Origin of the sequence: Streptomyces sp. NPDC002133, assembly GCF_040296405.1 — a bacterium.
Classification (GTDB): domain Bacteria; phylum Actinomycetota; class Actinomycetes; order Streptomycetales; family Streptomycetaceae; genus Streptomyces.
Genome location: NZ_JBEOXF010000001.1, coordinates 229,011 through 284,842 on the forward strand (window position 1 = coordinate 229,011; position 55,832 = coordinate 284,842).

Here is a 55,832-nt window from a genome sequence, read left to right on the forward strand (position 1 = left end):
GGGACCCGGGCGGCGAGGGACGCCGCGCGACCGGCCTCTGTCTGGTCGCCCGTGCTCACCACGACCGCCCGCGCACGGCCGGCCACCACCGTGGTGCCCTCGAACACCATGCAGGTGCGGTCGGCCACGGACGCCTGCGGTACCGGGGCCACTTGCTTACGGGTGGGCAGTGACTCGCCGGTCAGCGAGGACTCGTCCACCTCGAAGCCGCTGACCTCCAGCAGCCGTGCGTCGGCCGGGACCACGTCGTTGGTGCGCAGCTCGATCACCTCGCCGGGCGCCAGCCGTTCGGCCGCGACGAGGGACGGCTCGTCGGAGCCGGAGCCGGAGCCGGAGCCGGAGCCGGAGCCGGCGAGGCGCCGGGCCGTCCGCCGCTGCCCGGTGACCAGCGCGGACAGCGCCCGCTCGGCGCGTAGCCGCTGCACGCCGCCGACCAGGGCGTTCACCGCCACGGCACCGATGACGAGGAACGCGTCCACGGCCGATCCCAGTAGCGTCGACGCGGTGGCACCGACCACCAGGACGGGGGTGAACGGGTCGTCGAGTTCGGCCCACACGGCGCCGGCCAGACGTGCGCCCATCCGCGCGGGCGTGAGGGCCGGGTGCGTCACCGCCGCGCCCGCGGCGTGTCCGGCCCGGGTCCGTACCACCGCCCAGGCGGTGGGCGCGGCCCGCGACGCTCGCGCCAGCCGGGCCATGACCTCGTCCGGATGCAGGGCGTGCCAGGGCACCCGAGGCCGGGGGCGCGGGGTCGTACCGGCGGTGACGACCAGCGCGGCGAACCAGCTCGACACCAGGGCCACCGCGGTCGCGATGTTGACGGGGCTGAGCCGCAGTTCGAGAGGGAAGGGGACGCGTTGCGACCGCGACCCACGGGTGAGCACCAGGAGCTCGGAGAGCGTGGTGCCCGCTTCGGCGAGGAACTTGGCCCGTCGGCTGACCGCCCGCGCCGCGGGCACGGCGGACAGCAGCCGCCAGGCACCCTCCAGCCCGCGAAGGGCCAGGAGGTCCGCCCCCCAGACGACTGCGCCGCGCTCGTCCGTGACGGCGAAGGCCAGGTCACTGCGGAGCAGCCCGTCGAGCACGTCCCGGCTCGATTCCGTCAGCTCCCGCTCGGTCGCGGCCCGTTCGTGAGGGACGCGCGCCACCGTGAGGACGGTCCGCCCGTCGGCCTGCAGGCCGGCCACCACCTCGCCCAAAGGGCTGTCGGATGAGGCGAGTTGATCGGCCAGGGTCCCGAACTCACCCAGCGAGTGGTCGTCCACCACCACGACGTGCAGCCCTGCCCGGCGCGCCGCGTCCAGCGCTGCCTCGGCCATCGGGTCGACCTCCCAGCCGACCAGCACGGTGCCGACGTCCGCGTCGCCGACCGACGCGATCATCAGTCCCGTGGGCGGCGGTTCCGACGCCGGCGGACCCGACCTCGACCGTCGCGTGGCCGACGCCGTCTCATCGGGCACCGGCCGCAGGCCGAGCCGTGGCTTCCGGGACGGAGTTGCCCCGTCCTCGGGTGCTGTTCCGTCGCCGGTCGTCGCCCTGTCCTCGGGTGCTGTTCCGTCGCCGGTCGTCGCCCTGTCCTCGGGTGCTGTTCCGTCGGCGGTCGTCGCCCTGTCCTCGGGTGCTGTTCCGTCGGCGGTCGTCGCCCCGTCCTCGGCCGTGTCCTCGGGTGCGCTCAGTACAGCGGTGGCTTCCAGCCACAACCGGTGGTGGTCCCAGCCGGGCATGCTGGGATGCACCTCGAGCACGGTACGCCGCGTGCTGCGCAGCGCCTCGGGATGGAGGACGACCGTGTCCACGAGCTCCAGCCGGCGCAGCCGCTCGGGGGCGCGGACCAGGACGTCCTCGCGCGCCAGGGCACTGCCGAGCGCTGCCGTGAACGCCGCAGGGCCGTAGCGCGCGGCCTTGGGCGAACCGCCGAGTGCGGTCTCGGCCGCCTCGTCGAGGTTGCGGGTGAACAGCAGCGTGGTGACGGCGCCGCCCAGCATGCCGTTGACCGCGGCGTCGGCGTACTCCTCGCCCGGGCACGGACGCAGCGACGGACGCTCGACGTCGCCTCCGGCGACCGTCAGCCGATGCGGGGCGCACAGGCGGTCGTGCACGGCGTCGAAGGTGGCGAGCTGGGCCAGGGACTCCACCAACTGGACGGTCCGCAGGGCCGCGTCGAGCAGCAGCGGACTCGGCGACTGCCCGATTCCGCAGACGGCCGCATGGGCCGCGGCCAGCACCAGATCGGCCGCGTCCGCGCCCAGCGCGCGGCTCAGCGCCGTGCGTACGCGCGAGTCCTCGCGCAGCACCACGACTGCGGCCACCACGACCTCCGGCGCACGGCGCAGAAACGCCGTCCGTGCCGCAAAGGCGGTGGCGATGCCCGCTGCGTCGCACGCGAGGGCGAGAGCGCTCGTGCGCACACCACCGGCGGCACCGGGGTGCGTGTGCTCCAGCGTGTGCTCGCCGACGTGCACCAGCCCGTGGGCGGCGGCGAGTTCGGACACTCTGACCGCCAACTCGTCGCCTACCGCGTCCTCCGTGGTCTGCACGACCAGCCGTCCCAGCCCACCGTCCCAGTAGGCGAGCAGTACGTCGGGGTGCTCGGCCAGCTCGACGGCCACCTTCCGTGCGGTGGCCTCGAGCCGCTCGACGGTGGGCGCCTGCGCGTCCGGGTGGTGCCGCAGGGCGAGGTGCATCCGGGAACCGGCGCGCCAGTAGCCGACCTGAGGGGTCATCGCGTTACGAGCGGCCCTTCCCACGCGCAGCGCGGTCGCGGACGCCGCCGCCGCCCCCTTCGCCGCGCCTCCGGCACCGGCGTGCACGAGTTCAGCGGCCATGCGCGCCGTGTCCGTGGCCGGCGAGGCGATCCGGCGCGTGGCCTCGACGGGGGCCGCAAGGAGGTTCTGGAGGGCCACGACGGGCAGCCCGGTCAGCAAGCGGAGCAGCATCTGTCACCTTCGCGGGCTTGCCGAACGGGCCGGGGCGGAACGGTGGTCACACGGGCAAGGCCGGCGTCAGGACTTCTTCCGCCCACCTGCCTTGGCACCTGCCTTGGCACCTGCCTTGGCACCTGCCTTGGCCTGCGTGGCGCTCGTGGCGGCGCGCTTCGACGAGCGGGCCTTCGCCGTGGCCGAGGTGCTCGTGGACTTGGTCGGGCGCGTCTTCGCCGACCCCGACGTGGCCTTGGGCGGGCGGCTCTTCGCCCCCGACCCCGTGGTGGTCGACGCCTTGGCCGACCTCGCGGCCTGCTTGGCCTTCAGCCCTTCGGTGCGGGCCCCGCCCGCGGCCTCGGCCGCCGCGGCGTCCTTGGGGCGCGGCTGCGTGAGCCACACCACCGCTGCGCCCGCCACGGCCACCGGCCACTCGACCACACCCGCGACACCGAGCAGCCCGGCACCGGTGTACGCGGCGACACGGCGTGCGTGCGGCGAGACGATCCCGACGGAGTCCAGGACGCCGTCGACGACCCCCTTGACCCGCTCCATGCCGGGCCTGACACGGTCGGCGCCCGGGACCTTCTCCACGGCCGTAGCCATCGTCTGCACCGGGTGTGCCAGTGACTCCTGAACGGGATGCTGCCCCTTCTTGCCCCCTGAGCCGGACGCGCGGGAACGGTCAGTCATGGTCGCTCTCCCTCCGTAGGGCAGGTGAGGCAGGCGGCCTCGGCCGTGACAGCTCTCACCCTTCACCAACCTTGACAAGATCACGCAACTCCGGCAAGCCTGGGCATATCCACCTACCGCCGAGTGAGGTAACCGGCGGTGGACGCTGCCGGAGCCGATGGTCCGAACCCTCGCCCGCCACCGTCGGCATCGCCGTCACCGTCCGCCCGCGGCTCCTGCGCTTCGCCGACCGGCCCACCGGCACGCCGCCGGGCGGGCGGCAGGCATCGGGTCCCCACCTCCCACGAAGGCCGCTTCATGCGCATCGAACTCACCTGGCCGCGCCCCGGCGCCGCCGACCGGACCCTCACCCTCGCGCTCCCCGACATCCCCGCGCTGCGGCAGGCGGGCCGCCTGCCGACCCCTGCCGCCCTCCGGCGCGCCGTCGCCTCGGCGGGACCCCTCGTCACGGCCGCCGCTCACGCCGCCGGCGCCTGCCCCGTCACCCGCGCCGCCCTCCCGTACGCCCTGCGCTTCGCCCGGCAGGCACTCGACAGCTGACCGGCAGCACTTCGACGGACGTCCGCGGCCACCGTCAGAGGCGTCCGCTTCCGCGGCCACGACGCCGTGCTCGCCGTCGCCGACAGCTGACGTCCGTGGACGGGGCCGCCCGCGTACCGCCGATCAGCGGGCGTCGTGCGGGTGGTGGCGGTGCGGGCGCCGATCCAGGCTCTCCGCTTCCGCCGTCTTCCCGGCCCCCGCCGTCACCGGTCCGGCAGGCGAGGACGAGCGCATCGCGCGGTCGGCCTGCGTCGCGAGGGAACTGAGCGGCTGGTACGTCATCGTGCCGCTGTGCGCGGCTTCACCGGCGACCGGCATGGTCTCCGCCCTTGGCAGCACCTGGGGCCTGGCACGCCACTACTGGGTCACCGTGAAGCTCGTCATCACCCTCCTGGCCACGATCGCCCTGCCGGCCCCCACGGACCGGGTCGGCCATCACCGACGCCGCGGCGGGAACGACCCGGCCCGGCGGTGAACTGCACGGCCTGCGCACCCGGTTCGTGCCCCGGTCCGCCGCCGCCCTGCCGGCGCTCCTCGTGGCCACGGCGCTCTCGGTGCACATGCCGCCGGGCCGGACGCCCTACGGACAGCGCAGGCAGCAGGAACAGCGCACCGCCCCGCAGACCGTCGCCACCGCGGGCGGCCGGCGTTCAGGATGAGGGCTGCGGGGCGGAGGACGCCGGCCCGCTCAGCCGCAGGTTCCACCGCCCCGACCGCCCGGTGAGCGTGACGAGGGACAACGGGGGCACGTCGACGCGCCAGAAGGCGCCGGCCGGGGCCCCGAGGGCGTGCACGACGGCGGCGCGCACGACGGCGGGCTCGGTCACGGCGAGCACCCGGCCCGCGTGCTCGGGAAGGGCGTCCAGCCAGTCGCCGACGCGTCCGCACAGAGCGGCCACGGACTCTCCGCCGTGCGGTGCCGCGTCGGGATCGGTCATCCAGACGGTGATTCCTGCGGGATCGGTCGCGGCCGCGTCGTCCAGCGAGCGGCCGTCCCACCGGCCGAAGTCGCAGTCGCGCAGGGCGGTTTCGACCACGGCGGTGAACCCCATGGCCTCGGTGGTCTGTTCGCACCGGAGCGAGGGTGCCCGGTAGTGATGCGACGCCGTGGGCAGCGCGCCCGCTGCCGTACGTGCCTCTCGTCTGCCTCGCTCGTCAAGCGGACCGTCGCCGAACCGGACGTGCCGCGCGGCGGGGCCGGCGGCGGCGCACAGCAGGGTGAGCCGGATGGTCATGGCCGGGAACCTCTCGGTGTCGTCCCGCGTGTACCGCCCTCCGCGGGGCGTGCGGGTGGTGTGCGTGTGATGGTGCCCATGGTGCGACGAGTCACAGGACGGCTGGTCAGGGACGGTATCGACGGTCCGTGCCACCGGCTGTACCCTCTGCTCCGAAAGGACGACGGCGTACACGGAAGCCCGGTGGAAACCCGGCACGGTCGCGCCACTGTGTGCCGAGCGGCAACTCCTGTCCCAGGAGGGGCGGTTCGGTGAGTCAGACCCGTTTGCCGTCGTCGCGTGCTCCACACAATGCGGGACGCGTGTTCCCGAGGAGGTATCGCCGTGGCCCAGACCGCCATCACCCCTGTCCCCCTTGCCCCACCCTCGGCGGCCAAGCTGCCGCTCCGGGCGATCCTGCCCTGGGCCGTCTTCTTCGGCCTGCTGATGCTCGTGCTGCTGTACTTCGTCGGCGCCGAGCAGGGCGCCTTCTCCGTGTTCTCAGGCGAGTCCGTCCACGAGTGGGTGCACGACGGCCGCCACCTGCTCGGCTTCCCCTGCCACTGACACGGGACGGACGCACACACATGAACTCCGTAACCGTACGCGCCCTCCTGGTGCGCGGCATGATCGCGGGTGTCCTGGCGGGGCTGCTCGCCTTCGGATTCGCGTATCTGGCCGGCGAACCGAGCGTGGACGCCGCCATCGCCTTCGAGACGGCACACTCCCACGACCACGGCGGAGGCGAGGAGGAACTGGTCAGCCGCGCCGTGCAGTCCACCGCGGGACTGGCCACCGCCGCCCTCGTCTACGGCATCGCCCTCGGCGGCATCACCGCCCTGGCCTTCTGCTTCGCGCTGGGTCGTATCGGCCGCTTCGGCGCCAGGGCCACGGCGGCCCTGGTCGCCCTGGGCGGCTTCGTCACCGTGGCGCTGGTGCCCTTCCTGAAGTACCCGGCCAACCCGCCGGCCGTCGGTGATCCGGACACCCTCAACCAGCGCACCGCACTGTTCTTCCTGATGATCGCCCTCGCCGTGCTGCTGGCGATCGGCGCGGTCATGCTCGGCCGGAGCCTCGCGGCGCGCTGGGGCAACTGGAACGCCACGGTCGCCGCCGGCGCGGCCTTCACGGTCGCGATCGCGGCCTTCACGGCCTTTCTGCCGTCGGCGGACGCGCTTCCCGACCACTTCCCGGCCGGAGTGCTCTGGGAGTTCCGGTTGGCTTCGCTCGGCGTCCAGGCACTGCTCTGGGCCGCCCTGGGGCTGATCCTCGGCCCTCTCGCCGAGCGCGTCCTGGAGCCCCGGACCGAGAAGCACCCCGCACCGGCGGATCCGACGACGGCGCCCACGTCGGCTCCGGCGCACTGACGCGCGCACCTCACCCGTGGGACCCGTCGGGGGCGCGCCCGACGGGTCCCACGCTTATGCCCCTGACGTCAAGAACGGGGTACACCCGTGGCGTCGGAGCGCCGGGTGCACTGACGCCTTCGTGCCGTGCGCGCGTTGCCGCCTGAGCGCCGCGTCCCCGCGTTGCCCTCCGCAGCGGGGCCCGGCTCTGCCGCACGCCGACGCCGTGGCCGAAGTCGTACCGGTCCCACGGGTCGACGGCGCTGACGAGCACCCTCCGGCCGACGCGCTCCGGGAACAGGTCGGTAGGGGCGGTGTGCCGAGGCAACTGCCGTACGAGACACCGGGAAGGAGATGCGGGCGGTGCCTGACGGGCGTCGGCGACGAATCGAGGACGGCGGATTCAGCTGCGGCCGGTGGTGAACACCTCGGCGCACAGGCCCGTATAGACGAGGGGGCCCGGCTTCCCGGGCCTTTCGTCCAACGGGTGATGTCAGTAGTCGGTACGACCTTGGGGCCGCGGATGAGGCACGCACGACGCAACCTTCAGCGGATCGCCCGGCTGGCGGCCGTCGGCGGGCTGGTGTCCGGCGCGCTGATGGTCTCCGACGCCATGGCGGGCGAACCGTCCGCGCCGCAGACAGGCGCCGGCGCCGTGCAGTCGGCCGGCGACCCGGTCGCGTCGCTGGTCTCGCGGCTCGGCACGTCCCGTACCGCGGGCAGCTGGACGGGGGCCGACGGCCGTCCGGTGGTCGCCGTGACCGACCAGGAAGCGGCCGCGGAGGTGCAACGGGCCGGGGCGACCGCCAAGATCGTGCCCAACAGCATGAAGCGGCTCCGCTCGGCCACCGCGACCCTGCGCTCGGCACCGACGGTCAGCGGAACGGCGTGGGCGGTGGACTACGCGTCCAACAGGGTCGTGGTGCACGCCGACAGCACCGTCTCCGCCGCCGACTGGTCGCGCATGGCCGATCTCGCCGAGAGCATCGGCGGCTTCGTCCACATGGAACGGACCCCGGGTACGTTCACCACCAGGCTGAACGGCGGGGCCTCCATGCTCGCGGACAACATCCGCTGCTCCGCGGGCTTCAACGTGACCGACGGCCAAGGCTCGTTCGTCCTGACGGCCGGGCACTGCGGACCCGTCGGCACCACCTGGTTCGGCGGCCGGGAGGGTGATGCGCTCGGCTCCACGGTCGCCTCCAGCTTCCCGGGCAACGACTTCTCCCTGGTGGAGTACGAGAGCGGCGCGGCCCCCGAACGCCCCGACATCGTGGAGATCGGCGGTGGCCGAGGGGTACGGATCATCGGCGCCGCCGATCCTGTCGTCGGGCAGCAGGTCTTCCGCAGCGGCAGCACGACCGGGTTCCGTACCGGGCGGGTGACCGCGCTGAACGCGACGGTCAACTATCCGGAGGGCACGGTCACCGGCCTGATCGAGACGACGGTCTGCGCGGAATCCGGAGACAGCGGCGGCCCTCTGTTCTCACAGGGGCTGGCGCTCGGAGTGACCTCGGGAGGCAACGGGGACTGCACGACCGGGGGCATCACCTACTTCCAGCCGGCGATCAAGGCGATGGCGGCGCTCGGGGTGCGCCCGGCCGGCGGGCCCCCGGCCGACGGACAGGACGATGCCGCGAGTCAGGGGACGGACTCCCCGACCGATGGGCCTTCGGACGCCTCCGACGCGTCCGCCGGCTCCGACGCCGTGACGCCGGGCACCCCCGCACCGCCGGGAACCCCTGTCCCGCCGGCTGCCGCCGCCGGACCGGGGAGCGTCACCGACATCGCCGCCGGTCTCGGGCCCCTCGGCGCCCTCGGTCCGGGGCTCGGGGTCGTCGGCCTGAGCCTCGTCCTGCTGATCGCCAGTCGCTGGATCCAGGCGGCCCAGGGGCGCAGGGACTACCGCAACATCTACTCCCAGACCTGGGCCTGAACCTCGGGCCCGGGTCGCCGCCGCGGCGGCGGTTCAGAAGTCGACCCGGATACGGATCCTGCGACCCGGACCCGGGCCGGTGCTCGGTTCAGGAATTGAGCTCCTCCAGCGTCTTCCCCTTCGTCTCGACCGCGAAGAACGCGATCGCCATGCCCACCGCCGCCACGCAGGCGAGCTGAGCGAAGACGAGCGTCAGGCTGCCGCCCGCCCCGAGGATCGCGCCGACGGTGATCGGGCCGAGGATGACGCCGAGCCGGTTCCACAGGCCGCCGAAGGCCGCTCCCTTGGCGCGGTTGCGGGTCGGGTAGAGCTCGGGGGAGTAGAGGTAGAGCCCGGCGTTGATCGCGTACACGAAGAAGGTCATGCAGGACGCGAACACCGCGACCTGGCCGCCGGAGACCGCCCCCGTCAGGGCGAGCGTCCCGAGGGCCAGCGTGGTGCCGCCGAGCGCGGCGACCAGAGCCGGCCTGCGGCCGACCCGGTCGATCAGCAGCGCGACGATCAGGGTTCCGAGCAGCCCGGTGACGTTGCTGAGCAGCGTGTAGACGAGGGCGGTGGTCAGGTCCAGGCCGAAGTTCCTGGTGTAGAGGGAGGGCAGCCAGGTGGAGATGCCGTGGTTGACGTAGTACGCGACGAACCACAGGCCCGACACGACTGCCGTGCGGCGCAGATACCGCCCCTGGAACAGCTCGCGCAGCCGGCCCCGGCGGACGCCGACCAGCGGGAGAACCTGTACCAGCACGATCTGGGCGTGGTGCGGCTGCGCCGCCTGTACCGGGCACAGGCGGAGGCACAGGCCGCGGCGGGGTGAACCGGACGGCTCAGCCCGCCGGCTCCTCGTCCGAGGCGAGGATCGAGTGCTCCAGCTTGCGCAGCAGCCGCGCGAGCTGGCGACACTCGGCGGGGGTCAGTTCGCCGAGCATGCGGCGCTCGTTGTCGAGATGCTCGGCGAACACCTCGTCCACCTTGGCGAGCCCTGCGTCGGTGAGCCGTGAGTGGACGATCCGCCGGTCGCCGGCGTCGCGCTCCCGGACGATCAGCCCGTCCTTCTCGAGCCGGTCGATACGCAGCGTGACGCCCGCCGACGACACGAGCCCGGAGTCGGCGAGCTGGCCCGCCGTCAGCCGGTACGGCTTCCCGGACCTCCGCAGGGCCGTCAGCACGTCGAAGCCGGCCACGGACAGCCCGTGCCGCTCGATGGACGCCGTGAGCCGGGTGCTGTACCGCACGAACGAGCGGTGCAGCCGCGCCAGGACCTCCAGCGGACTGGTGTCCAGCTCGGGCCGCTCCCGTGCCCAGGCCTCGATGGCCATCGCCACGGCGTCCCGACCGGCCGTCGCCCTGCGCTCCGCCATCCCGTCCCCTCATGACCGCTGGTCCAGCGCCTCGGCTGAGTCTCCTCCGGCGCGGGCGGACATCCCACGCCCCTGAGAATTCTACCGCTCAAGGATCGATGCCGAGGGCGTCCGGCCCCCGGCGGTCACGACGCGTGGCCGCCGGATCCGCCGAACGCCCTCAGAATGCGCTCGGCGGCGAGCGTGGCCGTCAATCCGCCGTCCCTGACCTGCTGTTCCAGGCCGGGTGCCAGGGCTCGGACGTCGGGGTCGGCGTGGAGGCGGCCGAGCAGCTCGTCGCGGACCATCGTCCAGGTCCAGTCGACCTGCTGGTCACGGCGTTTGGCGGCGAGGCGGCCGGTCGAGTCGAGGAGGGTCCGGTGTTGCTCGATGCGCTCCCAGACGGTGTCCAGACCGCTCGACTCGCGGGCGCTGCAACTCAGTACGGGCGGCGTCCAGACCGCGTCCCTGCCGTGCATGAGCCGCAGGGCGCCGGCCAGCTCCCGTGCGGCGGCGCGGGCGTCGCGCTCGTGGGGGCCGTCCGCCTTGTTGACGGCGATCACGTCGGCCAGCTCCAGGACGCCCTTCTTGATGCCCTGCAGCTGGTCTCCGGTGCGGGCCAGCGTCAGCAGCAGGAAGGAGTCGACCATGTTCGCGACCGCGGTCTCCGACTGGCCGACGCCGACCGTCTCCACGAGCACCACATCGTGGCCCGCGGCCTCCATCACCACGATCGACTCGCGCGTCGCCCTGGCGACCCCGCCCAGGGTGCCGGCGGTGGGGGAGGGGCGCACGAAGGCCGAGGGGTCCACGGCCAGTCGCTCCATACGGGTCTTGTCGCCCAGGATCGAACCGCCGGTCCGGCTGGAGGACGGGTCCACCGCGAGCACCGCGACCCGGTGCCCGAGCGACGTCAGCATGGTGCCGAACGCGTCGATGAAGGTGGACTTGCCCACGCCGGGAACACCGCTGACACCGATCCGCCGCGCCCTGCCGCTGTGCGGAAGCAGCTCCGTCAGCAACTCCTGCGCGAGCGCCCGGTGATCGGGCCGGGTGGACTCGACGAGCGTGATGGCACGGGCCACGATCGCCCGCTTCCCGTCGAGTACACCCTTCACATACGTGCCGAGGTCGATCGCCATGGGGCTCAGAGGTCGTGTCCGAGGTCGGCCGACAGCCGCTTCACCAGGTCGTACGCCGCGTCCGGGATCACCGTCCCGGGTGGGAACACGGCCGCCGCACCCATCTCCAGCAGGGTCGGGACGTCCTGCGGCGGAATCACCCCACCCACGACGATCATGATGTCCTCACGGCCCTCCTCGGCGAGCTGCTCCCGCAGGGCCGGTACGAGCGTGAGGTGCCCGGCGGCCAGCGAGGACACCCCGACGATGTGCACGTCCGCCTCGACGGCCTGGCGGGCCACCTCGGCCGGCGTCTGGAACAGCGGGCCGACGTCGACGTCGAAGCCGAGGTCGGCGAAGGCGGTGGCGATCACCTTCTGGCCGCGGTCGTGACCGTCCTGGCCCATCTTGGCGACCAGGATGCGCGGACGGCGGCCCTCGGCGTCCTCGAACGAGCCGACCAGCGTACGGGTGCGCTCCACGGACGGGGACTCGCCGGCTTCGTTGCGGTACACGCCGGAGATCGTACGGATCTGGCCCGCGTGCCGCCCGTACACCTTCTCCAGGGCGTCGGAGATCTCCCCGACGGTGGCCATCGCACGGGCCGCGCGGACGGCCAGCTCCAGCAGATTGCCGGTGCCCTCGGCGGCCCGGGTCAGCGCCTGCAGCGCGTCCTGGCAGGCGAGCTCGTCGCGCTCCTCCCGCAGCCGCCGCAGCTTCGCGATCTGCTGGGCGCGTACGGAGGAGTTGTCGACCTTGAGCACGTCGATCCGCTCGTCGTTCTCGACGCGGTACTTGTTCACGCCGATGACCGGCTGGCGTCCGGAGTCGATCCGGGCCTGGGTGCGGGCCGCGGCCTCCTCGACCCGCAGCTTGGGGATGCCCGCGTCGATGGCCTGTGCCATGCCGCCCGCCGCCTCGACCTCCTCGATGTGCTGCCAGGCCCGGCGGGCGAGGTCGTAGGTGAGCTTCTCGACGTACGCGCTGCCTCCCCACGGGTCGATGACCCGGGTCGTGCCCGACTCCTGCTGGATGAGCAGCTGCGTGTTGCGGGCGATGCGCGCCGAGAAGTCGGTGGGCAGGGCGAGCGCCTCGTCGAGGGCGTTGGTGTGCAGGGACTGGGTGTGGCCCTGTGTCGCGGCCATCGCCTCGACACACGTGCGCGTGACGTTGTTGAACACGTCCTGTGCGGTGAGCGACCAGCCCGAGGTCTGCGAATGGGTACGCAGGGAGAGGGATTTGGTGTTCTTCGGGTCGAACTGCTTGACCAGCCTGGCCCACAGCAGGCGCGCCGCCCGCAGCTTGGCGATCTCCATGAAGAAGTTCATGCCGATCGCCCAGAAGAAGGAGAGCCGGGGCGCGAACGCGTCCACGTCCAGCCCGGCGTCCCGGCCCGCCCGGATGTACTCCACGCCGTCCGCGAGCGTGTAGGCGAGCTCCAGGTCGGCCGTCGCTCCCGCCTCCTGGATGTGGTAGCCGGAGATGGAGATGGAGTTGTAGCGCGGCATCCGCTGCGAGGTGAAGGCGAAGATGTCGGAGATGATCCGCATCGAGGGCTTCGGCGGATAGATGTACGTGTTGCGGACCATGAACTCCTTGAGGATGTCGTTCTGAATGGTCCCGGCCAGCTTCTCGGGCGGTACGCCCTGCTCCTCGGCCGCCACGATGTACAGCGCGAGTACGGGCAGCACGGCGCCGTTCATCGTCATCGACACGGTCATCCTGTCGAGCGGGATGCCGTCGAAGAGCCGGCGCATGTCGTAGAGGGAGTCGATGGCGACGCCCGCCATGCCGACGTCACCCGTCACCCGCGGGTGGTCGCTGTCGTAGCCGCGGTGGGTGGGCAGGTCGAAGGCGACCGACAGGCCCTTCTGGCCGGCGGCGAGGTTGCGCCGGTAGAAGGCGTTGGACTCCTCGGCCGTGGAGAAGCCGGCGTACTGGCGGATGGTCCACGGCTGGTTGACGTACATCGTCGGGTAGGGGCCACGCAGATACGGGGCGATGCCCGGGTACGTGCCCAGGAAGTCCAGGCCCTCCAGGTCCCGGCCGGTGTAGAGCGGCTTGACCTCGATGCCCTCGGGGGTCTCCCAGAGCAGGTCGTCCCCGCCGGCCGCCTTCGTGACGGCCGTACGCCACTCGTCGGCGCTGCCGCCGGCGGTCGGGGTCCCCAGCTCGATCCCGGAGAAGTCGGGGATTCCCATCAGGACACTCCCATGCGGTCGAGGGTGGCGGAGAGCACCGCGACGGCGTCGCAGCCCGCGAAGACATAGGAGTCGACGTCGGTGTACGGCCCGGGGCGGCCGGCGAGGAAAACGTGCCGCGCGCCCGCCGCCTTGAGCACGCCGGCCGTGGCCGCGGCCTGCTCCTCGTACAGCGCGTCGCTGGAGCACAGACAGGCCTCGGTGGCGCCGCTGTCCTCGAAGGTGCCCTCCGTGACGGCCTCGATGCCGCCGGCCTGGAAGAGGTTGGCGGCGAAGGCCGTCCGCGCGGTGTGCGCGGCGGCGGGACCGATGGCGGCCAGGAAGATGCGCGGCCGGGACCCGGTGGCGGCGAGATGGGCGTCGGAGCGGGTGCGCAGATCCTCGTACGCCCCGTCGCGCCGTACCCTCGGGAGCCCACCGGACGCAGGTGCGGGCTTCGGTTCCCGCTCCACCGGACGCTCGGTGAGGTGCGGGAACTCGCTGACGCCGGTGATGGGTTCACGGCGCTTGGCGAGCTTCGAGCTGCGCGCCTCCCACGTGTTGGCCAGATCCTGGCCGAGACGGCCCGAGCGCAGACCGGCGGCCAGGCCGCCGGTCCGCTCGATCCACTGGAAGAACTCCCAGCCCGCGTGGGCGAGTTCGTCGGTGAGCCGCTCCACGTACCAGGAGCCGCCGGCCGGGTCGATCACCCGGGACAGATGCGACTCCTCCACCAGGATCGACGAGGTGTTGCGGGCGATGCGCCGCGCGAACGCGTCCGGCAGGCCGAGGGCGTGGTCGAAGGGGAGCACCGTGACGGCGTCGGCGCCGCCCACCCCGGCGGCCAGCGTGGCGACCGTCGTGCGCAGCATGTTCACCCAGGGGTCACGGCGCGACATCATCACCGGCGACGTCACGGCGTGCTGCAGCTGTGCCCCCGCGCCCGGCGCTCCGCACACCTCGGCCACCCGCGCCCACAGCCTGCGGGCCGCTCGCAGCTTGGCGATGGTCAGGAACTGGTCGGCCGTCGCCGCGTACCGGAACTCCAGCTGTGTACAGGCCTGTTCGAAGGACAGTCCCGCCTCGGTCAGTTCACGGAGGTAGGCGACACCGGTGGCCAGGGAGCAGCCCAGCTCCTGCGCGGCCGAGCCGCCGGCCTCGTGGTACGGCAGCGTGTCCACGGTCAGTGCCCGCAGCCCCGCGTACTCCTGCGAGCACCGCAGTGCGAGACCGGCGGCGGGGGCGAAGTCCAGGGCCTCGCCCGTACGGGCCTCGTGGCCCAGCGGGTCCGCGCCGAGGTTGCCGCGTGCCGCATCCCCGGCGACGCCCCGCTCCTCGAACAGCCGCAGCAGCTCCCGTGCCGCGGGCTCGACGTCACGTCCCGCGTCGAGGACGACGGGCGCCAGGTCGAGAAGGACACCGTCGAGGACCCGGCCGAGCGAGGACACCGGGATCCCGCTCTCGCCCAGGACCAGCCACAGCGAGGTGACGCCGTTCTCCAGGTCCGTGAGCACCGCGCCGCCGTCGACCGCCGAGTGCTGCTGCCGTACGTCCCAGCCGCCGCCGATGCTGCCCTCGGCCCGGCCGCCGCGTACGAACGGTGCGAAACCGGGGAAGCCGGGGCCGGGCGCAGCGTCGTGCGCGGTGTAGAGAGGCCGGGTGCGCAGCCCGTCCTCCAGCGCGGTGGACAGGGCATCCTCCGCTGCCGCGCCCGAGACTTCCTTGCCCGACTTGCGCAGGACACCCGCCACCAGGCGTTGCCACTGCTCATGAGTCGCGTCAGGGAACTCGGCGGCCAGCGAGAGCCCGTCGTCAGGCAGGACCGTCATGCTCGGATGTTAGGACAGGTCGACAAAGGAGCAGCAGAGGGCACGGCTGTGACCTTGCCCTCTCCAGGACGGCCTTGATCGTCGGGCGGGGTTCGTACTACGGCCCGTCTGGCGGATCGGGCCGGATCAGGGTGACATCGACCCGAGTACGGCCGTCCTCCTCGGTGACGGCCTCGGCGGCGACCGGGTCCTTGCCGGTGGCGGTCACCTCCTCCGCGTGGCACGGAGCAGTTCCGCCCGAGCGGTTCGCTCGCCCTGCGGTTCCCGAGGGCCGCCACGGAGGTCGCCCGCCGAGTCCGTCCCAGGCGTCGGCCGACCAGGTCCTCGGGCAGATGGAGGCGGCGGTCAGGCGAGCACGTTGACGGCTCGGGCGATCACGAGTCCGAGGATGACCAGGGAGACGAGCGACTGGATGGCCATGGCGACCTTGGCCCAGGGGGCCAGTGGCATGACATCGGTCGGGCTGAAGGCCGTGGAGTTGGTGAGTCCGAGGTAGAGGTAGTCGACGAAGCGGGGGCGCCAGTGCGTGGCGTTCAGGTCGGCGTTGAGCTGCTGGGGGAAGGCGAGTTCGGGGGTGTCCGGCATGTGGTGGGCTCGGGCGGCCGCTCCACCGCTGTCGAGTTCGAAGTACAGCAGGGCGAAGGCGAGGACGGTGGAGCCCCAGACCACACCACCGGCCAGCAGCAGGCCGGTGGCGGAATTGGTCTCGGCTCCTCCGTGGATGAGGTCGTCGACCAACCGGACGGTCGACCAGATGGCGCTGAGCGCCAGCACGCCGACCAGCGTGATCGACACTCCGCGCAGGGTGGCGGAGCGGCGGCTGATCCGGCCCGGGTCGCCCGCGATCAGCGTCACCAGGAGCAGCCCTTCGCCGAGGGGGAGCAGCCACCGGGGTCCCAGGCGCAGGTCGTCGGGCATCAGCAGCGTCAGCACCATGGCGGCGACGACGGCTCCGGCCATCGGCCAGCGGGCCTCGCCGTAGGCCGCCTGGTGCGCCTCCCGATCGCTCGGATCGCTCGGGTCGCCGGCACCGGTCGGGTGGTGTCCGGTCATGTTCGGCTGCTGCCCGGGTTCGCTTCGCGGCTAGGCGGCGTCGGTCCGGCCATACCCATCACGCCAGTCTCCTCGGGGGCTGGGCGGTGCGGCCGCCCGCTTTGTCACCGAACGTACCTCGAAGCCGGGCGGCGTATCCGTTGCCGGTTCGCGTGTCCCGTATCCGGCTGAGGAGGATTCAGAGCCGGTCGCGGCGTTCGAAGATGAAGCACGGGCTCTGTTGTCGGGGAAACCCGTACCACCCGTTGCGCAACCGATGCCCTAGCTTTGCGGATCAGGGACCTTGAGCTCATCTCCCGTGTTGGAGATGAAGATGACCAGCAGCTTCGCCGGCTCCGTCTTGCTGGCGTTCTCCGTGAGCACGTGGTGGGCGCCCGGCTCCTCGACCCAGTTCTCACCTTGCTGGTACGTACGTGTCGGCTCGCCATCGAGCTTGCTGCGCATGGTGCCGTCGAGCACGTAGGCGTAGACGAAAGCCTCGCCGTGCCGATGCGGAACCGCGCGTGCGGCGGGCGGGAAGTCCACTATCGCCGAGGTGAACGTCTTGTCCTTGAGGTTCGGAAGCGCCTGTTCATACAGAGGCGTCAGCGTTTCCTCCGGTGGCTCGGAAGCCACGGCGGCAACTGGCACCCTGCCGGTCGGACGCTCGGCCGCGGGGGCGCATGCGACGGCCGCGGCCACCATGCCGGCAGCCAGAACGCCACAGGAAAGCCGTATCCCGCTCATGATTGCTCTCCCACTCGGTCTTCGGTGATCCGGATGATCGTCTTGCCGGGGGTGCGCCGGTCGGGGGCGAGCGCGGCGGGCGCTTCGGCGAGCGGCCGCACGTCCCCGACGATCGGCTTGAGCCGTCCGTCCCGGAGCCGCAGGGCGAGGTCCATGAGCCGGGCGCGGTCGGGTTCGACGACGAAGAAGACAGCCCGCCCGTCCTTGGGGCGGACGGTGGGCGGCATGGCGATGGCGACGAGCGTGCCACCGGCGCGCACCAGCGCGGCCGAACGGTCGAGGACCTCACCGCCGATCGCGTCGAACACCACGTCGACCTCGCCGGCATCTTCCAGTCGATCGGCCTGGAGGTCCAGGAAGACATCCACGCCGAGACCGAGTGCCACGTGTCTGCCGGCGGCCCGGCCGGTGCCGATCACCCGGGCTCCCACCTCGTGCGCGAGCTGTACCGCGATCGACCCGACGGCGCCCGCGGCGCCGTGGATCAGGACGGTCTGGCCGGTCGTGAGGCGGCCGTGGTCGAACAGGCCCTGCCATGCGGTCAGTCCGGAGATCGGCAGTGCGGCGGCCGCGGTGTGGTCGACGTCCGCCGGGAGGGGAGCCAGGTTGCGGGCCTCCACCGCGGCGTACTCGGCCAGTGAGCCGTTGCGGGTCCAGTCGGTCAGTCCGAATACCCGCTGGCCGACGGTAAGACCGGTGGTTCCGTAACCGAGTTCGGCGACGACACCCGACAGCTCGTGCCCGGGCACGCTCGGGGTCCGGTCGCGGCCGGCGCGGTCGGACCACGTTCCCGGCCAGTCAAGCTCTCCGGGGGTGAAGCCGGCGGCATGCACCCGCACGATGACATCGTTCTCGGCGGCGTGGGGGTAGGGCATTTCCATCAGTGAGAGTCCACCGATACCGGCGGCGCGGTCTCGAACGGTGATGGCTTGCATGACAGGTACTCTCTGTGGCGGGGATTTCCAGTTCGAGCGCACAGAACATCCGGACCTGGTTCACGGCGGGGCCGGAAACAGGTTTGGCGGGGCGCCTTTCGTGTGGTCGATCTCGCTCTGTCGCTGACGGGTTCTTGTGTGAGCAGGATCAACAAGTGGCGCGGGGCCTGCCACGGTCGTGGGACAGGGAAAACCTTCACCGAAACCGAAAGGCACATTCTGTGGTTCTGCCGTGACGAATCGCCCGTCATGAGCGAGGATCAAAATCGGTGGCGGTCCCACGTGCGTGTCCACACAAAAGACACAACCATTGAGCTGCGACACAGGCAACTTGACCAGCTCACGCACCGTCGGGGCAATGGCCCCTTGCGGATTGCGGCGTCGGCCGTGAGGAGGACCTGCTACGGCTCCGGGGCTGTCTCCGGGCTGTTTCGGCAAGGCTCATGCCGGCCTTGGAGACGCTGCCCCGGCGTCGGTGACTGCAAGCTCGCCCGCCGATCCGGTGGGCCCGGCTCGCTCCGCCCGGTGGCACTCGTTGTCCAGGCCCGCCCTCAGCCCGCGGACCGCGTACTGTCCCAGGTCACCGCGCGCGGCGTCGGGTGGCGGAGTACGCTCAAGGGGGTCCGACGACTGCCAAGAACGGCGCGGGCTCAACGGAGCATGCCGGGTACCCGCGGCAGCCAAGACGATGCCAGTGCCCATCGGGCGGCGGAGCCGCCCAGGAAACGGCGGTCGAGTTTCGCGGTCCCGGATCCGCCCGGCACCTGAACACTCCCGGCGTCCCTGGGCGCTCCCATCCGAATCGCGCCGACCCGTCGGGATTTCCCTCGCGCGCTTTTCCGATCAGAGGTCAGCGATCAAGCCGAACGAAGACAGCGGCCGACCAGCACAGGCCCGGTCCAATTCGGCCGCCGAGCCGTCCTGTGGCAATCAGCGCGCACCACGCTGCTGGAACAGGAACCGCCGTTCATCCCTGAACGTGCTCAGGTCATGACGGTGCCTGTGCATCACCCGCCTGGTCATCCGGGAGTCCCACCGCACCGCAACTCCGGGCCGGTGTTCGGCCACATGCTCGAGGGCGAGAGAATGATCGCTTGCGTCGGGAAGTCGACCGGGTCTCGCTCGCTCTTCGCTACAGCCAGTCCCGGCGCTTGAAAATGACATACAGGCTCACACACACGATGCCCATCAGCCCAATGGCGAAGAGGTAGCCGAACGCCCAGTGCAACTCCGGCATGCTGTCGAAGTTCATGCCGTAGATGGTTCCCACCAGTGTGGGGGCAAAGAGAATGGCCGCCCAGGCGGAGATCTTCTTGATCTCCTCGTTCTGCTCGAAGCCCGCCTCCGCCAGCGCCCGCATTTCCGCGTTCTGCTGCTCCGTCACCAGCGTCGCGTTGACCGTCAGGATGTCCGCCAGGGCCTGGCGGAAGCCGTCGACACGCTCACTGGTGTGGGTGACGTGGTCGGCGACGTCGCGGAGGTAGCGCTGGAGTTCCTCGTCCGTGCCGTACTTGGCGAAGCCGGCCATCAGGCCGTGGAGCATGCCGACCAGGGGGCGGGTGGCGCGCTGGAACTCGACCATTTCGCGGGAGAGTTCGTAGATGCGGCGGGACACGGCCGGGTCACCGCTGAAGACCTCGGTCTCGATCTCGTCGATGTCGTTCTGCACGCCCGCGACGACCGGGGCGTACCCGTCGACGACGGCGTCGAGGATGGCGTACAGCACCGCCTCCGGGCCGAGGGCGAGGAGCTCGGGGGTCGACTCCATGCGGCGGCGGACCGCGGACAGGTCGGGGGCCGCGCCGTGGCGGACCGTGATCACGAAGTCGCTGCCGACGAACACGTGGAGCTCGCCGAAGTCGACCTCCTCCGGGGCGTCGAGATAGCGGGCCGCGCGCAGGACGACGAAGAGGGTTTCGCCGTAACGTTCCAGCTTGGGGCGCTGGTGGGCCTCCAGTGCGTCCTCGACGGCGAGTGGGTGGAGGTCGAACTCGCCGGCCAGCGAGTGCAGTTCGGACTCGGTCGGCCGGTGCAGACCGATCCAGGCCATGCCGGCCGGCTCCTCGCGCAGCTGGCGGAAGGTCTCGGCGAGCGAGACGGGCGTCGAGACGCGGCGGCCGTCGTGGTACAGCGCGGCCTGGACGATGCTGCCCTGGTCCTTCTGCACGGGGGCGGACACCTCCGGTGCGGCTGCGGGGCCCGGCGGTGCGGAAGGTGGCGCGGGCGCGGCGGGGCGGCGGCGCCAGGCATGCCTCTTCGGGATCGGCACGGGGCGCACCCGTCGGTCGGACATCCTGGTCACCTCCCGCATGACGTACGGACGTAGCAGGGGCCCTGCTCAGCGGCCACGGGCAGGATATACGGGCTGAAATTCCCCGGCACGGCGGAACGGGGATCCGCAGGAACCGGTCGGCCCACCCCTTGGGGACAGAAGGTGTCCGCAAGGGTGCGTAGCGTGCCGGTCATGGCCTCGAAGACACGCCGGAGCCAGCCGGCGCACGGCAGTCACGGCAATGACGGCAGTCACGGCGAGCACGCCCTGCACGCCATGGACGGTGACCACGGGAAGCGCGGCACTCACCCCGTGCTCGGCCCCCGCGCCCTCAACCGCGCCACCCTGGCCCGTCAGCTCCTGCTGCGCCGCGATCCGGAGAACCGGATGTCCGCGAAGGCCGCGATCGAGCACCTCGTCGGCCTCCAGGCGCAGAACGTCAAGCCGCCGTACTACGCCCTCGCGGCCCGCCTGCACGGATTCCGGCCGCAGGAGCTGTCCGGGCTGATGGAGTCCCGCGAGGTCGGGCGCCTGGTAACGCTGCGTTCCACGATCCACACCCACACTGCCGCCGACTGTCTCGCCCTGCGCCCCTTCGCGCAGGCCGGTGGGCCGGACCGCGAGCTGAGGATGTTCCTCAGGAGGCTCGACGGCGTCGACATCGGCCGGCTCACCGCGATCGGCCGCGAGCTGCTCCAGGAGCGCCCCCGCCCGGTCAAGGAGCTCCGCGAGGCCCTGCGCGCACAGTGGCCCGACGCCGATCCGCTCGCCCTCACCACCGCCGCGCGCTGTCTGCTGCCCCTGGTGCAGGTCACGCCGCGCGGACTGTGGGGCCGCAGCGGCCAGGTCACACTGACCACCGCCGAGGAGTGGTTCGGCCGGCCCGTGGAGCCGGCCCCCGCGCCCGACACCGTCGTACGGCGCTACCTCGCCGCCTTCGGGCCCGCATCGGCGAAGGACATGCAGACCTGGTCGGGGCTCACCCGGCTCATGGACGCCTTCGAACGGCTGCGCCCCGAGCTGCTCACCTTCCGCGACGAGAACGGCGTGGTGCTCTTCGACCTTCCGGACGCCCCGCGCCCCGACCCGGAGACCCCGGCGCCGCCGCGCTTCCTGCCCGAGTACGACAACCTGCTGCTGTCGCATGCCGACCGCAGCCGGGTCGTCGCCGAGGAGCTCAAGGTGCGCACCTGGAAGGGCAACCGGTCCTTCTGCGTCTTCCTCGTCGACGGTTTCCTCGCCGGGCTGTGGCAGCTGGAGGAGACCGAGCGGACCGCGATCCTGACCGTCCAGCCGTTCGTGAAGCTGACGCGGGCACAGCACACCGCCGTGGCCGAGGAGGGCGAGCGGCTGCTCGCCACCATGACCTCGGCCACGGCGCGCGATGTGCGGTTCGGGGACTTCGCGGAGTAGCGGCTCGCGCGGGTGCGGCTGCACCCGGAGGGCGCGTTACAGACCCACGTCTCTGATCAGCAGGTCCTCCACGCGCTCGCGCCGCACCAGCAGCCGCGAGCGGCCCTCCGTCACCGCCACCACCGGCGGTCTGCCGGTCGTGTTGTAACCCGACGCCATCGACACCTGGTACGCCCCCGACGCCGGCACCGCCAGCACGTCCCCCGGCCGTACGTCCTCCGGCAGCTCCACCGACTCCGCGAGCACGTCGCCCGCCTCGCAGTGCCGGCCGACCACCGTCGTCGTGCGCATCGGGGCCGTCGAGGCCCGCCCGACCATACGGACCGTGTACCGCGCCCCGTACAGCGCGGGCCGCGGGTTGTCGCTCATGCCGCCGTCGACGGCGACGAAGACCTGGCCGGCCGACCGCTTCACCGACAGCACCCGGTACAGCGCCACGCCCGCGGGTGCCATGATCGAGCGGCCCGGCTCGACCGTGAGCCGGGGCACCGGGAAGCCGGACTCGGCGCAGGCGTACTGCAGTTCGTCGGTGATGCGGCGGCCGTACGCGGCGGGCGTCGGCGCGGGGTCGCCCGGCAGATACGCGACGGCGAAGCCGCCGCCCAGGTCCAGCTCGCGCAGCGTGATCCCGTACCGGTCGCGGATGCGGGCCAGGAAGGACACAAGGCGCCGCACCGCCTGCGCGTAGGGCTCGGGCGAGGCGATCTGCGAGCCCAAGTGGCAGTGCAGGCCGACCAGTTCGAGCCGGGGCTGCCCCAGGATCCGGGCGATCGCATCCTCCGCGTCGCCCTCGGCGATCGACAGCCCGAACTTCTGGCCCTCCGCACCGGTCCGGATCTTCTTGTGGCCGCCCGCCTCGATGCCGGGCAGCACCCGCACCATCACCTGCTGCGCGCCGGGGCCCGGGACCTGTGCCGCGAGGCGGGCGATCTCGCAGTCCGAGTCGATGACGATCCGGCCGACGCCGAGCCGCAGAGCGGTGCGCAGATCCTCCGGCGACTTGGCGTTGCCGTGCATGACGATCCGGTCCGCGGGGAAGCCCCGGGTGGCGGCCACCTCCAGCTCGCCCGCCGAGCAGACGTCGAGGCCGAGCCCTTCCTCCTCGACCCAGTCGACGACGGCCCGGCACAGGAACGCCTTGCCGGCGTAGACGATCTCCGCGTCGGGCAGTGCCCGTTGCCAGGCCCGTGCCCGTGCGCGTACCTCGCCCTCGTCGAGCACATACGTGGGCGTCCCGTACCGCTCCGCGAGCCCGGTCAGCGACACGCCGCCGACGGTGACGTCCCCGCCGGGGGCCGACACGGCGGACGCGGGCCAGACGGACGGCGATGCGGACGGCCATGCGGCCGCACGGTCGGACGGGGCAGGGAGCTCCGGAGCTGTGCGATCCACGGACGCTGCGGTCATGTTCACTCCTTCGGGCAACAATGGGGCGGGCATCAGCGGATGAACGCGAGGGCGTCGGCCCGGCAGGCGGGCGTCCGGACGGTCGCGTCGGACGCCGTCGGCGCCGGGGCGGTGAGCTGCGGGTCCACGGTCACCGTGGTCACCCCCAGCGGCTCGGAGAGCGCCCGCAGCGCCGGCTCGGCGAGCCTGATCCACGCCTGGCCCTCGCCCAGCACGGCGGTGAGCCGGCGCGCGCTGGTGAAGCCGATGGCGGTGCGTACACCGAGCGGGGTGCGCATGAAGCGCAACTGGTGTCCCCCGGCAGAGCCGAGCCGGACCGGTACGAACAGCGGCCCTGCCGGGGTGGGTTCGTCGGGGTCCGCGTCCTCGCGGATGAGGTTGTCCATGGTGTCCTCCGGGCGACGTTCCGTGTGCGCCGGTACGTGCGTACCGGTATCCGGAAGCGTCGCCCCGAGCTCCCGTGACACGAAGGCGGGGAGCGGAATCATGACGCGCCACTGACCAGGACGGGCCGTCTCCTGACGAGTCCCTAGCGGGTGCCCGGAGCCGCTGCGCCGACCGGCCTTCGGCGGTGCCTCCCGTCCTCCGTCGGCCCGTGTCGGTCCGCCCGGTCCTCCGCCGGCCCCGTCAGTCCGCCCGCCCCGTCGCGCGACCGTCACCCCGAGCCCGATCATGGTGAAGCCACCCGCCCCGCCGACCAGCGAGAGCCGCCGCTCAGAGCGGGCGAACCAGTTCCGGGCGGCCGCCGCGCCGAGCCCCCACAGGGTGTCCGTGACCAGCCCGATCCCGATCGGCACCAGCCCCATCAGGAGCATCTGCGCGGGCACACGGCCCGGGGAGGGGTCCACGAACTGGGGGAGTACGGCGGCGAAGAAGACGATGCCTTTCGGGTTGGTGACCCCGACGACCACGCCGTCCACGACCGTCCGCAGATCGCCGCGCACGGGAACGGCCGGCCCGGCGGGTGCTGCCGAGAGCCTCAGCTCCTTGCGGTGCCGGAACGCCTGAACGCCCAGATGGACCAGATACGCCGCCCCTGCCGTCCCGGACGACCAGGCTCTGCTCCACGTCCTGCGCGACCGCGACCGCCGCGTCGGGAGTGCGGTCGCCCAGTGGCAGGGCCTGCCGCAGCGCCCCGTACAGCACGCCCCGTACGGTGCGCCGCACGACGATGGGCACGGCGACCACCGACCGCAGGCCCTCGGCCGCCACCGGCGTGTCGTGCTCGTGGCTGATGTGCCGGGCCGTCGCGTAGTCGGTGACCGCGCACGGCCGCGGCCGGGCGATCGCGTTCCCGCCGAGCCCGTGACCCGAACGGATCGCCGTCCCGCACAGTGCGCCCGTCACCGTGCCGTTCAGTTCGGCGATCCGCATCCGGCGGGGTTCGTGGAGCAGACCGCCGAAGGCGATCTGCAGCCCGGTGGCTCGGCGGAGCCGTGGCAGCGCCGCCCGTATCCCGACCATCTCCGCCGCCTCGGTCATCCGTCTACGGTCCCCCCGACACTCAGCACCCCCGTACGGGGGTAGTGAGACCTGCGTCACCGATTACACGATGCTGGGCACGGGTCCCGCAACGAGGAGGACACATGACGGCTGGCGACGAGACGGAGAGGTTCCGGGCGGCCCGGGACTTTCTGCTCCAGCACAGGGAGGACTACGCCACGGCGTACGAGGGGTTCGCCTGGCCACGCTTCGAGCGGTTCAACTGGGCGCTGGACTGGTTCGACGCCGTCGCGGACGGCAACGAGCGGCCCGCGCTGCACATCGTCGAGGAGGACGGCGCCACGACCCGCCTCTCCTTCGCCGAGCTCAGCGCCCGCTCGAACCGCGTCGCGAACTGGCTCCGGGAACACGGCGTCCGCGCCGGCGACCGCATCCTCGTGATGCTCGGCAACCAGGCCGAGCTCTGGGAGACCGCCCTCGCCGCGATGAAGCTGCGCGCCGTCGTCGTCCCCGCGACCCCGCTCCTCGGCCCGGCCGACCTGCGTGACCGGGTCGACAGGGGGCGGGTGCGGCAGGTGATCGTCCGGACCGACGACACCGCCAAGTTCGACGAGGTGCCGGGCGACTACACCCGGATCGCGGTGGGCGGTGGTGTCACCGGCTGGCTCCCGTACGAGCACGCGTACGCGGCGCCGGACATCTTCGAGCCCGACGGCCCCACCCGCGCCGACGACCCCCTGATGCTCTACTTCACCTCCGGCACCACGGCCCGGCCGAAGCTCGTCGAGCACACCCACGTCTCATATCCGGTCGGCCACCTGGCGACCCTGTACTGGATCGGCCTCAAGCCGGGCGACGTCCACCTCAACATCTCCTCGCCCGGCTGGGCCAAGCACGCCTGGTCCAATCTCTTCGCACCCTGGAACGCCGAGGCGACCGTCTTCATCCTCAACTACACACGCTTCGACCCCGCCCGCCTGATGGCCGAGATGGACCGCGTCGGCGTCACCAGCTTCTGTGCCCCGCCCACCGTGTGGCGGATGCTGATCCAGGCCGACCTCACCCAGCTCCGCACGCCGCCGCGCGAGGTCGTCGCGGCCGGTGAGCCGCTCAACCCCGAGGTCATCGCGGCCGTCCGCCGCGCCTGGGGCGTGACGATCCGGGACGGTTTCGGGCAGACCGAGACGGCCGTCCAGGTCTCCAACTCCCCAGGGCAGCTGCTGAAGACGGGCTCCATGGGACGGCCGAGCCCCGGCTTCCGCGTCGAGCTCCTCGACCCCGTCAGCGGCAAACCGGGCGCCGAGGAGGGCGAGATCGCCCTCGACCTGTCGGCCGAGCCGGTGGGGCTGATGACCGGCTACCACGGCGATCCGGCGCACACGGCCGAGGCGATGGCGGGCGGCTACTACCGCACCGGCGACATCGGCTCGCGCGACACCGACGGATACATCACCTACGTCGGCCGCGCCGACGACGTCTTCAAGGCGTCCGACTACAAGATCTCGCCGTTCGAGCTGGAGAGCACACTGCTGGAACACGAGGCGGTCGCGGAGGCCGCGGTCGTGCCCGCGCCCGATCCGGTGCGCCTGGCCGTCCCCAAGGCGTATGTGGTGCTGGCGGAGGGCTGGGAGCCGACTGCCGACACCGCGCGGCAGATCTTCGCGCACTCGCGGGCCGTCCTGGCGCCGTACAAGCGCGTCCGCAAGCTCGAGTTCGGCGAGCTGCCCAAGACCGTGTCCGGCAAGATCCGCCGGATCGAGCTGCGCGAGGCCACCGCCGAGGGCTCCACGGCCGAATACGACGAGGGGGACCTGCGATGACAGAGCCGCCGGCACTGCTCTCGTACACGCACGGCACGGGCACGGCCCCGCTGCTCGGCGACACCATCGGGCGCAAGTCCCAAACGGCCGCGGGCGGCGAAGCCCTACGGGCGAAGCTCGAAGAGGCCGAGTCCGAGCTGTCCGGGGTCACCGGCCTGCCTCCCCTCGACCCCGTTACGGGGATCGCTGCACTGATCGAAGGACGGGCCGGCACTCCCTTGCCGGTGAAGCGGTCATGGGTGGCGTTCTGCACGATCGTGACCCTGCTGCCGGCGAACGGGAAGCATGCACGGACCATGACCACGGACGATCATGTATCCGTCGACCGGCACCACCTCGCCGAGGGCGGCGACGAGGACTGACGACTGCAGTGAGAGCCCCGGAATCCCACGCGGATGCCGGGGCTCACTGGCCGGCCCGTTCTTCCCGGGGCTCGGCGGACGAGCCGGCTAACGCGCCACGCGGTAGCGGAAGTAGACGACTCTTGAGCTGAAGGTGCGGGTCTCGACGAGCTCGAGATCCACCCGGCGCTCGCGTTGGGGAAAGAACGGGATGCCGCCGCCAACCAGCACCGGGTAGACCATGGCCCGGTACTCGTCGATCAGACCCAACGCGGCCGCCTCGGCGGCGAGGGTCGCGCCGCCGATCGCGATGTCGCCCTCCGCCGGCTCGGATCGCAACCGCTCGATCTCCTCCGCCAGGCCGCCGGAGGCCAGGCGGGCATGGCCCTGCACCGCCGACAGCGTGGTGGAGAACACCACCTTTGGCAGCGGCTTCCAGAGCGCGGCCCACTCGAGCATGGAGTCGTCGAGCGATGGATCCTGGTCGGCGGTCTCCCAGTACAGCATCGTCTCGTACAGCCGTCGTCCCAACAGGTGGACGCCGACATCTCGAATCTCGTCGATCCAGAAGCGAAAGACCTCCTCGTCGGGCGCCGTCCAGTCGAAGTCGCCGTCCGGCCCGACGATGTAGCCGTCAAGTGAGACGCTCATCGAATAGGTCACGCTGCGCATCAGAAGTCCTCCCCGGTAACGGATTCGACAGTACGACCGCCGGACGCCGCGGGACTCATCGCGGCCCGCGGGACCCCTGGGCCGAGTCACCTCACGAGATCATTCGTTGAGAAGACCTCAGTCGGTCTCTGCGTCCGACGGTGTCTGACAGCGTCGCCTGAGGTCACACCAGTTCATGCAACAACGTGCACCGTCGCGAACGTGCATAGACGCATCCTGTCGGACCCTCGTGCGGTCGTGTCCAACGGCCCAACCGGGCTGGAGGTCCTGGACGCCTTTCCGATGACCGTGAGCGGCAAGGTGCGGAAGGTTGAGCTGCGCGAGACGTACGCACGCTGACGCGTCAGAGCGGACGGCGCATGCACACCCGGGGCCAGCGGTCCAGGCCGTGCTGCGCCTCCGCGAGGCGGATCTCCCGCAGCCCGTCGGTGAGTTCGTCGTCGCCGAGCGCACGGAAGCCGAGGCGTGCGTAGTACGGCGCGTTCCACGGGACGTCGGCGAACGTCGTCAGGGTGAGTGCGGCCAGGCCGTCGGCCGCGGCCACGGCGGCCAGATGGTCGATCAGGCCGCGGCCGAGACCGCGGCGTGCGGCGGCCGGGTGGACGGACAACTGCTCGATATGGGCGGCCCCGTCGACCGGTTCGCTCAGCAGATACGCGACGGGCCGGTCGTCCGTGTCCGCCGTCACCCAGGCGTGGCCCGCCCGCCGGTAACGCTCCAGGAGGTCGAGCGGAAGGGGCTCGTCGTCCGCGACCGCCGCCATGCCGAGCGAGCGGAAGGGCTCGCCGGCGGCCCTTTCGATGTCCTGGAGGAGGCGGAGTTCGGCACGGGCGGCCGGTCGGATCTGCATACGGCGAGTATCGCTCAAGGCGTGCCCCGGCGGCCGGCGGCGACCGCGCCTCGCTGGTGCAGGGCCACGAGCGCGACGGTCAGGGCCGCTCGCCGCCCGCCCCGCAGCAGGGCGACCGCCTGCGGCGTCAGGTCGGGTCGGTCGGGCGGCTCCCAGCTCCGCAGCAGGGCGGCGGCCGCGGCCAACTGCACCCCGCACGCTCCGATGAACCACCACATGTCCGTCGGTATGGCGCCCACCTCCCCGTACGTGGTGCCCCGCTGGGGACGGGGGCGAAGCCCGAACGGCCGGTTTCAGAGCTCGATTTGAGCTTCGTGGGCCCGCGCCGCGGCTTGTGCGCCACGTTCGTCTCCGACTCCTCGAGGGCACCGGACGACACTCCGGTGCCGGTGTCAGGATCCGGCCGACAGGAGTTCGTCGGCGGGGCTGTTCACCGGCTGCGGGGTGCCCGTCAGGTCCATGACGAACAGCGGGACGCCGAGGTCGTCGGCGCGGGCCCGGGCGTCGTCCGCGTAACCGGCGAGCGAGAAGAAGACACTCACCGACGACGAGCTCAGCCCGTTCAGCCAGAGGCATTCGACGGCGCGCAGGGTGGCCGGGCGGGTGGTGGGGTCCACCTGGGCGACGAGCCCGGGTCCGCGCAGGTCGATCCCGGAGGCGGGGCGCTCCTCCGGCTGGACGACATCCTGGAACCCCAGCCACCGCAGATACAGCGCGGCGGCCGTCACGGCGTCGCGCGCCGTGCGGATCGTGACCGGGTGGAAGGTGGGACGGGGCACGGGAGCCGTGCGCGGCAGCGGTATGTGTGCGGGGCGTTCCACGGGCGACGATCCCGAGGGCGAGCCCGTCGGCGACCCGTGCGGCCCGGCAGCCGACAGGGACGTCGCCGGTCCCGAGGAGGCCGGTCCCGAGGAGGCCGGTCCCGAGGAGGCGGATGCCGTACGGGACGGGGCCGACGCGGTCGACGTCGGGGCCGCGGTCACCGGCCGGACCGGTACGCGCAGGACCGTGCCGCAGGGGCAGCCGAGCTCCGGCTGCGGCCACTGGTCCTGCCGCCCACAGGCCAGGCAGCGGACGGTGACCCAGTCGTCGGTCCAGGTGCGGTGCCGAATCGGCTCCGCGGGCGCGCCGCGCATGAGCGGAGGCGCGAGCGGCGCCCCGCACGCGCACGGGAAGACGGGCGCGGCGAACGTGTGCGTACGGCGGCAGACCGGGCAGCGAACCGGCACCTGATCTCCCATGTCTGACCCCCTTCGGCGCTGTCGGACACGCCTCGTGGTCCATCGTCCACCACCCGCGACCCCTTGGGGAGGGACTTCGGCCATCCCTCGTCCGGGTGCGGGCCGCTCTCCCTTGACGGCGCCGACCGTGCACCTTAGATTGCTTCCGTATAGCAGAACTAAACTTCCGCATACCGGAAATCAACTCGGAATCGATGCTCTCAGGTGGCGCGACAGAGCCCGATCCGCCAGGCCGAAGCAGGAGCACCCCATGCCTCGTATGACCGCCGCCCGAGCGGCAGTTGAGATCCTCAAGCGCGAAGGCGTCACCCACGCGTTCGGTGTGCCGGGCGCGGCGATCAACCCCTTCTACAAGGCCCTCAAGGAGGGTGGCGGCATCGACCACACCCTCGCCCGCCATGTCGAGGGCGCCTCGCACATGGCCGAGGGGTACACCCGGACCGAGCCCGGAAACATCGGCGTCTGCATCGGTACGTCCGGCCCCGCCGGCACCGACATGATCACCGGCCTGTACTCCGCGATCGGTGACTCGATCCCGATCCTGTGCATCACCGGCCAGGCGCCGACCAGCGTGATCCACAAAGAGGACTTCCAGGCTGTCGACATCGCCTCGATCGCCAAGCCGGTCACCAAGGCCGCCACCACCGTCCTCGAGGCCGCGCAGGTCCCCGGCGTCTTCCAGCAGGCCTTCCACCTGATGCGCTCCGGCCGTCCCGGCCCGGTCCTCATCGACCTGCCGATCGACGTCCAGCAGACCGAGATCGAGTTCGACCCCGAGACGTACGAGCCCCTGCCCGTCTACAAGCCGTCCGCGACCCGCCCCCAGATCGAGAAGGCGATCTCCTTCCTGCTGGAGTCCGAGCGCCCGGTGATCGTCGCCGGCGGCGGCATCATCAGCGCCGACGCCTGCGACCTGCTGGTCGAGTTCGCCGAGATCACCGGCACCCCCGTCATCCCGACCCTGATGGGCTGGGGCACGCTGCCGGACGACCATGGGCTGAACGCCGGCATGGTCGGCGTCCAGACCTCGCACCGCTACGGCAACGCGAACTTCCTCGATTCCGACTTCGTCCTCGGTATCGGCAACCGCTGGGCCAACCGCCACACCGGCTACAAGCTGGACGTCTACACCAAGGGCCGCAAGTTCGTCCACGTGGACATCGAGCCCACCCAGATCGGCAAGATCTTCGCCCCTGACTACGGCATCGCCTCGGACGCCAAGGCCGCGCTGGAGCTCTTCGTCGAGGTCGCCAAGGAGCTGAAGGCCGCGGGCAGGCTGCCCGACCGCACCGAGTGGATCGCCTCCACGCAGGAGCGCAAGGCCACGCTGCACCGCCGCACACACTTCGACAATGTCCCGCTGAAGCCGCAGCGCGTGTACGAGGAGATGAACAAGGCCTTCGGCCCGGAGACGCGTTACGTCACCACCATCGGCCTCTCCCAGATCGCCGGCGCGCAGATGCTGCACGTCTACAGGCCGCGCCACTGGATCAACTGCGGCCAGGCGGGCCCGCTCGGCTGGACCATCCCGGCCGCGCTCGGCGTCGCCACCGCCGACCCGGAGGCCCAGGTCGTCGCGCTCTCCGGCGACTACGACTTCCAGTTCATGATCGAGGAACTGGCGGTCGGTGCCCAGCACCGCATCCCGTACGTCCACGTTCTCGTGAACAACTCCTACCTGGGCCTGATCCGCCAGGCCCAGATCGGCCTCGACATCAACTTCCAGGTCAACCTGGAGTTCGAGAACATCAACGCACCGGAGCTGGGCGTCTACGGCGTCGACCACGTCAAGGTCGCCGAAGGCCTCGGCTGCAAGGCCATCCGCGTCACCGAGCCGGACCAGCTGCTCCCGGCCTTCGAGGAGGCCAAGAAGCTCGCAGCCGAGTACCGGGTCCCGATCGTCGTCGAGGCGATCCTGGAGCGGATCACCAACATCTCCATGAGCAGGACGATGGACATCAGCGACATCTCCGAGTTCGAGGAGCTCGCCACCGAGCCGGGCCACGCGCCCACCGCGATCCTGCCGCTCACCTGACGGGGCGGCTGCCGACGGGGGAGGGACGGCCCCCGCGCCCGGGGACCTGCCGGGGCGGGGGCCGCTTCGCGCGATGAGGCCCTCTTCGCCGCTGCGTGCGCGGGAGCAGGCGTCGTCGTCCGGCGAGCGGGAGCCGAGGCCGAGGCCGTCTGCAGGATCAGGCCCTGGGATCCGTAAGGCGGATCCCGCAGGCTGGGCCCGAGCGCTTACCCGCGAAACGCCTGCGCGCGAAACGTCTGCGTACGAAACGCCTGCGTACGAAACGTCTACGCGCGGAACGCCGCCGTCCGTTCTGGGGACGCGTCGGCCAGGGCCTTGGTGACCTCTTCGACGCCGGCGCGCAGCCCGTACACGGGGGTGCCGGGCTGCTGGCGCCAGGACCCGTCGATACCGCCCGAGTCCACGGTGTCGAAGCCGAGTTCGTCGATCAGGTCGCGCACGACCTTCTTGGCGGCCTCGTCGTCACCGGCCACGGGCAGTGCCATGCGCTCGGGATCGCCCTTGGGGCGCGCCCTTTCGACGATGTCCTGGGCGTACGTACCGTTGAACGCCTTGATGACCGAATGGCCGATCTGCTGCTCGGTCCAGCGGCTCTCGGTCAGCCCTTGGTCCTCGATACCCGCGAGCTTTCCGTCGCGCTCCTTCGGGTAGTAGTTGCCGGTGTCGATCACGGCGACGCCCGCGGCTGCCTCGTCGAGCAGGCCGGACGGCAGATTGCGCACGCTCTTCAGCGGTACGGTCACCACCACGACCTGGGCGCCGCGCGCCGCCTCGGCCGCGGCGACCGGGGTGGCGCCGGTCTCCTCCGCGAGCGCGGTGAGCGTGTGCGGGCCGCGTGAGTTGGCGACGGACACGTCGTGCCCGAGAGCGGTCAGCCGCCGCGTGAGGTTTCCGCCGATGTTGCCCGCGCCGATGATGCCGATCTTCATGGGTCTGCCCTCCCGGTGTGTCGTCCCGGCTCTAATGCGACTCCATGACGCATTTCGGTGCAACCAAGTGGCCGTCGGTACTATTTCCGGCCCGCGACCCCGTGGCGGATGCGGGCCTCGCGGAGGTCCTGCCGCGCCGTCCGGCCCGGCGGTGGCTGTGCCGGAGCGGGACGAGCAGGCGAAAGCCGCTTTCGCGAAGCTCGAGAAGCCCGGCAGGTACCTTGTGGTGCGCTGAGGCGCCGCGCAAGAGTGCTCCGGGGGCGGTCGTGGCCCGCGTGCACGCGAGGAGGCCCCGCCAGAGCGGTTCGAGCGGGGCCTCGGGGCGGGCGCAGCGGTGCGTTCGGGGAGTGCGCTGCGCCACCGCGGCAGTGGGGCCTTGGGCAGAGAGGGCCTTTGCCGGGTGGCTGAGATTAAGCCTGCTGCTGGCCGGAACGTAACCCCTCTGCGCGAAGTGGCTATGGCCGCGATTCCTCCCGCCATTCCTCGCGGTAGGCGGGGTGGCCGGCGTACGGCAGGGCGAGCGCGAAGCAGGCGTGGAGCCAGGCGGTGCGTTCGCCTTTCTCGAAGTCGCTCAGCGCGTCGACGGAGTTCGTGGCGACTACGCGATCCCAGTGCGCGCACCGCTCCACGATCCGCTGCCTCGCCCGGACTTCACGCAGGTCGCGTGCCGGGTCGCGACGGGCCATGTAGAGGCGGAGGTACCTGTCATGAACCAACGCGATCCCGTCGTCGTTCGCGTCGACCAGGCCGCCGCCCTCGGCAGGCGCCTCGTCCAGGCTCGTGCCCCGCCAGGGTCCGGGGGCGCGCTGGACGGCGACCATGGCCTCGTACTCGTCCTCGGCAAGGCGGTCGCGGAGGAACTGCACCAGATCTTCCATGGGCTTATCGTTGCGTACGGTCGGCGAGGGCCGTGCGGGAAGCACGAGGCTCTGGACGGTGACGTCGAGCGGCTGGACGGACCGAAGGGCGAGGACCGGTTCGACGTCCCAGGCGCACCGCGCCCGGACGAGGACACACCGGCACCGCCCCGGCTGATGGCCATGTGGGACAGCATCCTGCCGGCCTACTCCGACCGCGGCCGTGTCATCCCCTCCGCGTACCGCGCGCTCGTCACGCGCAGGGACGGTGACGTGCTGCCGACACTGCTGGTCGACGGGTACGTCGCCGGTGTGTGGCGCCCGGCCGAAGGGGGAATCGAGGCGACCGCCTTCCACCACCTCCCGGACGGGGTCTGGGAGCAACTCGCCGGCATGGCTCGACCGGCCGGACCGAGTGCCAGGGCGAGCCGCGAGCCGCGAGCCGGAGTGCCGAGGTGGTGGCTTCCGGATCCGGCCTCGGATCCCGCGCAGTTGGAGGCCCCCGCTGCGTCAGCGGTGCCGGCTCTCGTGGCGGAGCGTCGACCCGGTACAGCGAAGGTGGTCTGCGGTGACGGGGGCGCCTTCGGCGACGTTCCGGTCGTAGGTGACCGTCTTCACCACGACGGGCTCGGAGCCGACGGCGACGTCGAAGAGGGCGTCCTGCCGGGCGACCGCCTGCAGGCGCGCTCCGGGCAGGGCGGCGGCCAGGGTGGCCGCATCCGCTTCTCGTCCGGCCGGGTAGGTGATGGCAGGGGGGCCGGCGGGTCGCACCGCCGGGGCGGATGCGGAGGTGTCCGTCACGACGAACTTGTTGCGCTCAAGGGCCTTGGCGACGGTGGCGTCGTCGACTCGTACCGTGATTCCGGCGGGGTTGGTCTCGGCGCGTGTCTCGGGCACGGGCAGGATGCGGGTGTCCCCGGTGATGGGGCGGTCCGATCGAAGGGCGTCCCACAGGGCATCGGCGCGGGCCTCGTGCCAGAGCAGGGTGGAACCGACGCCGGGCACGCGGTGGTCGAAGTGGGTGATCGGCACGGTGGCGAACTCCGTCCGGTCCGCCGGTAGCCGGCCCAGTGCCCAGCCGATGCGTACGAGGTCGGTCAAGCCGGTCCGTTCGTCGGCGCGTACGGACGTGAGCAGTTGGTGAGCTGTGCGTGCCGCGCTCACGGGATCGGCCAGTGCCCCTTGGGCGGTCAGGCGGGCGAGCATGTCGGCCAGCATGCGCTGTTGGCGGCGGACCCGGCCGAGGTCGCCCGGGGGGTTGAGGTGCCGGGCCCGGGCGTAGCGCAGAGCTCCGTTCCCGTCGAGGTGATGGGTGCCCGCGGTGATGTCGAGTCCGGAATTCTCGTCCTCGAGCGGCTTGTCCGTGCACACGGTCGCACCGCCCAGATCGTTGACGGCTTGCTCGAAGCCGGTGAATCCGGTTTCGAGGTAGTGGTCGATGTGCAGGCCTGTGGCCTTCTCGACCGTCCGGACGGCCAGGGGCCCACGACCGATCTTGAAGGCGCCGTTGATCTTGGCGTGTTTGGCCGGGGTGGTGGTGCCGTCCGGCTGGGCGTACTCGACGTAGCTGTCCCGGGGGAGGGAGACGATGCTTGCGCGACCGTGGTCCTCGGAGAGGTGTACGAGCATCATCACGTCGGTGCAGTCGCACCCCTCGCCGCCCACATGGAGGCGCCGTTTCTCGGCAGGTGAGATGTCGGCACGGCTGTCGATTCCGACGATCAGGATGTTCGTGCCGCGGCTGTCGTCCCGGCCGCGCGGGCCGACAGCCGATTCGGCCTGCGCACCGAACCACGGCCAGGCGGCCAGGCCGGCCAACAGCGTCAGCCCGACAGTGATACGGCGCATCACACACCCCCGAGAGGCACATAATTGGGATGTATATGATCTTAACGGGCAGGCGGCGAGGAGTCTGCTTTAGGCACTGATGGGCGCGTCGCCCCCTTGCAGTGGTCATTCACGCCGTCCCGCGCGGCCGTCGCACTCCCGGCAGGTCCGTACACGAAAGCCCGCAGCACGTCGGCCGTCACGGTGCGGGCGAGTTCGCCTGAGCGACCGCCCGGCCCGGGGGTCGCCCAGCTGCGTCCCGATCCGGTCGCCTTCGGCGCCTCGACCCGGCATACGGTGTCCGTGGCGAGGAGACCTGCTCCGCCGGGCGGCGAAGAGTGGATCGTGTCGGCGTGCGAAGGCGGCCCCATGTGCGAACGCGGCCCCATCTGCCGTGCGCGGCGCCAAGAGGCCTGCGGGGCCGCGGGGAGGACTGAAGGCGAGCCTGATCATCGCATCGTGTGCCAGACTCGATCGCATGAGCCGACGACGACATTGATCCACGACCGCCGGTCCCGGAACGGGCTGTCGCGGGCCGCCGCGCGGGTGAGCACCCGGCGTCCCCGTCCGCTCCGCACAAGGACCACGATCGATGCTCACCTCTTCGTCATGCCCATCCCCACCTCACCCCGGTGTGCGCCGGATCGAGCGAAAGCTCTATGCCTACGCGGGGTTTGAGGATTTCGTTCTGCTCTATCCCGTCTACGCGCTGCTGTTCGCCGAGCACGGGCTGAGCACCGCCGAGATCTCCCTCCTCTTCTCCCTCTGGTCCCTCACCGGGCTGGTGCTGGAAGTTCCCTCGGGCGTCTGGGCCGATGCCGTGTCCCGCCGCCTGATGGTGACCGCCGGACCGCTGCTGTCGGCGGCCGGATTCGCGCTGTGGGTCCTGACCCCGTCGTACGTGGCCTTCGCCGCCGGGTTCGTGCTGTGGGGCGTCGGGGGCGCGCTGCGTTCCGGCGCCATGGAAGCACTGGTGCACGACGAGCTCGAACGGCTCGGCGCGGCATCGCGGTACGCCCGCGTCATGGGGCGGGCCGCCGCGGTGAGCATGGTCGCGACGGCGACGGCGACCGCGGCGGCTGCCCCCGCCTTCGCGTTGGGCGGTCACGGTCTGCTCGGTGCGGCGAGCGTCGTCGCGTGCCTGCTGTGTGCGGCGGTCGGTGCGAGGCTGCCCGAGCATCGCGCGCCCGCTGCCGTGACCTCCGGTCGCGGGGCGTACGCGGCAACCCTGCGGGCAGGCCTCGCGGAGGTGCGGGGCAGACGCCCCGTGCGGCGCGCGCTGATGCTGTCCATCGTGCTGACCTCCGTCTGGGGCGCGCTCGACGAGTACGTACCGCTGCTGGCAGCCGCCACCGGCGTCGGCACGGCGACCGTCCCGTTGCTGGTTCTGGTCGTCTGGATCGGGGTGACCGTCGGCTCGCTGCTCGTCGGACCGGGAGAGCGCCTGTCGGCCCGGGGCCTCGGCGCGGCCGTCGCCGTCGCGGAGGGTGCGCTGGCAGCCGGTGCGCTGTCGGGAAGGGCGGCCGGGTTCGTCCTTGTCGGCTTCGGTTTCCTGGTGCTCCAGTTGGCGGACATCCTGGCCGACGCCCGTCTCCAGGAGTCGATCACGGGCCCGAGCCGCGCCACCGTGACCTCCCTCGCCGGCCTCGGCACGGGCGCCGGCACGCTCGTGGTCTACGGGGCGTACGCGGCGCTCTCGGGCCACGCGTCGCACGGCGTCGTCTTCGCCCTGCTCGCGCTGCCGTACCTGGCGGTTGCCGTGGCCGTGGCCCGGGCAGGACGCCCGGGCACCTCGGACTGTTCCGATCCGTAGGCCATCAAGGGCTGTGGCGGACTACGCCCGAAGGACCCGCCGCAGATTCGCTGACCGGGCGACACCGAGTACTGGACCGAGCCGGTCGTGCCCCCTGTCGGTGCCGACAAGCCGATGATCCACGGGCGCCAGGACCGCATCGTCACCGAGGACGAGGCCCGGTACCCGTCCCGGTCCATCCCCTCGGCCTCGCCGGCCCCATCGAGGACGCCGGGTGCTGCACTCCGGTCGAGCAGCCACAGGCGTGCGCCGCGGTGATGAGGCTGTGGCCCACTCGGAGACGGGCCGCCAACGGCCCGGGGAGCGGGCGGGCTTCGCGGACCCCGGCGCCGCCGGGGAGCGCCTGACAGCGGCCGGTCCTCCTCGGCGAGGAGCGCGGGGACCGGTCCGGGGCGTGCGCCCGGAACCGGTGCCCGAGGCACGTCGTCGGCGACCGGCGGCCCGTGTGGGCCGGACCCCGATGGGTCCGGGCGTTGCTATTCGTCGATCTGGAGCACCGCCATCATGCCCGCGTCCTCGTGGTTGAGGATGTGGCAGTGGAGGACAGTCTTGCCCGGGTAGTCGAGGAACCGGGACCGGATGACGATGTTCCCGCGCGGGGGCACGTCCACGGTGTCCTGGAAGCCGCGGTTGATCTGCGGCTTGCCGTTCACGCTCGTCACCTGGAAGTCGTTGGAGTGCACGTGGAACGAGTGCACCTCGTCGCTGTCGTTCTTGATGGTCCATTCCTCGGTCGTGTTGAGCTTGACCCGGAAGTCGACGCGGCTGTGGTCGAATTGCCTCCCGTTGATGTAGAAGAGCGTGCCGTCCGCGTTCTCCGTGAAGACGATCGTCTTGCGGCCCGCGACGGGTTCCTTCGCCAGGTCGTCCACCGGGGCGAAGGAGGTGGGCAGGGCCGCCGGCCGCGTGGGTTCGCCCGCGGACAGGACCGTGGCGAGCGTGGCCCGGGGGAACTGGTTGCCGGCCTTGCCGGTGTCGTACGGCAGGGTCTGGAGTTCTGTCACGCCCGCCTCGGGGCCCTGCACGAGCACGTCGTAGCGGGCGCCGGCCGGGATGACGAGGGTGTCGGCCGCGTAGACCTCGTTCACCGGGTAGCCGTCCCGGGCGACGACATGGAACGTACTGCCCGGCAGGGCCACTTTGTAGAAGATGTTCGCCCCGATGTTCGCGAGCCGCCACAGCTGGGTCTCGCCGGGCCGGATCCGGATGCGCGGATTGAGCTGACCGTTCACGGTGCGCGTGGTCGGTGCCCCCATCTTGAGGTCCTGGGTCTTGATCCGGTCGCCGACGAGCTGGAAGTCCTTGAGCGCGATGACGTGTTCGGTGATGCCGCGCAGCGAGGCGGGCAGGTACGTGTCGAGCCCGTCGACCACGATGATGCCCGACATGCCGCCGGCGGTCTGGGCGGCCGAGGCCGTGTGCGGATGTGGGTGGTACCAGTACGTCCCCGGCTCCAGGCTGTTGGGGAAGGTGTAGGAGTACTCGAACGTCTTCCCGGGCTCGATCGCGAGGAAGACGTTGTCGGAATTGCCGCTGGGGGAGACGTGCATGCCGTGCACATGCAGGTTCGTCTGGTTGTCCAGCTCGTTCTTGAAGGTGATCTCCATGCGGTCGCCCGGCCGCAACCGCAGTGTCGGCGGCATGTAGAGGCCGTTGTAGGTGAGTGCCCACACATCGCGCCCCGCCAGAGGCACCTTCTTCCGCTCGACGACGAGCGTCGTTCTGAGCAGGCCGTTCCTGCTCACGACCTCTGCCGGGTCGCGCAGGTCGGAGGTTGCCTGCGCGGTGAGGGCCGGTGACGGCGACACGCTGGACGGGGGCGTCGATGACGGGGCGGAATGGGCGTGCGGGCCCCGTCGGGACTCCGTCGCGCATCCGGACGCGAGGGCGAGGGCGACGAGCGCGGCCGCCATGACGATCGATGGCCGGTGGACGTGCGGATGCAAGCTGAACTCCCTACGAGAGCTGCCGGGCGCTTGAGGAACGGGCGGTGGGTCCGGTTTGCCATAATGCACCCTTAATTGAGCGAAATGGCTGATAACTCAATGAGGGTGCGCTCTTGTTGAGCGACCACCGCCGGACCGGCCGTCACCGCCGCCGCGGACAGAGCCCGGAGCCACGGACATCCCCAGGGTCGTGCGAGTCCGGGTGCGGACGGCACGGCACCAGGGCCGCCGCGATGAGCCGCGCGTCCGCGGAATCCACCGTGTGTGCGCGTCTGTACCGGCTGTGACCGCCGCGAAACCGCTCGGACCTGGGGCGACACGGACCGTCGGAGGGGAGGCCCCTGTCGGGTGTCCGCCGTGTCCGCTCGGCTCCTACCCTGGTGGCGAGGGACCTTCGGGCCCGGCCGGTCCCTGCGGTGACCGCCGAGAGGAGAGAACGATGCGTGTCTCGCTCCTGCAGATGTCCGTCGACTCGGCCGAATCCGCCGGGGACCGCCGCCTCAGGGCAGCCGCGACGGTCCGTGGCCGGGCCGGTGACGACCTCGTCGTACTGCCGGAACTCTGGACGGCCGGAGCGTGGGCCTACGACGACTGGGAGCGCGACGCCGAGGGCTTGGACGGCCCTACGGCCGAAGTGATGTCCGCTGCCGCCCGCGCGGCCGGCGTGTGGCTCCACGCCGGGTCGATCGTCGAGCAGGACGGGGACGGGACGATGTACAACACCGCTCTCCTCTTCGACCGGGAGGGAAGCCTGCGCGGTCACTACCGGAAGATCCATCGGTACGGATTCGACACCGGCGAGGCCGTTGCCATGGGCGGGGGCAGCGACATCGTCACCGTCCCCACGGAATTCGGCGGGCTGGGCCTTGCCATCTGCTACGACCTCCGCTTCCCGGAGCTCTTCAGGGGGCTGCTCGACGCCGGGGCGGAACTGATCGTGGTGCCGGCCGCATGGCCCGCGGCCCGGCTCGCGCATCTGCAGCTCCTGGTCCGTGCGCGCGCTGTGGAAGAGCAGGTGTTCCTCCTGGCCTGTGACGCCGCGGGAGCACACGGGGGTGTCCAGCAGGCCGGGCACAGCATGGTCGTCGACCCCTGGGGAACCGTGGTGGCCGAAGCGCGCGACCGCGAGCAGACCGTGACGGCCGACGTCGACATGGCCGAAGTCGCCCGGATCCGCTCAGAACTGCCCGTCCTGCGCGACCGTGTGCTCGGTATCCCCGCCCCCGCGGGGCGTTGAGCCCCGGATCCTGCGGCGGTCCGCTCACCAGCCGAGGAATGTCACCGGGCGTCCCGCGACGAGGTCATCCGGACGCTCGTCCGTGCCCCCCTCGGCGTGTCCCCCGAACTGTCCCGTGGTGTTCCCGGAACTGGGAACACGACCGGCCGGTGACCACTGTGCACAGGTCACGGCCGATCGCTCGGGAACGATGGGCAGGACGGTAACCAGATTCTTGATTCGGTCTTGACCTGGGACAACGCCGCTGACCAGCGGATTCGAGGCTGGTTCCATACCAGTCGGTGCCACTCCCAGCCTGCGATTCGCGGTTGCTGTTCCCATGGGTGCAGCCCTTCTCAGGACCTGGCAGGTTGCCTCCCGGGTCCGGACCGCGATGCCTGGGAACACGGGGTCTCCGACCCCGCTCGCCCTCGGGTGCGGTTGCCCTCTTCTCCGCCGCGGCGACTGCGGCCTGTACAAGACAGCCGGCTACCTTCACCGGGCCGAGAGGCTCCTCGACATGCAGCAGTTCCCTTTTCGAAGTGGACCAGGCCCGAGCGCAGTTGCGCAGAGCGGCGGCACCGGCCTCTCCCTCGGGCGGGACCGCGGCCCTGCGTGGACGCCGTCAGCGAGGAGCCGGTCAGCGGGGGGTGGCATCAGCAGCCCCGGACTGTGCCAGGGACAGCTCGTCGGAGAGCTGCCGTACGACGGCCATGTCGCTGAAGGGAAGCAGCTCCTCACCGATGATCTGGTGCGGCTCGCTGCCCTTCCCCGCGACGAGGACCACGTCGTCGGGTCCGGCGGCGGCGAGGGCGAAGCGGATGGCCTGACTCCGGTCGGGGATCCGCTCGAACGGGGTGCCGGTCGGGGTGATGCCGGGGATGATCTGGTCGAGGATCGCTCCGGGATCCTCGGTGCGGGGGTTGTCGGAGGTGAGGACGCAGAGGTCGGAGAGCCGGCCGGCGATCTCTCCCATGGCTGCGCGCTTGGTGGTGTCGCGGTCGCCGCCGCAGCCGAAGACGGTGATGACGCGGGCGGTGGCGAAGCCGCCGATCGCGGTCAGGACCTTCTCCAGCGAGTCCGGGGAGTGGGCGTAATCCACGATCACGGAGGTGCCGAGCGGGGTCACGTGGCGCTCGAACCGGCCGGGGACCGGCGGCATCAGCCGCAGGGCGGCGACGAGGGCGCCCAGGTCGTGGCCGAGGGCGTGGCAGGCGGCGACCGTGGCGAGGGCGTTGGACACCGAGAACCGTCCGGGGACGGGGATGGAGGCAGGGTACGTACGCCCCTGGTGGTGGAGCGTGAACCGGCTGCCGGTGGCGTCCATGGAGAGGTCGGTCGCCCGGTAGTCCACGTCGGCGTCGGTGTCCAGGGCGTACGTGGTGACCGCCCCGGCCCCCGGCATCAGGCGCTGGATCCAGGCGCTCACCGGGTCGTCGGCGTTGACGACGGCGTGGCGGCACAGGCCCTGGAAGAGCCGCAGTTTTGCGTTCCGGTAGTTCTCCATCGTGCCGTGGTCGTCCAGGTGATCCTGGGTCAGGTTGGTGAATACGCCGACGTCGATGTGGGCGTCGTCCACGCGGTGGGTCAGCAGCGCCATCGAGGTGGCCTCCAGCACGACACTGCCCGTGCGGCGGTCGCGCATGTGACCGAGCAGGTACTGCAGGTCCGGCGACTCCGGCGTGGTCAGGACCGAGTGCGGCATCGGCACCGGGTCGTCGCCGATGCGGCTGCCGGCCGTCCCGATGACCCCGACCTTCGCGCCCTCGGCGATCCGCAGGACCGACTCGACCATGTACGACACCGAGGTCTTTCCGTTGGTGCCGGTGATCGCCACCATGTCCATGGCCCGACCGGGCTCGCCGTAGTAGCGGGCGGCGACCGCCGAGGCCACCACCCGGACGTCCGGTACGCCTACGACGCACACCCCATCCGGGACGATGCCGCCCGCGCCTTCCACCAGGACCGCCACCGCTCCGAATTCCACGGCACGCGTGATTCCGTCGGGGCCGCCTTCGCGGTGGCCCGGTACCGCGATGTACAGCGAGCCACGGGTCATGCGGTGGGCGTCGAAGTGTATTCCTCCGCTGATCCGCGTTCCGATGGCGCCCTGAAGCACCTGGTGCGCATACCCGTCCAGCAGTTCGTTCAGTTTCAAAGCTGTCCCCTCGGAAGCGGAGTTCCGGTACGCCGGTTTACGGTGGGCCGGAAGGCCGCGGTGATGACCATGGACCTGGCTGTCCGGTACCTGGAGTCAGGCACCCGACTGTCGGGGATCGCGCAGGACGTGAAAGAAATCCGAGCACGGCAGAATTCGCTTCGGCGGCTCGATGCTGCGCGAGTCTACGCCCGCAAATCGGTTGAACGGTCCGCTCCGGTCCGCTCCGGTCCGCTCCGCTCCGCTCCGGTCCGCTCCGCTCCGGTCCGGCCGAGTAGAGTGGTGGTCACTGAGAGCACCTCGCACGTCTGCTGCCATGCCGGCGTCGTTCTTGGGTACGACGGCAGGGACATGCCAAGAGCATGATCACACAGCACGCACCCCGCCTCAGAAACAGAGTCATCGTGAATCACGATCAATCGCTGCCCATCAGGCTGGAACTGCTGCCCCCGGGCAGCGGGCCGTACAGGCTGGACGGCGCGTGGTGGCCCCGCTCTCATGACCTCGCCCGCGAACTGCCGGATCTGCTGGCGGCGTTGGACGAGCGGTGGCCGAACGTCAGCAGGATCACGGTGAGCCGGCCTCTGTGGCGCACCGGGCTCGGCAGGCTGACCCTCGCCGACCGCACGGTCCACATCAACCGCTCCGACGCGGGGGAGAGCCCGAGTGCGATCCGCCTGCTCTCCTACGGCGTCGGGCGCTGCGATCTGCTGGTCGTACCGCCCGGCGCGACACCCGCGGAGGCGGACCGACTCATGTCCTCGGCGACCACGCACGACGAGACGCACGCCGGATAGGCCGGAAGGGCTCAGCAGCCCGCGACCGCCGGTCGGCGTGAGCGCACCCAACCCTGGACGTCGAAGGCCATGAATGGACCTCCGTCAGCCGGATCGAGTCCGCTCCTCAATGCCCGTGAGCCGGTCGACGTACCGTTCGCCCCACTCCACGAACGGCATGGCACCGTTCTGCGCCTCGGGCCCGGCAAAGCGGCGCCCGCGAACCCAACCGCAGGGCCGGACCCCTCGGTGGCCTCGACGAGCTCCTTGAACCGCTCCGCTGAACCGCGACCGTCGAACCGATCGGACCGCCACTCGTCGGCCTGACGCCATGATGCTCGCCGTGATCAGACAATAGGCATAAATGTCACCAGCCTTGTTCCCGTGATGGTCCCAAAGTGAGGAACACGACCGGCCGGTGACCTCTGTGCGCAGGTCACCGGCCGATCGCTCGGGAACGCAGTGCGGGACCGTATACCGCACTGTGAACCCTGGCTGTTGGCTCTGCAGGGCCGCAGAGCTGTGAAGTCATGGAGCCGTGAGGGCTGTGGAGTTGTTGCCGCCCGACGGTGCGAGGCCGGCGCGACGGAACGTTCGCGCCGCCGGGCGGAGCCTTTGATCGTCCCCGGCCCGGACGCGACGGACGGCGCCGGTGAGGGATGGGGACCGCGACGGGGCGATGGGCTTCCGGCCTGGCCTTCCTTCAGGTCAGGAAGGGGGCCGTGCCGCCCGTACCACCGCACCGGCTCGCCGCCGCCGCGGTCCTCGCTCTGTCCTTGCCGCCGGCCACCCCTCATCCGGGCCGGCGGTTCGGACGGCGTACGGGAGGAAGACCTCCCAGTCGGCTCCCGTACGCGGTCTCGGGGTGCCGAGTGCGCCGCTCAGTCCTCGCGCAGAGCGCGGACCGCTTCCTCGACGCGCTTGCCGTAGTCCCGGTCGGCGGCGTGGAAGTGGGCGAGGTGCTGGGTTGACCTTCCGTGCAAGGGGCTGCCTGGGGGCGCCCCCGGCGATAGCCAGGGGGAGTGCCTGGAGCGTAAATTCGCCCCGGCGAAAACGTCAACAGTTTGTTGAAATTAAGGTGATGAATCCGGGCCGTGGCTGCACTTGGGCGCGACAGGACAGGTGTCAGCGCAGCCACGGCCCGGATGTCGGGGGAGGGCCTGCGGGCCCTCGGTGCGGAGCCCTGCGGGCTCCTTGCGGAGTCCTGCCGGACTCAGGCCACCGGCAGGCCCGAGAGGCGCTCGACGGCGCGCAGCAGGGCCGAGTGGTCCAGGCCACCGTCGCCCTGCGTGCGCAGGGAGGCGACCAGTTGGGCCACCACGGCGCCGACCGGCAGCGCGGCACCGACGTTGCGGGCGGCGTCGGTGACGATGCCCATGTCCTTGTGGTGCAGGTCGATGCGGAAGCCCGGCTTGAAGTCCCGGTTCAGGAAGTTGTCCTTCTTGCGGGTCAGGACGGTGGAGCCGGCCAGGCCGCCGCCCAATACCTCCAGGGCGGCCTTGAGGTTCACCCCGGACTTCTCGAGGAAGACGACGGCCTCCGCACACGCCTGGATGTTGACGGCGACGATCAGCTGGTTCGCGGCCTTCACCGTCTGGCCGGAGCCGTGCGGGCCGCACAGGACGATGGTCCTGCCCAGCGCCTCGAGGATCGGGAGGGCCTCGTCGAAGACCTCCTGCTCGCCACCCACCATGATCGACAGGACGGCCTCGATGGCGCCGGCCTCGCCGCCGGACACCGGGGCGTCGAGGACGCGGATGCCCTTCTCGGCGGCGTTCTTCGCCAGGTCGACCGAGGTCTGCGGGGTGATCGAGGACATGTCGATCAGCAGCGCGCCCTGCCTCGCGTTCTCCAGGATGCCGTCGGGACCGTACGAGACCGCCTCGACCTGCGGCGATGCGGGCACCATCGTGATGACGACGTCCGCGTCCTCGACCGCCTCGGCGATCGAGGACGCGGCGGTGCCGCCGGCGGCGGTCAGGCGGTCCAGCTTGTCCTGCTCCAGCGTGTAGCCGGTGACGGAGTAGCCCGCCTTGATCAGGTTCTCGGACATGGGGGAGCCCATGATGCCGAGGCCGATCCACGCAATCGCAGGGCGGGTGGGCTGGGAGGAATCAGCGAGATTGCTCATGGTGAGGGTGCCTCTCGAAACTGGTGGTACGGGAAGAAGTCAGCGGGCCGCGCGGGCCTCGGCCGGCAGCCAGCCGAAGGATTCGGCGCTCGGGCGGTCGCCGGCCTTGTACTCCAGGCCGACCCAGCCGTCGTAACCGGCCTTCTTCAGCTCGTCGAGGAGCTGCTCCAGCGGGAGCGAGCCGGTGCCCGGCGCGCCGCGGCCCGGGTTGTCGGCGATCTGCACGTGGCCGGTCCTGTCGGCGTACTCCGTGATGACCTGGCCGACGTCCTCGCCGTTCATCGACAGGTGGTAGATGTCGAGAAGGAATTTCGCGTTCCCGAAGCCCGTCGCCGCGTTCACCTTGTCCACGACCTCGATCGCGGACGGAGCGCTCACCAGTGGGTAGAGCGGGGACTCCGGCTTGTTGAGGGTCTCGATCAGGAGGATCGCCCCGACCCGGTCGGCCGCGCGGGCCGCCGTGATCAGGTTCTCCAGGGCGAGCTCGTCCTGGACGGCGGGGTCGACGCCCTCGACGCGGTTGCCGTACAGCGCGTTGAGCGCCTTGCAGCCCACCGATGCGGCGAAGTCCGCGGCGACGTCGATGTTGGCGCGGAAGCGGTCCGACTCCTCACCGGGCACGGAGAGAGCGCCGCGGTCGGGTCCCGGCAGCCGCCCCGCGTAGAAGTTCAGTCCCACCAGCTGGGTGCCGGCATCCGCCAGGGCCCTCTTCAGGGCGTCCAGCTCGCTCCGGTCGGGCGTGGGGGTCTCGATCCAGGGCCACCACAGCTCGACCGCGGCGAAGCCCGCCGCGGCGGCGGCCGCGGGGCGCTCCAGGAGCGGGAGTTCCGTGAAGAGGATCGACAGGTTCACATCGAAGCGCTGGTCCGTGTATCCCATGAGGGCTGTGCGCTCCTTCCGTATTGCGGAAGTTAGTTTCTGCTTAATGGAAGATTGCCTGGAGCGGGGGAGGCTGTCAAGAGAGACCACGAAAGCGAGCACAAAAGACCCCTGCTGAGGCGCCCTGGGGGCGCCCCGGCAGGGGTACGGGCCAGCCACCGCTACAGCGCGTCGACGCCACTCACCTTCCAGCCGTCCGAGGTGCGCGTGAGGGTCATCCGCACCCGGTTCAGATCGACGCGGGGCCCCGCGACCTGGGTGCTCCGGGTCACCTGGTTGACGAACAGCAGGACGACGGCCCGGTCGGGCGACGCCGACACCACGGACGCCGCGGGGGCGCCACCACCCGGGGGCCTCGCCACCGTCGCCTCGACCACGCCCTGGTACTTCTTTGCGGTCGGTGCCACCACCTTCGCCGTCGTCCTTCCGTACTCGTCGCGGAAGGCCCCGGTGAGATGGGCGCGCGCGGCGGCGAAGTCCCGGTCCAGACGCCTGTGGTCGTACGACAGGACGACCGGCGCCGCCTTCTGCGCGGCGGCGAGCGCCTCGCGCCGCGCCTGGTCCGTCTGCCGGGCGTCCGTGTACTCCGCGACGAGCACGACGCTCGCGATCAGGGCCACCAGGGCCAGGACGGCGAGCACGGCGCTCACCACGCGACGCCGCCCGCCGCGCGGCCCTGGCTCGTGCGAATCCGGCTCGTCCGGGGCCGGGCCGCCCGGGTCCGTCTCCTCCGGGTCGGGCTCCTCCCAGTCGGGCGCCTCCCAGTCCGGCTCCGCCCCCTTCGTGCCCGGCTTCGGCTCCTCGGCGCGCAGGGTGCGTCCGGCCACCACCGTGACCTCGTCCACGCTGTTCGCTGGGGCGTTCTCACCCGCTTCAGGGCGATGGGCGCGCTTGGCCGCCGCCCGGGCGGCCGCGGTCATGGAGCGGCGGGCGGGAGAGCTGACGCCACGACCTCGGGTGCTCGTGTTCGCCACGGGGGTTCTCCTCTCTGGAGGTACGGGGTGGTGGGTGCAGGGGTAGAGGGACGAGGGGACGAGGGGGGCGAAGGGACGAGGAGAGAGGCGCGCTCAGCCGACGAACTCGACATCGGACGTCAGCCAGCGACCGTTCTCGAGCACGAGATCGAGCTGCAGCCGGTAGGTGCGGGCCTGCCCCTCGGGCGCGGCAACGTTGGTCACCTTGCTGTCGGCGACCACCAGGACCCTGGCGGTCCGTTCGTCGGCCCGGACGATGCCCGCTTCCAGCACCTGCCCCTCGGAGACCGACTTGTTCGCGGCGACCAGCTTGGTCAGCTCGGCGGTCTGCGCCGCGAACTGCTCCCGGAATTCACCGGTGGCGCCCTTCAGCACGTTCGCGCTGTCCCGTGCGTAGTGCCGGTGGTCGAGCGAAGTGAAGTTCAATGCGGACTGGCGCGCCGCGGCCAGGATGGCCAGGCGCCGCTGTTCCTCGACGCGCTGCTCGTACACCTCGTACGTCAGCAGGCCGGACAGCGCCGTCGTCAGGACGGTCGCCACCGCGAGGGACGCGGGCATCGCCCTCCCCCGGTGGGCGGCATCCGCCAGCCGGGCCCACAGGCGGCGCAGCGGCAGTCTCACGCGCACCGCGAGGCCCCCGGCCGCCTCCTCGCTCCTGTCCTTCATCTCGCTCATGTCGCTCATGCCATCGGTCCGACGAGCAGCCATTGCCACGAGTCCTTTCCGAACACCCTCGGTTCACCGCCGGTCGAGCCGATCTCGACCGGCGTCCCGTCCGGTCCGGCGGCGGTGCCGGTCTCCGGGTCGTACGGGGCGATGTACGCGGCCGGGTCCGCACCGCCGGACCCGGCGCGCCCCGAGGCGCCGGGGGCGTTCTGGGCGCCGCGGACCGAGGTGGGGCCGCCGCGCGGGGCCGCACAGTGCGCGCCGGTGTTCGCCGGCCGTTCGCTCGTGTCGGCCGGGTCGCGCCGCTGCGTCCCGTAGCCCTGCCGGCACGGCGGCGGATCGTCGGCGTTCACGACCAGCCCGAAGTGGGTGGTGCCGTCGCCCGGGATTACGGTGTAGCTGCCCGCGACCACCACGGGGAACGTGACGAGGGCCTGCTCCACACCGGGCAGCCGGGCCACCGTGATCTGACCGCCGCTGATGAGATTGCCCAGCAGGACCGGCACATGGGGCCGGGTCGCCGTCAGCAGCGAGTCGACCTCCTGTGCGGCCGGCGCACCGGCGTCGATCAGCCTGCGGATGTCACCGTCACGGGACTTCAACTCGGCAGTGAGGGCGGCCAGATCGCGGGAGAACGACCTGATGGCGGAGCCCTTGTCGGCCTGTGTCTTCAGGACCTTGCGGGAGTCCTCGATCAGCGCGACCGTCTGCGGGAGCGAGGCGGACGCCGACTCGACCAGGCTGTTGCCCGAGTCGACCAGCCGGCTCAGCTGCGGGCCGGTGCCTGCGAACGCCTTGCCCAGCTCGTCGACCGTGACGCGCAGGTCCTCCTTGCCGACGGAGTTGACCAGCTTGTCCAGGCTGAGGACGAGCTCGGTCACGGGCAGCGGCCCCCGTGTGTTCCCGCGGGCGATGGTGCTGCCGTCCCGCAGGTAGGGGCCGCCGGAGGCGCGCGGCTGCAGATCGACGTACTGCTCGCCGACCGCCGAACGGTTCGCGACCACGGCCACGGTGTCCGCCGGGACCCGAGGCCCGTCGTCCTCCAGGTCCAGCGCGACCGAGACACCGTCCGGGCCGGACAGCCCGAGCTCCCCGACGCGGCCGACCGGGACCCCGCGATAGGTGACCTCGGCGCCGGTGAAGATGCCGCCGGAGTCGGCGAAGTCGGCCCGTACGGTGTACCCGCGATCGAGGAGGGCGTCGGCGAGGCCTGTGTAGCGGGCGCCGACGTACGACACGCCGACGACGGTGACGGTGGCGAAGGCGAGCAACTGAGCCTTGACCGTACGTGTGATCACGGCAGCATCCCCTTCAGCATGAGCTCGGCGAGAGCGAGATCGATCCCGGCCCGGTCGCCGTCGTCGCCCCTGTCGTCGTACGAGACGTGAGTGCCCGTGCACACCGGAGGGCAGAGCACCTCCCCGCCGCCCGGCGGATCGGAGGGGGTGCCAGGAGCCTTCGGTACGTCCGGTGGCTGCGGCAGCGCCGTGGGCGCCGGCACCCCGGGGACTCCCGGGAGGCCGGGCACGTCCGGCACATCGGGGACTCCGGGGAGCCCGGGCTTCGCCGGCTCTCCCGGCTTCCCGGGTTCTTCGGTGACATTGCCGTAGATGCTCGCCAGGTCCAGGTCGGCGGTCACCTTGAGATTGACGTAGTCGCCCTTGATGGCGTCCACGGCGTTGCGCGGGAACGGATACGTCGTCAGCAGTTCCAGGGCGTTGGGCAGATCGTCGCCCGCCTTGTCCAGCTGTTCCAGGACGGGCCGCAGGCTCCGCAGGTTGGCGATCACATCCGCCTGTGACGCGTTGACGACCCTGGTGCCGGTCGTGCCGAGCTTCGACAGCGCCGTGAGCATGGACGTCAGGTTGCGGCGCTGGTCGGCGAGCACCTTCAGGGCGGGCGGGAGAGTGTCGACGGCCTGGGCGATCGTCTTCTTCTCCTGCCCGAGCCGCTCGGCCAGCCGGTCGATGCCGTCGAGCGCGCGGACGATCTCCTTGCGCTGGGTGTCGAGCCCGCCGATGAAGGTGTTCAGCTCCGTGAGCAGGGACTTGACGCGGTTCTCCCGTCCCTCCAGCGCCTTGTTGAGCTCCGTGGTGATCGTCTTGAGCTGGGCGACGCCGCCGCCGTTGAGGAGTGCCGACAGCGCCGACAGCACCTCCTCGATCTCCGGGTTGCGTCCGCTGCGGGACAGCGGGATGCCGGCGCCGTCGGTGAGCCTGCCGACCGGTGCGGTGTCCACCGGGGCGGACAGCGCCACGTACTTCTCGCCGAGCATGCTGGTCTGCCGCAGCTCGGCGATCGCATTGCCGGGCAGCTTCACCTTGTCCGAGATGCGCAGCCGGACGCGGGCGTGCCAGCCCTTCAGCTCCACCTTCTCGACGGCGCCTACGGTGACATCGTTGACCTTGACCGCGGACTGCGGCACGAGGTCGAGGACGTCCCTGAACTCGACGGTGACCCGATAGGCGTCGCCGTCGGCGGCCGCCCCACCGGGCAGCCCGACGTCGTACAGACCGTTGAACTCGCAGCCCGTCAGGAGCAGCGAACCGGCCGCCGCCCACACCGCCGTGGCTCTGCGCAGTCCCCTCATGCGTGAGCCTCCAGGATTCCGCCGAGCGTCCGGTCGACCGAGCCGGCCCCGGAGGCGGGCAGGGCGCCGGCCGACCCGAGCTCCGGGAGCGAGCCGAACAGTTCCTCCAGCTCCCGGCAGTCCGCGGTCCTCGCCTCCCCGGTCGTGCTGAGCAGCGAGCACAGCAGCGCGGCCGGATCCTGCGCCTGCTCCGGGTTGTTGCGGGTGTCGAGGGTTCCTGACCCCGCGTTGTAGGCGTTCTGCAGATTCGACAGGCCCGCCGGGGCGACCTCCAGGAGCTCCGCGAGCGCGGCGCGCTGGGTGACCAGCACCTTGGTGACCTTGCTCAGTCCTTCGACGTTCGACGTGAGCGACTTCTTGTTCTTCCTCACGAAGTCGGACACATCGGCGAGCGCCGTGCCCAGGTGCCGCAGGGCGGCCGCGAGGTCCTTGCGCTCCCCGGCGAGCTGGCCCGCCACCTGGGCCAGACTGTCGTTGAACGACCGGACGTTCTTGTCGTCGGCGGCCAGCGCGGCCGTGAACACCTGCAGATTGCGCAGGGTGCCGAACAGGTCCTGCCTGCCGTCCGACAGGGTGGTGACGGCCAGCGAGAGATCCTCCACCGTCCGGTGCAGGTTCTCGCCCTGGCCCTCCAGGTTGTCCGCGCTCACGCCGAGCAGCCGTGCCAGCGAACCGTCCTTGTTCGCGCCGCGCGGGCCCAGCGCCTCCGCCGTCGTGTGCAGACTGTCGAAGACGCGGTCCAGCTCGACCGGTACGGCGGTCCGCTCCTCCGGGATGACATCGCCGCTCCGCAGCGCCGGTCCGCTGCGCCACACCGGCAGCAGCTGGACGTAACGGTCGCTGACCACCGAGGAGTTGATGAGGGCGGCCCTGGCGTCGGCGGGTACCTTGCGCCCGGCGTCGTACTCCAGGGTCACGCGCACCCGTTCGCCCTCCGGGACGATCTCCGCGACCTCACCGATCCGGACGCCCAGCACCCGTATGTCGGAACCGGGATAGATGCCGACCGTGCGCGGGAAATACGCCGTGACCCGCACCGGATCCGGCTGCGGCCACAGCACCACGGTGACGGCGGCGACGACCGCCAGCGCGGTGGCCAGTGCGGCGCGGCGGAGCAGGCGCGCGTTCATGAGGAACCTCCCGTCCGCGGGGCCACCGGAGTGGCGACCATGTTCTGGATGTAGCTGTCGAACCAGCGGCCGTTGCCGAGGGTGTTGGTGAAGACCCGCACATAGGGCGCGAGCAGCTTGATGCTGCGGTCGAGCGCCGACTGGTTGCGTTCCAGCATGGAGACCACCGAGTTCAGGCCCTCGAGCGCTGGACCGATCTCCTTGCTGTTGTCCTTGACCAGCCCGGACAGCTGGATTCCGAGCGCGGCCGAGCTCTTGAGCAGCGCATGGATCGCCGCCCGCCGCCTGGCGATCTCCTTGAACAGCGCGTCGCCGTCCTTCACCAGCGTGGAGAACTCGCCGGACCGTTCCGCGAGCACACCGCTGACCCCGTTGGCGTGGTCGAGCAGTTCGCGCAGCGCCCGGTCGCGGGACGCCACCGTGCGGGAGATCTCCGACAGGCCCTTGATGGACGCCCGGACGTCGGCGGGGGAGTCCTCGAAGGTGGTGGAGATGGTGTCCAGCGCCGTCGCCAGCCGCTGCGTGTCGACCTTCTCCGTCGTGGTGGTCAGATCGCTGAAGGCCGTCACGACGTCGTACGCGGGCGTCGTCCGGCTCAGCGGGATCTCGCTGCCCGGCCGCAGCAGACCGGGCCCCTTCGGCTCCAGTGCGAGGTACTTGGCGCCCAGGACCGTCTTGACGCGGATGGCGGCGCCTGTCCTGGTGCCGAACTCGGGCTCGCCCTTGATCCGGAAGACCACCTTGACGTGGTCTCCGTCCAGGTCAACCTCGTCGACCTTGCCGACCTTCACCCCGGCGATACGGACCTCGTCGCCGGGCTTGAGACCGCCCGCCTCCGAGAAGGCCGCGCTGTACGTCTCCCCGCTGCCGATGAGCGGCAGATCGTCGGCGTTGAAGGCGGCGACGGCCAGCAGGGCCAGGGCGGTGAGCCCGACCGCCCCGACGGTCACGGGGTTGCGGTCGCGGAACGGGACCATGCGCGGCTTCGGGCGCCTCCTCATGCGGATCCTCGTGCCTGTCTTCATGCGCACCTCGCCCGGGAGACGTGGAGCTCGGGAGTGAGCACCTCCTCGGTCTTCGGCAGCACGATCCGGCCGTCGAAGTCGCAGAGGTAGAAGTTGAACCAGGAGCCGTACGAGGCGGTCCCCGTCAGCTTGTCGAGCTTGTTCGGCAGCCGCTTCAGCACGCCCTCCACGGTCTTCTCGTTGTCGTTCAGCGTCGCGGTGAGCTCGGCCAGCCCGGCGATGTCCTCGCGCAGCGGCGGCCGGGCGTCCTCCAGCAGGCCCGACGTGGCCTCCGTCAGGTTGTTGATGTTCACCAGCGAGTCCCCGATGGGCTTGCGGTCGGCGGAGAGTCCGGAGATCACCCGCTGCAGCTGCTTGAGCAGCCCGGAGAAACGGGAGCCACGCTTGTCCAGGGTGGACAGCACCGCGTTGAGGTTGTCGATCACCGAGCCGATCAGCTCGTCGCGGTCGGCGAGCGTGGTGGTGAGCGAGGCGGTGTGGGCGAGCAGGCTGTTCACCGTGCCGCCCTCGCCCTGGAGCGTCCGGATGATCTCGGTGGCGAGCTGGTTCACGTCCTCGGGGCTGAGCGCGGCGAACAGCGGCTTGAAGCCGCCCAGCAGCGCGTTCAGATCGAGCGCGGGCTGCGTACGGGAAAGGGGGATTCGCCCGCCGGGCGCCAGCCTGGTGCCGTCGCCCGCGCCCTCCGTCAGCGCGATGTACCGCTGTCCCACCAGACTGCGGTAGCGGATGACCGCGCCGGTGCTGGTGAGCAGCGGGCGGTCGCGGGTGACGGAGAAGGTGACCTCGGCCAGCGTCCGGTCCTTGATGCGGATGCCGGTCACCTCGCCGACGCGCACCCCGGCCACCCTGATGTCGTCGCCCTCCTCCAGGCTGGTGACATCGCTGAACACGGCCCTGTAGGTGTGCTCGGGAGTGAAGGAGACGCCGACGATCGTCGCGGCCAGCAGTGCGGTCGCGAGCACGGTCACCACGGCGAAGACGCCGAACTTGGCCAGGGGCGCCGCGGTCCTCAGGGCGCTCATGCGACGCTCACCGCCGTCCCGCGGGCCATCGGCCCGAAGAGCAGGGTCGCGACGGCGGGCACCTCGTCGGCCGGAACGCCCATGACCGGAGCCACGAGGGAGCCGACGGCCCGTTGCTCGGCCGCGGTGCCGGACACCGGGGGCACCGGGGCCACCGGGGACCCGCTCGACGATGCGCTCGACGTACCGTCGTCGAGCTTGGTGTGCGGTGCCGGGACCTGTGGACCGGGCAGACCGTGGCAGTCGGGCCCCGAGCGCTCCGCATAGCGGGGCTCCTCGCCCGGCCGGTAAGCGGGCCGCGGGCGGGCGACTTCGAGAGTGATACGCATTTCTCCGCCTCTGAAAGCCTTCTCCGATTCCGTCTCCTGCCGCACCAGGCCTTCGAGGAGACACGGGTACTCGGGTGCGTAGCGGGCGAACAGCGCCAGCGTGGGCCGGGAGACACGGCCGAGGGTGATGAGCCGTTCCCCGTTCTCGTTCAGGAAGGCGTCCGCGGTCCTGGCGACGCCGGCCGTGGCGGTGAACAGATCGGCCAGCCGGTCCCGTTTCTCGACAAGGGTCCGGCTGGTGGTGACCGTGTTCCGCAGGATCCTCAGCAGATCCGGCGCCGCGTCCCCGTACACCTCGGCCACATCCGCGAACCGCGCGATGTCCTCCTTGAGCGAGGGCATGTGCGGGTTGAGCCGGGACAGATAGTCCTCGACGCGGGTGAGGTTGGCGCCGATCCGGTCGCCGCGGCCCTCGAGGGCGGTCGCGAACGCCGACAGGGTGGCGTTCAGTTCGGCCGGCCGTACCGTCCGCAGCAGGGGCAGCAGGTCGTTCATCAGTTGCTGCAGCTCGAGTCCGACCGTGGTCCGGTCCTGGGTGATGACGTCCCCGGCGCGGATGTGCCGCCGGGAAGGCTCCGCGGGCGCCACCAGGTCGACGTACTTCTCCCCGAAGAGCGTCTTGGGCAGCAGCCGGGCTCGCACATCGGACGGGATGAGGGAGACGTGCTCCGGCTTGAGGGCGAGGCCGAGTGTCGCCTTCTCACCGTCGGCGCGCACCTCGCGAACCTCGCCCACCAGCAGCCCGCGCAGCTTGACGTCGGCCCGCGGCTCCAGCTGGTTGCCGAGCGTCCCGGCCTCCAGCGTGACCCGGACGACCGGGACGAACGCCTGCCTGTAGACGGCGACGGACAGCGACAGCAGCAGGGCGATGACGACGATGAAGACGATGCCGTAGATCCGCAGTCGAACGTGCACCGGCCCTACCCCGCAATCCGTACGGTCGTGCTGGCGCCCCAGATCGCCAGGCTGAGGAAGAAGTCCAGGACGTTGATGGCGACGATCGAGGTGCGCACCGCCCGGCCGACCGCGACGCCCACCCCGGCGGGTCCGCCGCTCGCGTAGTAGCCGTAGTAGCAGTGCACGAGGATGATCACGACGGCGAAGACGATCACCTTGCCGAAGGACCACAGCACGTCGACCGGCGGCAGATACTGCTGGAAGTAGTGGTCGTACGTGCCGGCGGACTGCCCGTAGTAGCCGGTGGTGATGGTCCGGGCGGCGAAGTACGACGACAGCAGCCCGACCACGTACAGCGGGATGACGGCGACGAAACCGGCGATCATCCGCGTGGTCACGAGGAACGGCAGCGAGGGGACGCCCATCACCTCCAGGGCGTCGGTCTCCTCGCTGATCCGCATCGCGCCGAGCTGCGCGGTGAACCCGGCGCCGACGGTCGCGGACAGGGCGAGCCCGGCCACCAGCGGAGCGATCTCACGGGTGTTGAAGTACGCCGACAGGAAGGCAACGAAGTTGGAGGTGCCCAGCTGGTTGAGCGCCGCGTACCCCTGCAGGCCCACCTCGGTGCCCGTGAAGAACGACAGGAACGCGATCACGCCGACGGTGCCGCCGACCACGGCCAGCGCGCCGCGGCCGAAGCTCACCTCGGCCAGCAGCCGCAGGACCTCCTTCTTGTAGCGGCGCAGGGTGCGGCCGGTCCAGGCCAGCGAACGCCCGTAGAAGGAGAGCTGGGCACCCAGCTCCTCGAGACGGTGCAACAGGGCCATGGGTCAGCCCCTCTGCGGAACGATTTGGAAGTACACGGCGGTCATCACGAAGTTCGTGACGAAGAGCAACATGAAGGTGATGACGACCGACTGGTTCACCGCGTCGCCGACACCCTTCGGCCCGCCCTTGGCCGTCAGCCCCTTGTACGAGGCGACGATCGCGGCGATCGCGCCGAACACCAGGGCCTTCAGCTCGGCCGCCCACAGGTCCGACAGCTGCGCGAGCGTGGTGAACGAGGCCAGATAGGCGCCGGGCGTGCCGTTCTGAAGGATGACGTTGAAGAAGTAGCCGCCGGCCACTCCGACCACCGACACCAGGCCGTTCAGCAGCACCGCGACCACCATCGAGGCCAGCACCCGGGGGACGACAAGCCGGTGGATCGGATCGATCCCCAGCACCTGCATCGCGTCGATCTCCTCACGGATCTTGCGCGCCCCGAGGTCCGCGCAGATCGCCGTGCCGCCGGCCCCCGCGATCAGCAGCGCGGTGACGATCGGCGAGGCCTCGCGCAGCACCGCCA

Annotated in this window: 51 protein-coding genes and 4 pseudogenes (2 of these 55 cut by a window edge); 16 read left to right on the top strand and 39 right to left on the bottom strand. The window is 71.3% G+C overall.

What is annotated here, in order from left to right:
* Together ABT078_RS00930 and ABT078_RS00935 are read right to left on the bottom strand one after the other, a co-directional pair.
* Positions 1–2,936, bottom strand: the 5' portion of a protein-coding gene (locus ABT078_RS00930) for a cation-translocating P-type ATPase (protein ID WP_351222388.1). It extends 1,891 nt beyond the left edge of the window; only the first 2,936 of its 4,827 coding nucleotides appear in the window; its start codon is at positions 2,934–2,936; its stop codon lies off the left edge, out of view.
* Positions 2,937–3,002: 66 nt separating this feature from the next.
* Entirely contained in the window at positions 3,003–3,611 is a 609-nt protein-coding gene (locus tag ABT078_RS00935; RefSeq protein ID WP_351222390.1) for a hypothetical protein, read from the bottom strand.
* Between the two features lie 297 nt (positions 3,612–3,908).
* Between ABT078_RS00935 and ABT078_RS00940 the strand changes: the two genes are divergently transcribed.
* Complete coding sequence (locus ABT078_RS00940) at positions 3,909–4,151, top strand: hypothetical protein (RefSeq protein WP_351222392.1); 243 nt, start codon at positions 3,909–3,911, stop codon at positions 4,149–4,151.
* A gap of 123 nt (positions 4,152–4,274) precedes the next feature.
* Here ABT078_RS00940 and ABT078_RS00945 read toward each other — a convergent pair whose 3' ends face one another.
* Entirely contained in the window at positions 4,275–4,469 is a 195-nt protein-coding gene (locus ABT078_RS00945) for a hypothetical protein (RefSeq protein ID WP_351222394.1), read from the bottom strand.
* On the opposite strand from ABT078_RS00945, the gene ABT078_RS00950 reads away from it, so the two are divergent.
* Both ABT078_RS00950 and ABT078_RS00955 read left to right on the top strand, forming a co-directional pair.
* The gene (locus ABT078_RS00950; protein ID WP_351222396.1) at positions 4,468–4,626 is read left to right on the top strand and encodes a hypothetical protein; all 159 of its coding nucleotides are present in this window, start codon (positions 4,468–4,470) and stop codon (positions 4,624–4,626) included. The genes ABT078_RS00945 and ABT078_RS00950 overlap by 2 nt on opposite strands.
* Positions 4,627–4,651: 25 nt before the next feature.
* Positions 4,652–4,810 (top strand): hypothetical protein, encoded by a 159-nt coding sequence (locus ABT078_RS00955; RefSeq protein WP_351222398.1) that lies wholly within the window; start codon positions 4,652–4,654, stop codon positions 4,808–4,810.
* Here the strand turns inward: ABT078_RS00955 and ABT078_RS00960 are convergent.
* Positions 4,802–5,386 carry a histidine phosphatase family protein gene (locus ABT078_RS00960; RefSeq protein ID WP_351222400.1) on the bottom strand — a complete coding sequence of 195 codons (585 nt, stop codon included), beginning with the start codon at positions 5,384–5,386 and terminating at the stop codon, positions 4,802–4,804. The genes ABT078_RS00955 and ABT078_RS00960 overlap by 9 nt on opposite strands.
* A gap of 324 nt (positions 5,387–5,710) precedes the next feature.
* Here ABT078_RS00960 and ABT078_RS00965 point away from each other — a divergent pair, with 324 nt between their 5' ends.
* From ABT078_RS00965 to ABT078_RS00975, 3 genes are all read left to right on the top strand, one after another.
* Positions 5,711–5,932, top strand: a complete 222-nt coding sequence (locus ABT078_RS00965; RefSeq protein WP_351222402.1) for a CbtB domain-containing protein — start codon at positions 5,711–5,713, stop codon at positions 5,930–5,932.
* A gap of 20 nt (positions 5,933–5,952) precedes the next feature.
* Positions 5,953–6,732, top strand: coding sequence for a CbtA family protein (locus ABT078_RS00970; RefSeq protein ID WP_351222404.1), 780 nt, complete (start codon positions 5,953–5,955; stop codon positions 6,730–6,732).
* Between the two features lie 502 nt (positions 6,733–7,234).
* Complete coding sequence (locus tag ABT078_RS00975; protein WP_351222406.1) at positions 7,235–8,647, top strand: S1 family peptidase; 1,413 nt, start codon at positions 7,235–7,237, stop codon at positions 8,645–8,647.
* Between the two features lie 88 nt (positions 8,648–8,735).
* Here ABT078_RS00975 and ABT078_RS00980 read toward each other — a convergent pair whose 3' ends face one another.
* A complete protein-coding gene (locus tag ABT078_RS00980; protein WP_351222408.1) occupies positions 8,736–9,389 on the bottom strand; it encodes an MFS transporter in 654 nt (217 codons plus the stop codon).
* Here ABT078_RS00980 and ABT078_RS00985 point away from each other — a divergent pair.
* Positions 9,351–9,458, top strand: a pseudogene (locus ABT078_RS00985) (3-phenylpropionate dioxygenase); the annotation flags it as partial. The gene ABT078_RS00980 and the pseudogene ABT078_RS00985 sit on opposite strands and share 39 nt — an antisense overlap.
* A 10-nt stretch (positions 9,459–9,468) precedes the next feature.
* Here the strand turns inward: ABT078_RS00985 and ABT078_RS00990 are convergent.
* From ABT078_RS00990 to ABT078_RS01030, 9 genes are all read right to left on the bottom strand, one after another.
* Positions 9,469–10,002 carry a MarR family winged helix-turn-helix transcriptional regulator gene (locus ABT078_RS00990; protein WP_351222410.1) on the bottom strand — a complete coding sequence of 178 codons (534 nt, stop codon included), beginning with the start codon at positions 10,000–10,002 and terminating at the stop codon, positions 9,469–9,471.
* 125 nt (positions 10,003–10,127) lie between these two features.
* Entirely contained in the window at positions 10,128–11,123 is a 996-nt protein-coding gene (meaB, locus tag ABT078_RS00995) for a methylmalonyl Co-A mutase-associated GTPase MeaB (RefSeq protein ID WP_351222412.1), read from the bottom strand.
* A 5-nt stretch (positions 11,124–11,128) separates the two neighbouring features.
* On the bottom strand, positions 11,129–13,303 hold the full coding sequence (scpA, locus tag ABT078_RS01000; protein WP_351222414.1) for a methylmalonyl-CoA mutase: 2,175 nt from the start codon (positions 13,301–13,303) through the stop codon (positions 11,129–11,131).
* Positions 13,303–15,111 carry a methylmalonyl-CoA mutase family protein gene (locus ABT078_RS01005; protein ID WP_351222416.1) on the bottom strand — a complete coding sequence of 603 codons (1,809 nt, stop codon included), beginning with the start codon at positions 15,109–15,111 and terminating at the stop codon, positions 13,303–13,305. Before ABT078_RS01005 ends, scpA begins: the two co-directional genes overlap by 1 nt.
* 345 nt (positions 15,112–15,456) lie before the next feature.
* Positions 15,457–16,164 carry a hypothetical protein gene (locus ABT078_RS01010; RefSeq protein WP_351222418.1) on the bottom strand — a complete coding sequence of 236 codons (708 nt, stop codon included), beginning with the start codon at positions 16,162–16,164 and terminating at the stop codon, positions 15,457–15,459.
* Between the two features lie 261 nt (positions 16,165–16,425).
* Positions 16,426–16,890: a cupin domain-containing protein gene (locus ABT078_RS01015; RefSeq protein WP_351222420.1), complete on the bottom strand. Its 465-nt coding sequence runs from the start codon at positions 16,888–16,890 to the stop codon at positions 16,426–16,428.
* On the bottom strand, positions 16,887–17,825 hold the full coding sequence (locus tag ABT078_RS01020; protein WP_351222422.1) for an NADP-dependent oxidoreductase: 939 nt from the start codon (positions 17,823–17,825) through the stop codon (positions 16,887–16,889). The genes ABT078_RS01015 and ABT078_RS01020 overlap by 4 nt, the downstream gene beginning before the upstream one ends.
* Positions 17,826–17,885: 60 nt before the next feature.
* Positions 17,886–18,173, bottom strand: a complete 288-nt coding sequence (locus ABT078_RS01025) for a carboxymuconolactone decarboxylase family protein (RefSeq protein ID WP_351222424.1) — start codon at positions 18,171–18,173, stop codon at positions 17,886–17,888.
* Positions 18,174–18,957: 784 nt separating this feature from the next.
* Positions 18,958–20,118: a magnesium and cobalt transport protein CorA gene (locus ABT078_RS01030; RefSeq protein ID WP_351222426.1), complete on the bottom strand. Its 1,161-nt coding sequence runs from the start codon at positions 20,116–20,118 to the stop codon at positions 18,958–18,960.
* Positions 20,119–20,373: 255 nt separating this feature from the next.
* On the opposite strand from ABT078_RS01030, the gene ABT078_RS01035 reads away from it, so the two are divergent.
* Entirely contained in the window at positions 20,374–21,510 is a 1,137-nt protein-coding gene (locus ABT078_RS01035; protein ID WP_351222903.1) for a winged helix DNA-binding domain-containing protein, read from the top strand.
* A gap of 36 nt (positions 21,511–21,546) precedes the next feature.
* On the opposite strand, the gene lysA is transcribed toward ABT078_RS01035, so the two are convergent.
* The 4 genes and pseudogenes from lysA to ABT078_RS01055 all read right to left on the bottom strand — a co-directional run.
* Positions 21,547–22,917: a diaminopimelate decarboxylase gene (gene lysA / locus ABT078_RS01040; RefSeq protein ID WP_351222428.1), complete on the bottom strand. Its 1,371-nt coding sequence runs from the start codon at positions 22,915–22,917 to the stop codon at positions 21,547–21,549.
* A 32-nt stretch (positions 22,918–22,949) separates the two neighbouring features.
* Positions 22,950–23,405 (bottom strand): SAV_915 family protein, encoded by a 456-nt coding sequence (locus ABT078_RS01045; RefSeq protein ID WP_502981122.1) that lies wholly within the window; start codon positions 23,403–23,405, stop codon positions 22,950–22,952.
* 139 nt (positions 23,406–23,544) lie between these two features.
* Positions 23,545–23,957, bottom strand: a pseudogene (locus ABT078_RS01050) (LysE family translocator); the annotation flags it as partial.
* A gap of 1 nt (position 23,958) precedes the next feature.
* Positions 23,959–24,399: pseudogene (locus tag ABT078_RS01055) on the bottom strand (GAF domain-containing protein); the annotation flags it as partial.
* Between the two features lie 104 nt (positions 24,400–24,503).
* Between ABT078_RS01055 and ABT078_RS01060 the strand changes: the two are divergent.
* Together ABT078_RS01060 and ABT078_RS01065 are read left to right on the top strand one after the other, a co-directional pair.
* A complete protein-coding gene (locus tag ABT078_RS01060; RefSeq protein WP_351222430.1) occupies positions 24,504–26,180 on the top strand; it encodes an AMP-binding protein in 1,677 nt (558 codons plus the stop codon).
* A complete protein-coding gene (locus tag ABT078_RS01065) occupies positions 26,177–26,542 on the top strand; it encodes a hypothetical protein (RefSeq protein ID WP_351222432.1) in 366 nt (121 codons plus the stop codon). The genes ABT078_RS01060 and ABT078_RS01065 overlap by 4 nt, the downstream gene beginning before the upstream one ends.
* Before the next feature lie 87 nt (positions 26,543–26,629).
* On the opposite strand, the gene ABT078_RS01070 is transcribed toward ABT078_RS01065, so the two are convergent.
* Positions 26,630–27,193: a dihydrofolate reductase family protein gene (locus tag ABT078_RS01070; protein ID WP_351222434.1), complete on the bottom strand. Its 564-nt coding sequence runs from the start codon at positions 27,191–27,193 to the stop codon at positions 26,630–26,632.
* 201 nt (positions 27,194–27,394) lie between these two features.
* Between ABT078_RS01070 and ABT078_RS01075 the strand changes: the two genes are divergently transcribed.
* Positions 27,395–27,532, top strand: a complete 138-nt coding sequence (locus ABT078_RS01075; RefSeq protein WP_351222943.1) for a hypothetical protein — start codon at positions 27,395–27,397, stop codon at positions 27,530–27,532.
* Between the two features lie 4 nt (positions 27,533–27,536).
* Here the strand turns inward: ABT078_RS01075 and ABT078_RS01080 are convergent, their stop codons facing one another.
* The 3 genes from ABT078_RS01080 to ABT078_RS01090 all read right to left on the bottom strand — a co-directional run bounded on the left by ABT078_RS01080 (position 27,537) and on the right by ABT078_RS01090 (position 29,284).
* Positions 27,537–28,043, bottom strand: coding sequence for a GNAT family N-acetyltransferase (locus ABT078_RS01080; protein WP_351222436.1), 507 nt, complete (start codon positions 28,041–28,043; stop codon positions 27,537–27,539).
* Between the two features lie 14 nt (positions 28,044–28,057).
* Complete coding sequence (locus tag ABT078_RS01085; protein WP_351222438.1) at positions 28,058–28,282, bottom strand: DUF2207 domain-containing protein; 225 nt, start codon at positions 28,280–28,282, stop codon at positions 28,058–28,060.
* A 153-nt stretch (positions 28,283–28,435) separates the two neighbouring features.
* On the bottom strand, positions 28,436–29,284 hold the full coding sequence (locus ABT078_RS01090; protein WP_351222440.1) for a hypothetical protein: 849 nt from the start codon (positions 29,282–29,284) through the stop codon (positions 28,436–28,438).
* Between the two features lie 250 nt (positions 29,285–29,534).
* Between ABT078_RS01090 and gcl the strand changes: the two genes are divergently transcribed.
* A complete protein-coding gene (gcl, locus tag ABT078_RS01095) occupies positions 29,535–31,319 on the top strand; it encodes a glyoxylate carboligase (RefSeq protein WP_351222442.1) in 1,785 nt (594 codons plus the stop codon).
* A 266-nt stretch (positions 31,320–31,585) separates the two neighbouring features.
* On the opposite strand, the gene ABT078_RS01100 is transcribed toward gcl, so the two are convergent.
* Both ABT078_RS01100 and ABT078_RS01105 read right to left on the bottom strand, forming a co-directional pair.
* Entirely contained in the window at positions 31,586–32,728 is a 1,143-nt protein-coding gene (locus ABT078_RS01100; RefSeq protein WP_351222444.1) for an NADPH-dependent F420 reductase, read from the bottom strand.
* On the bottom strand, positions 32,704–33,126 hold the full coding sequence (locus ABT078_RS01105) for a DUF6221 family protein (RefSeq protein ID WP_351222446.1): 423 nt from the start codon (positions 33,124–33,126) through the stop codon (positions 32,704–32,706). The genes ABT078_RS01100 and ABT078_RS01105 overlap by 25 nt, the downstream gene beginning before the upstream one ends.
* A gap of 51 nt (positions 33,127–33,177) precedes the next feature.
* Here ABT078_RS01105 and ABT078_RS01110 point away from each other — a divergent pair.
* Positions 33,178–33,576, top strand: a pseudogene (locus tag ABT078_RS01110) (DNA glycosylase AlkZ-like family protein); the annotation flags it as partial.
* A gap of 39 nt (positions 33,577–33,615) precedes the next feature.
* Here the strand turns inward: ABT078_RS01110 and ABT078_RS01115 are convergent.
* Positions 33,616–34,953: an LCP family protein gene (locus ABT078_RS01115; protein ID WP_351222448.1), complete on the bottom strand. Its 1,338-nt coding sequence runs from the start codon at positions 34,951–34,953 to the stop codon at positions 33,616–33,618.
* 571 nt (positions 34,954–35,524) lie between these two features.
* Here ABT078_RS01115 and ABT078_RS01120 point away from each other — a divergent pair.
* Positions 35,525–36,745, top strand: a complete 1,221-nt coding sequence (locus tag ABT078_RS01120) for an MFS transporter (protein ID WP_351222450.1) — start codon at positions 35,525–35,527, stop codon at positions 36,743–36,745.
* A 476-nt stretch (positions 36,746–37,221) separates the two neighbouring features.
* Here the strand turns inward: ABT078_RS01120 and ABT078_RS01125 are convergent, their stop codons facing one another.
* Positions 37,222–38,691, bottom strand: a complete 1,470-nt coding sequence (locus ABT078_RS01125; protein ID WP_351222452.1) for a multicopper oxidase family protein — start codon at positions 38,689–38,691, stop codon at positions 37,222–37,224.
* Between the two features lie 439 nt (positions 38,692–39,130).
* Between ABT078_RS01125 and ABT078_RS01130 the strand changes: the two genes are divergently transcribed.
* The gene (locus tag ABT078_RS01130) at positions 39,131–39,928 is read left to right on the top strand and encodes a carbon-nitrogen family hydrolase (protein ID WP_351222454.1); all 798 of its coding nucleotides are present in this window, start codon (positions 39,131–39,133) and stop codon (positions 39,926–39,928) included.
* Between the two features lie 619 nt (positions 39,929–40,547).
* Here the strand turns inward: ABT078_RS01130 and ABT078_RS01135 are convergent.
* Complete coding sequence (locus ABT078_RS01135; protein WP_351222456.1) at positions 40,548–42,065, bottom strand: UDP-N-acetylmuramoyl-L-alanyl-D-glutamate--2,6-diaminopimelate ligase; 1,518 nt, start codon at positions 42,063–42,065, stop codon at positions 40,548–40,550.
* Between the two features lie 404 nt (positions 42,066–42,469).
* Here ABT078_RS01135 and ABT078_RS01140 point away from each other — a divergent pair, with 404 nt between their 5' ends.
* Positions 42,470–42,862 carry a DUF5994 family protein gene (locus ABT078_RS01140; protein WP_351222458.1) on the top strand — a complete coding sequence of 131 codons (393 nt, stop codon included), beginning with the start codon at positions 42,470–42,472 and terminating at the stop codon, positions 42,860–42,862.
* A 1,192-nt stretch (positions 42,863–44,054) separates the two neighbouring features.
* On the opposite strand, the gene ABT078_RS01145 is transcribed toward ABT078_RS01140, so the two are convergent.
* The 12 genes from ABT078_RS01145 to ABT078_RS01200 form a co-directional block, all read right to left on the bottom strand.
* Positions 44,055–44,972, bottom strand: coding sequence for a 2-hydroxy-3-oxopropionate reductase (locus tag ABT078_RS01145; protein WP_351222459.1), 918 nt, complete (start codon positions 44,970–44,972; stop codon positions 44,055–44,057).
* A 39-nt stretch (positions 44,973–45,011) separates the two neighbouring features.
* Positions 45,012–45,851: a TIM barrel protein gene (locus ABT078_RS01150; RefSeq protein ID WP_351222461.1), complete on the bottom strand. Its 840-nt coding sequence runs from the start codon at positions 45,849–45,851 to the stop codon at positions 45,012–45,014.
* 161 nt (positions 45,852–46,012) lie between these two features.
* The gene (locus ABT078_RS01155) at positions 46,013–46,825 is read right to left on the bottom strand and encodes an Rv1363c family protein (RefSeq protein WP_351222463.1); all 813 of its coding nucleotides are present in this window, start codon (positions 46,823–46,825) and stop codon (positions 46,013–46,015) included.
* Positions 46,826–46,918: 93 nt separating this feature from the next.
* Positions 46,919–47,500 carry an Rv1363c family protein gene (locus ABT078_RS01160; protein ID WP_502981124.1) on the bottom strand — a complete coding sequence of 194 codons (582 nt, stop codon included), beginning with the start codon at positions 47,498–47,500 and terminating at the stop codon, positions 46,919–46,921.
* Positions 47,501–47,505: 5 nt separating this feature from the next.
* Positions 47,506–48,789 (bottom strand): MCE family protein, encoded by a 1,284-nt coding sequence (locus ABT078_RS01165; RefSeq protein WP_351222465.1) that lies wholly within the window; start codon positions 48,787–48,789, stop codon positions 47,506–47,508.
* On the bottom strand, positions 48,786–50,081 hold the full coding sequence (locus ABT078_RS01170) for an MCE family protein (RefSeq protein ID WP_351222467.1): 1,296 nt from the start codon (positions 50,079–50,081) through the stop codon (positions 48,786–48,788). Before ABT078_RS01170 ends, ABT078_RS01165 begins: the two co-directional genes overlap by 4 nt.
* The gene (locus ABT078_RS01175) at positions 50,078–51,211 is read right to left on the bottom strand and encodes an MCE family protein (RefSeq protein ID WP_351222469.1); all 1,134 of its coding nucleotides are present in this window, start codon (positions 51,209–51,211) and stop codon (positions 50,078–50,080) included. The genes ABT078_RS01170 and ABT078_RS01175 overlap by 4 nt, the downstream gene beginning before the upstream one ends.
* A complete protein-coding gene (locus ABT078_RS01180) occupies positions 51,208–52,188 on the bottom strand; it encodes an MCE family protein (protein ID WP_351222909.1) in 981 nt (326 codons plus the stop codon). Before ABT078_RS01180 ends, ABT078_RS01175 begins: the two co-directional genes overlap by 4 nt.
* 44 nt (positions 52,189–52,232) lie before the next feature.
* The gene (locus tag ABT078_RS01185) at positions 52,233–53,258 is read right to left on the bottom strand and encodes an MCE family protein (protein ID WP_351222471.1); all 1,026 of its coding nucleotides are present in this window, start codon (positions 53,256–53,258) and stop codon (positions 52,233–52,235) included.
* Positions 53,255–54,502: an MCE family protein gene (locus ABT078_RS01190; RefSeq protein ID WP_351222473.1), complete on the bottom strand. Its 1,248-nt coding sequence runs from the start codon at positions 54,500–54,502 to the stop codon at positions 53,255–53,257. The genes ABT078_RS01185 and ABT078_RS01190 overlap by 4 nt, the downstream gene beginning before the upstream one ends.
* A 5-nt stretch (positions 54,503–54,507) precedes the next feature.
* Positions 54,508–55,311: an MlaE family ABC transporter permease gene (locus ABT078_RS01195; protein WP_351222475.1), complete on the bottom strand. Its 804-nt coding sequence runs from the start codon at positions 55,309–55,311 to the stop codon at positions 54,508–54,510.
* A gap of 3 nt (positions 55,312–55,314) precedes the next feature.
* Positions 55,315–55,832 carry the 3' portion of an MlaE family ABC transporter permease gene (locus ABT078_RS01200; protein ID WP_351222476.1) on the bottom strand. The gene runs 253 nt beyond the window's last position, so the window shows 518 of its 771 coding nt (coding positions 254–771); its start codon lies off the right edge, out of view; it ends in the stop codon at positions 55,315–55,317.

Coding starts and splice junctions, on each gene's coding strand:
- ABT078_RS00935 (WP_351222390.1), bottom strand. CDS start 3,611: ATGACTGACCGTTCCCGCGCGTCCGGCTCAGGGGGCAAGAAGGGGCAG.
- ABT078_RS00940 (WP_351222392.1), top strand. CDS start 3,909: ATGCGCATCGAACTCACCTGGCCGCGCCCCGGCGCCGCCGACCGGACC.
- ABT078_RS00950 (WP_351222396.1), top strand. CDS start 4,468: ATGGTCTCCGCCCTTGGCAGCACCTGGGGCCTGGCACGCCACTACTGG.
- ABT078_RS00945 (WP_351222394.1), bottom strand. CDS start 4,469: ATGCCGGTCGCCGGTGAAGCCGCGCACAGCGGCACGATGACGTACCAG.
- ABT078_RS00960 (WP_351222400.1), bottom strand. CDS start 5,386: ATGACCATCCGGCTCACCCTGCTGTGCGCCGCCGCCGGCCCCGCCGCG.
- ABT078_RS00970 (WP_351222404.1), top strand. CDS start 5,953: ATGAACTCCGTAACCGTACGCGCCCTCCTGGTGCGCGGCATGATCGCG.
- ABT078_RS00975 (WP_351222406.1), top strand. CDS start 7,235: ATGAGGCACGCACGACGCAACCTTCAGCGGATCGCCCGGCTGGCGGCC.
- ABT078_RS00990 (WP_351222410.1), bottom strand. CDS start 10,002: ATGGCGGAGCGCAGGGCGACGGCCGGTCGGGACGCCGTGGCGATGGCC.
- meaB (WP_351222412.1), bottom strand. CDS start 11,123: ATGGCGATCGACCTCGGCACGTATGTGAAGGGTGTACTCGACGGGAAG.
- scpA (WP_351222414.1), bottom strand. CDS start 13,303: ATGGGAATCCCCGACTTCTCCGGGATCGAGCTGGGGACCCCGACCGCC.
- ABT078_RS01005 (WP_351222416.1), bottom strand. CDS start 15,111: ATGACGGTCCTGCCTGACGACGGGCTCTCGCTGGCCGCCGAGTTCCCT.
- ABT078_RS01010 (WP_351222418.1), bottom strand. CDS start 16,164: ATGACCGGACACCACCCGACCGGTGCCGGCGACCCGAGCGATCCGAGC.
- ABT078_RS01015 (WP_351222420.1), bottom strand. CDS start 16,890: ATGAGCGGGATACGGCTTTCCTGTGGCGTTCTGGCTGCCGGCATGGTG.
- ABT078_RS01020 (WP_351222422.1), bottom strand. CDS start 17,825: ATGCAAGCCATCACCGTTCGAGACCGCGCCGCCGGTATCGGTGGACTC.
- ABT078_RS01030 (WP_351222426.1), bottom strand. CDS start 20,118: ATGTCCGACCGACGGGTGCGCCCCGTGCCGATCCCGAAGAGGCATGCC.
- ABT078_RS01035 (WP_351222903.1), top strand. CDS start 20,374: ATGGACGGTGACCACGGGAAGCGCGGCACTCACCCCGTGCTCGGCCCC.
- lysA (WP_351222428.1), bottom strand. CDS start 22,917: ATGACCGCAGCGTCCGTGGATCGCACAGCTCCGGAGCTCCCTGCCCCG.
- ABT078_RS01045 (WP_502981122.1), bottom strand. CDS start 23,405: ATGATTCCGCTCCCCGCCTTCGTGTCACGGGAGCTCGGGGCGACGCTT.
- ABT078_RS01060 (WP_351222430.1), top strand. CDS start 24,504: ATGACGGCTGGCGACGAGACGGAGAGGTTCCGGGCGGCCCGGGACTTT.
- ABT078_RS01065 (WP_351222432.1), top strand. CDS start 26,177: ATGACAGAGCCGCCGGCACTGCTCTCGTACACGCACGGCACGGGCACG.
- ABT078_RS01070 (WP_351222434.1), bottom strand. CDS start 27,193: ATGCGCAGCGTGACCTATTCGATGAGCGTCTCACTTGACGGCTACATC.
- ABT078_RS01080 (WP_351222436.1), bottom strand. CDS start 28,043: ATGCAGATCCGACCGGCCGCCCGTGCCGAACTCCGCCTCCTCCAGGAC.
- ABT078_RS01090 (WP_351222440.1), bottom strand. CDS start 29,284: ATGGGAGATCAGGTGCCGGTTCGCTGCCCGGTCTGCCGCCGTACGCAC.
- gcl (WP_351222442.1), top strand. CDS start 29,535: ATGCCTCGTATGACCGCCGCCCGAGCGGCAGTTGAGATCCTCAAGCGC.
- ABT078_RS01100 (WP_351222444.1), bottom strand. CDS start 32,728: ATGGCGGGAGGAATCGCGGCCATAGCCACTTCGCGCAGAGGGGTTACG.
- ABT078_RS01105 (WP_351222446.1), bottom strand. CDS start 33,126: ATGGAAGATCTGGTGCAGTTCCTCCGCGACCGCCTTGCCGAGGACGAG.
- ABT078_RS01115 (WP_351222448.1), bottom strand. CDS start 34,953: ATGCGCCGTATCACTGTCGGGCTGACGCTGTTGGCCGGCCTGGCCGCC.
- ABT078_RS01120 (WP_351222450.1), top strand. CDS start 35,525: ATGCTCACCTCTTCGTCATGCCCATCCCCACCTCACCCCGGTGTGCGC.
- ABT078_RS01130 (WP_351222454.1), top strand. CDS start 39,131: ATGCGTGTCTCGCTCCTGCAGATGTCCGTCGACTCGGCCGAATCCGCC.
- ABT078_RS01145 (WP_351222459.1), bottom strand. CDS start 44,972: ATGAGCAATCTCGCTGATTCCTCCCAGCCCACCCGCCCTGCGATTGCG.
- ABT078_RS01150 (WP_351222461.1), bottom strand. CDS start 45,851: ATGGGATACACGGACCAGCGCTTCGATGTGAACCTGTCGATCCTCTTC.
- ABT078_RS01160 (WP_502981124.1), bottom strand. CDS start 47,500: ATGAGCGAGATGAAGGACAGGAGCGAGGAGGCGGCCGGGGGCCTCGCG.
- ABT078_RS01170 (WP_351222467.1), bottom strand. CDS start 50,081: ATGAGGGGACTGCGCAGAGCCACGGCGGTGTGGGCGGCGGCCGGTTCG.
- ABT078_RS01175 (WP_351222469.1), bottom strand. CDS start 51,211: ATGAACGCGCGCCTGCTCCGCCGCGCCGCACTGGCCACCGCGCTGGCG.
- ABT078_RS01180 (WP_351222909.1), bottom strand. CDS start 52,188: ATGGTCCCGTTCCGCGACCGCAACCCCGTGACCGTCGGGGCGGTCGGG.
- ABT078_RS01185 (WP_351222471.1), bottom strand. CDS start 53,258: ATGAGCGCCCTGAGGACCGCGGCGCCCCTGGCCAAGTTCGGCGTCTTC.
- ABT078_RS01195 (WP_351222475.1), bottom strand. CDS start 55,311: ATGGCCCTGTTGCACCGTCTCGAGGAGCTGGGTGCCCAGCTCTCCTTC.